52 protein-coding genes and 1 rRNA gene are annotated in these 57,671 nt (G+C 52.2%); 22 read left to right on the top strand and 31 right to left on the bottom strand.

The genetic code is table 11. From position 1 onward, the window contains the following. Positions 1–62 precede the first annotated feature (62 nt). A complete protein-coding gene (locus OGY06_RS15620; protein ID WP_164084788.1) occupies positions 63–395 on the top strand; it encodes a YceK/YidQ family lipoprotein in 333 nt (110 codons plus the stop codon). Between the two features lies 1 nt (position 396). Here the strand turns inward: OGY06_RS15620 and OGY06_RS15615 are convergent, their stop codons facing one another. After that, a complete protein-coding gene (locus OGY06_RS15615; protein WP_191222006.1) occupies positions 397–1,623 on the bottom strand; it encodes a YidR family protein in 1,227 nt (408 codons plus the stop codon). Positions 1,624–1,722: 99 nt separating this feature from the next. Here OGY06_RS15615 and cbrA point away from each other — a divergent pair, with 99 nt between their 5' ends. Next, the gene (gene cbrA / locus OGY06_RS15610) at positions 1,723–2,841 is read left to right on the top strand and encodes a colicin M resistance lipid reductase CbrA (protein ID WP_191222005.1); all 1,119 of its coding nucleotides are present in this window, start codon (positions 1,723–1,725) and stop codon (positions 2,839–2,841) included. A 4-nt stretch (positions 2,842–2,845) separates the two neighbouring features. Here the strand turns inward: cbrA and yidA are convergent, their stop codons facing one another. The 5 genes from yidA to dnaA all read right to left on the bottom strand — a co-directional run bounded on the left by yidA (position 2,846) and on the right by dnaA (position 10,031). Next, positions 2,846–3,658 (bottom strand): sugar-phosphatase, encoded by an 813-nt coding sequence (yidA, locus tag OGY06_RS15605; RefSeq protein WP_286605652.1) that lies wholly within the window; start codon positions 3,656–3,658, stop codon positions 2,846–2,848. A 209-nt stretch (positions 3,659–3,867) separates the two neighbouring features. Next, on the bottom strand, positions 3,868–6,282 hold the full coding sequence (gene gyrB / locus OGY06_RS15600; protein WP_008786542.1) for a DNA topoisomerase (ATP-hydrolyzing) subunit B: 2,415 nt from the start codon (positions 6,280–6,282) through the stop codon (positions 3,868–3,870). A 28-nt stretch (positions 6,283–6,310) separates the two neighbouring features. Next, on the bottom strand, positions 6,311–7,384 hold the full coding sequence (recF, locus tag OGY06_RS15595; RefSeq protein WP_063941195.1) for a DNA replication/repair protein RecF: 1,074 nt from the start codon (positions 7,382–7,384) through the stop codon (positions 6,311–6,313). Positions 7,385–7,522: 138 nt separating this feature from the next. Beyond that, complete coding sequence (dnaN, locus tag OGY06_RS15590; RefSeq protein WP_003023863.1) at positions 7,523–8,623, bottom strand: DNA polymerase III subunit beta; 1,101 nt, start codon at positions 8,621–8,623, stop codon at positions 7,523–7,525. A 4-nt stretch (positions 8,624–8,627) separates the two neighbouring features. Continuing rightward, on the bottom strand, positions 8,628–10,031 hold the full coding sequence (dnaA, locus tag OGY06_RS15585) for a chromosomal replication initiator protein DnaA (protein WP_003827078.1): 1,404 nt from the start codon (positions 10,029–10,031) through the stop codon (positions 8,628–8,630). 222 nt (positions 10,032–10,253) lie between these two features. On the opposite strand from dnaA, the gene OGY06_RS23330 reads away from it, so the two are divergent. From OGY06_RS23330 to OGY06_RS15540, 10 genes are all read left to right on the top strand, one after another. Continuing rightward, complete coding sequence (locus tag OGY06_RS23330) at positions 10,254–10,409, top strand: hypothetical protein (RefSeq protein WP_418219453.1); 156 nt, start codon at positions 10,254–10,256, stop codon at positions 10,407–10,409. A gap of 228 nt (positions 10,410–10,637) precedes the next feature. Next, positions 10,638–10,778, top strand: a complete 141-nt coding sequence (gene rpmH, locus OGY06_RS15580; protein WP_003023858.1) for a 50S ribosomal protein L34 — start codon at positions 10,638–10,640, stop codon at positions 10,776–10,778. A gap of 17 nt (positions 10,779–10,795) precedes the next feature. Next, positions 10,796–11,155: a ribonuclease P protein component gene (gene rnpA, locus OGY06_RS15575; protein WP_003844432.1), complete on the top strand. Its 360-nt coding sequence runs from the start codon at positions 10,796–10,798 to the stop codon at positions 11,153–11,155. Then, entirely contained in the window at positions 11,119–11,376 is a 258-nt protein-coding gene (gene yidD, locus OGY06_RS15570; protein WP_003023846.1) for a membrane protein insertion efficiency factor YidD, read from the top strand. Before rnpA ends, yidD begins: the two co-directional genes overlap by 37 nt. 2 nt (positions 11,377–11,378) lie before the next feature. Then, positions 11,379–13,025 carry a membrane protein insertase YidC gene (gene yidC, locus OGY06_RS15565; RefSeq protein ID WP_003827058.1) on the top strand — a complete coding sequence of 549 codons (1,647 nt, stop codon included), beginning with the start codon at positions 11,379–11,381 and terminating at the stop codon, positions 13,023–13,025. Positions 13,026–13,130: 105 nt separating this feature from the next. Next, positions 13,131–14,495 (top strand): tRNA uridine-5-carboxymethylaminomethyl(34) synthesis GTPase MnmE, encoded by a 1,365-nt coding sequence (mnmE, locus tag OGY06_RS15560; RefSeq protein ID WP_003827056.1) that lies wholly within the window; start codon positions 13,131–13,133, stop codon positions 14,493–14,495. 183 nt (positions 14,496–14,678) lie between these two features. Further along, entirely contained in the window at positions 14,679–15,860 is a 1,182-nt protein-coding gene (locus tag OGY06_RS15555) for an MFS transporter (RefSeq protein WP_003827053.1), read from the top strand. Beyond that, a complete protein-coding gene (gene yidZ, locus OGY06_RS15550) occupies positions 15,829–16,788 on the top strand; it encodes an HTH-type transcriptional regulator YidZ (RefSeq protein WP_126956572.1) in 960 nt (319 codons plus the stop codon). Before OGY06_RS15555 ends, yidZ begins: the two co-directional genes overlap by 32 nt. Positions 16,789–16,954: 166 nt before the next feature. Next, positions 16,955–17,701: a 4'-phosphopantetheinyl transferase family protein gene (locus OGY06_RS15545; RefSeq protein WP_003827048.1), complete on the top strand. Its 747-nt coding sequence runs from the start codon at positions 16,955–16,957 to the stop codon at positions 17,699–17,701. A 30-nt stretch (positions 17,702–17,731) separates the two neighbouring features. Then, entirely contained in the window at positions 17,732–18,298 is a 567-nt protein-coding gene (locus tag OGY06_RS15540; protein WP_003827046.1) for an NADPH-dependent FMN reductase, read from the top strand. Between the two features lie 56 nt (positions 18,299–18,354). On the opposite strand, the gene adeP is transcribed toward OGY06_RS15540, so the two are convergent. Further along, positions 18,355–19,692 (bottom strand): adenine permease AdeP, encoded by a 1,338-nt coding sequence (adeP, locus tag OGY06_RS15535; RefSeq protein WP_003827042.1) that lies wholly within the window; start codon positions 19,690–19,692, stop codon positions 18,355–18,357. 167 nt (positions 19,693–19,859) lie between these two features. On the opposite strand from adeP, the gene yieH reads away from it, so the two are divergent. Further along, positions 19,860–20,525, top strand: a complete 666-nt coding sequence (gene yieH / locus OGY06_RS15530; protein ID WP_003827040.1) for a 6-phosphogluconate phosphatase — start codon at positions 19,860–19,862, stop codon at positions 20,523–20,525. 121 nt (positions 20,526–20,646) lie between these two features. Here yieH and phoU read toward each other — a convergent pair whose 3' ends face one another. The 20 genes from phoU to asnC all read right to left on the bottom strand — a co-directional run bounded on the left by phoU (position 20,647) and on the right by asnC (position 41,172). Beyond that, the gene (gene phoU, locus OGY06_RS15525; RefSeq protein ID WP_003023824.1) at positions 20,647–21,372 is read right to left on the bottom strand and encodes a phosphate signaling complex protein PhoU; all 726 of its coding nucleotides are present in this window, start codon (positions 21,370–21,372) and stop codon (positions 20,647–20,649) included. A 14-nt stretch (positions 21,373–21,386) separates the two neighbouring features. Further along, positions 21,387–22,160, bottom strand: coding sequence for a phosphate ABC transporter ATP-binding protein PstB (gene pstB / locus OGY06_RS15520; protein WP_003023821.1), 774 nt, complete (start codon positions 22,158–22,160; stop codon positions 21,387–21,389). Positions 22,161–22,206: 46 nt separating this feature from the next. Next, a complete protein-coding gene (gene pstA / locus OGY06_RS15515) occupies positions 22,207–23,097 on the bottom strand; it encodes a phosphate ABC transporter permease PstA (RefSeq protein ID WP_003827037.1) in 891 nt (296 codons plus the stop codon). Next, entirely contained in the window at positions 23,097–24,056 is a 960-nt protein-coding gene (pstC, locus tag OGY06_RS15510) for a phosphate ABC transporter permease PstC (protein WP_003827035.1), read from the bottom strand. The genes pstA and pstC overlap by 1 nt, the downstream gene beginning before the upstream one ends. A 143-nt stretch (positions 24,057–24,199) precedes the next feature. Further along, entirely contained in the window at positions 24,200–25,240 is a 1,041-nt protein-coding gene (gene pstS, locus OGY06_RS15505) for a phosphate ABC transporter substrate-binding protein PstS (protein ID WP_003827033.1), read from the bottom strand. A 334-nt stretch (positions 25,241–25,574) separates the two neighbouring features. Beyond that, positions 25,575–27,404: a glutamine--fructose-6-phosphate transaminase (isomerizing) gene (gene glmS, locus OGY06_RS15500; protein ID WP_003827031.1), complete on the bottom strand. Its 1,830-nt coding sequence runs from the start codon at positions 27,402–27,404 to the stop codon at positions 25,575–25,577. A 240-nt stretch (positions 27,405–27,644) separates the two neighbouring features. Next, positions 27,645–29,015, bottom strand: coding sequence for a bifunctional UDP-N-acetylglucosamine diphosphorylase/glucosamine-1-phosphate N-acetyltransferase GlmU (gene glmU / locus OGY06_RS15495; RefSeq protein ID WP_003827028.1), 1,371 nt, complete (start codon positions 29,013–29,015; stop codon positions 27,645–27,647). Between the two features lie 673 nt (positions 29,016–29,688). After that, complete coding sequence (locus OGY06_RS15490; RefSeq protein WP_003023809.1) at positions 29,689–30,108, bottom strand: F0F1 ATP synthase subunit epsilon; 420 nt, start codon at positions 30,106–30,108, stop codon at positions 29,689–29,691. A gap of 20 nt (positions 30,109–30,128) precedes the next feature. Then, positions 30,129–31,511, bottom strand: a complete 1,383-nt coding sequence (gene atpD, locus OGY06_RS15485) for a F0F1 ATP synthase subunit beta (protein WP_003023806.1) — start codon at positions 31,509–31,511, stop codon at positions 30,129–30,131. 26 nt (positions 31,512–31,537) lie between these two features. Further along, on the bottom strand, positions 31,538–32,401 hold the full coding sequence (gene atpG / locus OGY06_RS15480) for a F0F1 ATP synthase subunit gamma (protein WP_003023804.1): 864 nt from the start codon (positions 32,399–32,401) through the stop codon (positions 31,538–31,540). Between the two features lie 50 nt (positions 32,402–32,451). Further along, complete coding sequence (gene atpA, locus OGY06_RS15475) at positions 32,452–33,993, bottom strand: F0F1 ATP synthase subunit alpha (RefSeq protein WP_003827026.1); 1,542 nt, start codon at positions 33,991–33,993, stop codon at positions 32,452–32,454. A 12-nt stretch (positions 33,994–34,005) separates the two neighbouring features. Next, on the bottom strand, positions 34,006–34,539 hold the full coding sequence (gene atpH / locus OGY06_RS15470; RefSeq protein WP_003827024.1) for a F0F1 ATP synthase subunit delta: 534 nt from the start codon (positions 34,537–34,539) through the stop codon (positions 34,006–34,008). Positions 34,540–34,553: 14 nt separating this feature from the next. Further along, a complete protein-coding gene (atpF, locus tag OGY06_RS15465) occupies positions 34,554–35,024 on the bottom strand; it encodes a F0F1 ATP synthase subunit B (protein WP_003827022.1) in 471 nt (156 codons plus the stop codon). 59 nt (positions 35,025–35,083) lie between these two features. Beyond that, entirely contained in the window at positions 35,084–35,323 is a 240-nt protein-coding gene (gene atpE / locus OGY06_RS15460) for a F0F1 ATP synthase subunit C (protein ID WP_003023794.1), read from the bottom strand. 46 nt (positions 35,324–35,369) lie between these two features. After that, positions 35,370–36,185, bottom strand: coding sequence for a F0F1 ATP synthase subunit A (atpB, locus tag OGY06_RS15455; RefSeq protein ID WP_003023792.1), 816 nt, complete (start codon positions 36,183–36,185; stop codon positions 35,370–35,372). Between the two features lie 7 nt (positions 36,186–36,192). Next, the gene (gene atpI, locus OGY06_RS15450) at positions 36,193–36,573 is read right to left on the bottom strand and encodes a F0F1 ATP synthase subunit I (protein ID WP_003827019.1); all 381 of its coding nucleotides are present in this window, start codon (positions 36,571–36,573) and stop codon (positions 36,193–36,195) included. A 614-nt stretch (positions 36,574–37,187) separates the two neighbouring features. Next, complete coding sequence (gene rsmG / locus OGY06_RS15445; RefSeq protein ID WP_003827017.1) at positions 37,188–37,811, bottom strand: 16S rRNA (guanine(527)-N(7))-methyltransferase RsmG; 624 nt, start codon at positions 37,809–37,811, stop codon at positions 37,188–37,190. Positions 37,812–37,913: 102 nt separating this feature from the next. Beyond that, a complete protein-coding gene (mnmG, locus tag OGY06_RS15440; RefSeq protein WP_286605650.1) occupies positions 37,914–39,803 on the bottom strand; it encodes a tRNA uridine-5-carboxymethylaminomethyl(34) synthesis enzyme MnmG in 1,890 nt (629 codons plus the stop codon). A gap of 372 nt (positions 39,804–40,175) precedes the next feature. Beyond that, a complete protein-coding gene (mioC, locus tag OGY06_RS15435; RefSeq protein ID WP_197385410.1) occupies positions 40,176–40,625 on the bottom strand; it encodes an FMN-binding protein MioC in 450 nt (149 codons plus the stop codon). Positions 40,626–40,713: 88 nt separating this feature from the next. Next, positions 40,714–41,172 (bottom strand): transcriptional regulator AsnC, encoded by a 459-nt coding sequence (gene asnC, locus OGY06_RS15430; RefSeq protein ID WP_003023780.1) that lies wholly within the window; start codon positions 41,170–41,172, stop codon positions 40,714–40,716. 151 nt (positions 41,173–41,323) lie between these two features. Here asnC and asnA point away from each other — a divergent pair, with 151 nt between their 5' ends. Next, entirely contained in the window at positions 41,324–42,316 is a 993-nt protein-coding gene (gene asnA / locus OGY06_RS15425) for an aspartate--ammonia ligase (RefSeq protein ID WP_286605648.1), read from the top strand. 3 nt (positions 42,317–42,319) lie between these two features. Here the strand turns inward: asnA and viaA are convergent, their stop codons facing one another. Both viaA and ravA read right to left on the bottom strand, forming a co-directional pair. After that, positions 42,320–43,771 (bottom strand): ATPase RavA stimulator ViaA, encoded by a 1,452-nt coding sequence (gene viaA / locus OGY06_RS15420; protein ID WP_003827006.1) that lies wholly within the window; start codon positions 43,769–43,771, stop codon positions 42,320–42,322. After that, positions 43,765–45,261 (bottom strand): ATPase RavA, encoded by a 1,497-nt coding sequence (gene ravA, locus OGY06_RS15415; protein ID WP_020996042.1) that lies wholly within the window; start codon positions 45,259–45,261, stop codon positions 43,765–43,767. The genes viaA and ravA overlap by 7 nt, the downstream gene beginning before the upstream one ends. A 329-nt stretch (positions 45,262–45,590) precedes the next feature. On the opposite strand from ravA, the gene kup reads away from it, so the two are divergent. From kup to rbsR, 7 genes are all read left to right on the top strand, one after another. Then, positions 45,591–47,459, top strand: coding sequence for a low affinity potassium transporter Kup (kup, locus tag OGY06_RS15410; protein ID WP_003827003.1), 1,869 nt, complete (start codon positions 45,591–45,593; stop codon positions 47,457–47,459). 192 nt (positions 47,460–47,651) lie between these two features. Then, complete coding sequence (gene rbsD, locus OGY06_RS15405) at positions 47,652–48,071, top strand: D-ribose pyranase (protein WP_003827001.1); 420 nt, start codon at positions 47,652–47,654, stop codon at positions 48,069–48,071. Positions 48,072–48,078: 7 nt separating this feature from the next. Next, positions 48,079–49,584, top strand: coding sequence for a ribose ABC transporter ATP-binding protein RbsA (gene rbsA / locus OGY06_RS15400; RefSeq protein ID WP_003023764.1), 1,506 nt, complete (start codon positions 48,079–48,081; stop codon positions 49,582–49,584). A gap of 5 nt (positions 49,585–49,589) precedes the next feature. Next, entirely contained in the window at positions 49,590–50,555 is a 966-nt protein-coding gene (gene rbsC, locus OGY06_RS15395) for a ribose ABC transporter permease (protein ID WP_003826999.1), read from the top strand. A 24-nt stretch (positions 50,556–50,579) separates the two neighbouring features. Further along, positions 50,580–51,470: a ribose ABC transporter substrate-binding protein RbsB gene (gene rbsB / locus OGY06_RS15390; RefSeq protein WP_003023760.1), complete on the top strand. Its 891-nt coding sequence runs from the start codon at positions 50,580–50,582 to the stop codon at positions 51,468–51,470. Between the two features lie 141 nt (positions 51,471–51,611). Beyond that, positions 51,612–52,541, top strand: a complete 930-nt coding sequence (gene rbsK / locus OGY06_RS15385; RefSeq protein WP_003826997.1) for a ribokinase — start codon at positions 51,612–51,614, stop codon at positions 52,539–52,541. Positions 52,542–52,544: 3 nt separating this feature from the next. Continuing rightward, positions 52,545–53,537: a ribose operon transcriptional repressor RbsR gene (rbsR, locus tag OGY06_RS15380; protein WP_003023757.1), complete on the top strand. Its 993-nt coding sequence runs from the start codon at positions 52,545–52,547 to the stop codon at positions 53,535–53,537. Here the strand turns inward: rbsR and mdtD are convergent. Both mdtD and OGY06_RS15370 read right to left on the bottom strand, forming a co-directional pair. Continuing rightward, positions 53,503–54,930, bottom strand: coding sequence for a multidrug transporter subunit MdtD (gene mdtD, locus OGY06_RS15375; RefSeq protein ID WP_003826995.1), 1,428 nt, complete (start codon positions 54,928–54,930; stop codon positions 53,503–53,505). The genes rbsR and mdtD overlap by 35 nt on opposite strands. 1 nt (position 54,931) lies before the next feature. Then, positions 54,932–55,636, bottom strand: a complete 705-nt coding sequence (locus OGY06_RS15370; protein WP_003023753.1) for a FadR/GntR family transcriptional regulator — start codon at positions 55,634–55,636, stop codon at positions 54,932–54,934. A gap of 481 nt (positions 55,637–56,117) precedes the next feature. Here OGY06_RS15370 and OGY06_RS15365 point away from each other — a divergent pair. After that, positions 56,118–57,659 (top strand): 16S ribosomal RNA (locus OGY06_RS15365). Positions 57,660–57,671 lie beyond the last annotated feature (12 nt).

The raw sequence follows: 57,671 nt of genomic DNA, 5'->3' as shown, positions 1-57,671 counted from the left end.
TATTTTCGCAACGGATCGCTTTAACTCACCATGCAAACACGATAAATACAGATGAATAAATGATGATTAAAAAAATGTTGGTAACACTGACGATGTGTAGTGGGATGGTGTTTGTAAGCGGCTGTTCCAGCATCATGTCACATACAGGTGGCAAAGAAGGGACGTATCCTGGCACGCGAGCCAGTGCCACAATGATTAGCGAAAGTGATACGAACTGGGGAACCAAGTCGCTGGCGATTCTGGATATGCCTTTTACCGCGGTGCTCGATACGGTATTGCTACCTTGGGATCTCTTTCGCAAAGATAACTCGGTGAGATCCCGCGTAGAAAAGAGCGAGGAGAGAACCCAGGCCACGAACGCCGTTATTCCCCCGGCAGAAATGTCTGCTCCATAAATTAACGCCCGGTTTCAGTCACCCACAGCTGGCGGAAACCCTCGACGTCTTCCATCCACGCAACCTGTCGACCATCAGGGGAGAAGACGATTGCATCGGCCGACGGCGGGTTATCATGACGTTCCGTTAAAAAATCAATTTCGCCCGTTTGAACATCACAACAGGCAATTCTGTTCTCCAGTACAAATCCCAGCCATTTCCCCGATGGGTGCCAGTTAAAGGCTGACTGAATATTCGTAGCGCACTGGGTAAGCTGACGCAGCGATCCGCCCTGTGGGGAAATCAGCCATAGCTGCACAATACCGTTGTCATCACGCATTAAAAACGCAATCTCAGATGCCTTTGGATTACTGCGTACCCAGTGGCGAGGCTGATTCACCAGCCCCGGAAAGGCGCGCTCATGGGTAAACGTCAGACGGCGTTGGCGAATACCGGATGGCGGCGCAGGCATAGTCATGTCAGTCCCCTCCAGAGGCGCGTCCCCCGGCTGTTTCCAGCCGCTTTCATCCTGTGGCAAATCAACAATAAACAGCTCCGGTACTTTCTCGCCAGTGGCTGATAGCGTATCACCGATAAACGCCAGCCTGTTTTCTCCAACCCAGCCCTCTTCATAGGCGCGGTTAATCTCATCGCTACCCGGTTTTGGCGTTGGTGTCGTCTGGCTCACCAGCACACACCAGTAGCTACCGCTGTATTCACGGGGATGCTGCGCGGAGACATTCACCGGACCATACGGTGCAGCCACACCGACGTTGCGTAAATCGAGCGCCGGAGAGCGCTCATGCAGAACATGGTCGTTATAGGTGAAACTGACAAACTCACCGTTTGGGCTAAAGACATGCACATGACTCCCGCCGCGCAGCGCACCTGGCGTATAGGGCGCAGTAATATCCATTGCATCCAGATTCTCCACCCCAACCTGCGTAACAATCACCCCACGGCGATGATGGAAGTCGTAATACCATGTTTCATCAGGATTTTCAGGCCCGTGAATGAATACATATTTTTCCGACTTTGGATGAACGGTCACCACGCCAACGTGCGATCCCTGAGTAGCCCGGTAAATCACCTCCAGCTCGCCAGTATGGATATTGACGCGCTCAATTGTTTCACCGGTAAAGGAAGCGCCGGAAGGGCGCACATCAAAGACCAGCCACTGGCTGTCCGGTGTCCAGGTGTTGATATTGGTAAGCTGATGATTACGCGGCGTAAAGGTGATTTGCTTCATGGGATGCCCTGATACAAGACGATTAAAACAATCATACTTCACAAGCACTTCACTTTCAGGCTTTAGCGTATCGCCATCTTCATTTTTGCGGACAGAAAGATGGAACATTTTGACGTAGCGATTATCGGTTTAGGTCCGGCAGGCGCAGCGCTGGCGCGACAGTTAAGCGGAAAAATGCGCGTGATTGCGTTGGATAAAAAACGCCAGTGCGGTAACGAAGGTTTCACTAAACCCTGCGGCGGTCTGCTGGCCCCGGACGCCCAGCGTTCGTTTATCCGCGACGGGATAACCTTACCCGTTGATGTTATCGCCAACCCGCAGATTTTTAGCGTTAAAACGGTTGATGTTGCCGCTTCTTTGACGCGTAACTACCAGCGCAGCTACATTAATATCAACCGCCATGCTTTTGATTTATGGCTTAAATCTCTCATCCCTGATGATGTGCAGGTGTATCACGACAGCCTGTGCCGGAAAATCTGGCGCGAGGGCGATAAATGGCATGTTATCTTCCGCGCCGACGGTTGGGAGCAGCAGATCACTGCACGTTATCTGGTGGGGGCAGACGGTGCGAACTCACTGGTGCGCCGTCATCTCTATCCACAGCACCAAATCCGTAAATATGTCGCGATTCAACAATGGTTTGCGGAAAAGCATCCCGTACCGTTCTATTCCTGTATTTTTGATAACGATGCAACTGACTGTTATTCCTGGAGTATCAGCAAAGATGGCTATTTTATCTTTGGTGGCGCCTACCCCATGAAGGACGGACAGGCACGCTTTGACGCGCTGAAAGAGAAGCTGGAAGCGTTCCATTTCCAGTTCGGCAAACCGGTGAAAAGTGAAAAATGTACGGTGCTATTCCCCTCACGCTGGAAAGACTTCGTCTGCGGCGAGGACAACGCATTTTTGATTGGTGAAGCGGCCGGTTTTATCAGCGCCAGCTCGCTGGAAGGGATTAGCTATGCGCTGGACAGCGCGGAGATCCTCAAATCGGTACTGCTGCGGGATACGCCAGATATGAATCACGCTTACCGTAAAGCCACCCGCAAGTTACGACTCAAACTGTATGGCAAAATCCTGAAAAGCCAGGCCCTTACGTCGGCATTTTCCCGTAAATGGATTATGCGCAGCGGCGTTGCGCATATTCCCCAGGGAGACCATTCAGCACCACAAATCATGGCTGAAACGGGGCAAATACGACGAAGCATTTGCCCATAACATCTTAATTCAGTGCAAACTTCTCTATGGCGTACGCGACGCCATCTTCAAGATTGGATTTGGTCACGAAGTTGGCGATTTCTTTGACTGATGGAATAGCGTTGTCCATGGCAACGCCCACACCTGCGTATTCAATCATCGCGATGTCGTTTTCCTGATCGCCAATCGCCATCACCTCTTCGGCTTTAATGCCTAACGCATCGGCCAGCGATTTTACGCCCGTCCCTTTATTGACGCGTTTATCGAGGATTTCGAGGAAATACGGCGCACTTTTCAGCACGGTGTACTTCTCTTTTACTTCCGCAGGTAGACGAGAGATAGCTTTATCGAGGATCTCCGGCTCGTCAATCATCATCACTTTCAGGAACTGGGTTGCGGGATCCATTTTCTCGGCTTCACAGAACACTAGCGGGATGGTCGCGACAAACGATTCGTGCACCGTGTAGTAGCTGATATCACGGTTCGCGGTATACAGCGTATTGCGATCGAGGGCGTGGAAATGCGAGCCGACTTCCCGGGAGAGCTGCTCCAGGTAAAGATAATCATCATAGCTCAGCGCGGTTTGCGCCACGGTACTGCCATCCCCTGCTTTCTGCACCAGCGCACCGTTGTAGGTAATGCAGTAGTCACCGGGTTGTTCCATATGTAGTTCTTTCAGATAGCTGTGAACGCCGGCATACGGGCGTCCCGTGGTCAGTACCACATTCACGCCACGCGCGCGCGCCGCGGCAATCGCCGTTTTGACCGCAGGTGAAATGGTGTGATCGGGCAGCAGAAGTGTGCCATCCATGTCGATAGCAATAAGTTTGATAGCCATGAGTTCCCCGGATTAAATGAGTCCGTCCTCATGCTAACGCGATTCCGCTCAAAAAACAGCTACGAAAAGGGGGATAGAAAGGGGAATCGAGATTCCCCTTTTGTAGATTGGTTGTCGTTTGTAGGCCTGATAAGCAACGCGCCATCAGGCACAATACAACGTCTTGCCGGATAGCGGCGTAAACCGCCTTATCCGGCCTACAGATTGGCTTAAATATCGATGTTCGCCGCTTTCAGGGCGTTTTCTTCGATAAATGCGCGACGCGGTTCAACGGCATCGCCCATCAGCGTGGTGAACAGCTGGTCGGCAGCAATCGCATCCTTCACGGTAACGCGCAGCATACGACGGCTTTCCGGATCCATGGTGGTTTCCCACAGCTGTTCCGGGTTCATCTCGCCCAGACCTTTATATCGCTGGATAGCGAGGCCACGACGAGACTCTTTCTGCAGCCATTCCAGCGCCTGCTCAAAGCTGGCAACCGGCTGGCGACGCTCGCCACGTTCGATAAACGCATCGTCTTCGATCAGCCCACGCAGCTTCTCGCCAAGCGTACAAATACGATGGTACTCGCCACCGGTCACAAATTCATGCTCCAATGGATAGTCAGTATCGACACCGTGGGTACGCACCCGGATCACCGGTTCGAACAGGTTCAGTTCAGCGTCTTTACGCACGAAGCTATTCCAGGTGCTGCCGTGCATTTCGTTTTCATTAAGCACGTTAACCAACTGGGAAACCCAGGCCGTAACTTTCGCTTCATCAGCCAGATCGGCTTCTGGCAGCGTCGGTTGATAAACCAGCTCTTTCAGCAGCGCTTTCGGGAAACGACGTTCCATACGGCCAATCATTTTCTGCGTCGCGTTGTATTCAGAAACCAGTTTCTCTAACGACTCACCGGAAAGGGCTGGTGCGCTAGCGTTGGTGTGCAGCGTTGCGCCATCCAGAGCGATAGAGATCTGATACTGATCCATCGCTTCGTCATCTTTAATGTACTGTTCCTGCTTGCCTTTTTTCACTTTGTACAGCGGTGGCTGTGCAATGTAAACGTGGCCGCGTTCAACGATTTCCGGCATCTGACGATAGAAGAAGGTCAACAGTAGCGTACGAATGTGCGAGCCGTCGACGTCGGCATCGGTCATGATGATGATGCTGTGATAACGCAGTTTGTCCGGGTTGTACTCGTCACGACCGATGCCACAGCCGAGCGCGGTGATCAGCGTCGCGACTTCCTGAGAGGAGAGCATCTTGTCAAAGCGCGCTTTCTCGACGTTGAGGATTTTACCCTTCAGCGGCAGAATCGCCTGGTTTTTACGGTTACGGCCCTGCTTCGCAGAACCGCCCGCGGAGTCCCCTTCCACAAGGTACAGTTCGGACAGCGCCGGGTCACGTTCCTGACAGTCCGCCAGCTTGCCCGGCAGACCGGCTAAGTCCAGCGCGCCTTTACGACGGGTCATTTCACGCGCACGACGTGCAGCTTCACGAGCACGCGCAGCATCAATAATTTTGCCGACAACGATTTTCGCGTCAGACGGGTTTTCCAGCAGATATTCGCTCAGCAGTTCGTTCATCTGCTGTTCTACCGCCGATTTCACCTCAGAGGAGACCAGCTTGTCTTTGGTCTGTGAGGAGAACTTCGGATCCGGTACTTTCACGGAAACAACGGCAATCAGGCCTTCACGGGCATCGTCACCGGTAGCGCTGACTTTCGCTTTTTTACTGTAGCCTTCTTTGTCCATGTAGGCGTTCAGGGTACGGGTCATCGCCGCACGGAAGCCTGCAAGGTGAGTACCGCCGTCACGCTGTGGAATGTTGTTGGTGAAGCAGTAGATGTTTTCCTGGAAACCATCGTTCCACTGCAGCGCAACTTCAACGCCGATACCGTCTTTTTCGGTGGAGAAATAGAAGATATTCGGGTGGATCGGCGTTTTGTTTTTGTTGAGGTATTCAACAAACGCCTTGATGCCACCTTCGTAGTGGAAATGGTCTTCTTTGCCGTCACGCTTGTCGCGCAGACGAATAGAGACGCCGGAGTTCAGGAATGACAGCTCACGCAGACGTTTCGCCAGAATGTCGTATTCAAATTCAACAACATTGGTAAAGGTTTCGTGGCTTGGCCAGAAACGGACCTGAGTTCCCGTCAGTTCTGTTTCGCCAGTTACTGCCAGCGGCGCCTGCGGCACACCGTGCACGTAAGTTTGCTGATGCACTTTGCCTTCACGACGAATCACCAGTTCCAGCTTCTGTGACAGGGCGTTAACGACGGAAACCCCCACGCCGTGCAGACCGCCGGAAACTTTATAGGAGTTATCATCGAATTTACCGCCTGCGTGCAAAACGGTCATGATAACTTCCGCTGCCGAAACGCCCTCTTCCGGGTGAATACCGGTTGGGATACCACGGCCATCATCGGTAACGGACACGGAGTTGTCAGCGTGAATCGTTACCACGATATCTTTACAGTGACCCGCGAGCGCTTCGTCGATAGCGTTATCTACCACCTCGAATACCATGTGGTGCAGACCGGTGCCGTCATCCGTGTCGCCGATATACATACCCGGGCGCTTACGCACCGCATCCAGTCCTTTCAGGACTTTGATACTGGAGGAGTCATAAGAATTCGACATCAACGTTTCTCGCTCATTTTATCTTGGGTTAATCCGTTATTTTACCCTTTTCCACGGTAAACATCTTCGAATTTTCATCGGACATGTCTATAACGTGTTCAGCGCTTATTGCGCTGACAAAGACCTGAGATTGCGTGGCTTTTAAGCGGCTGGCCAGCAGTCCGCGACGCGCGTCATCCAGTTCAGAGGCAAAATCATCTATCAGGTACAGGCAGCGCCGCCCGCTTTCACGGGTCAGGAACTCCCCTTGCGCCAGACGTAAGGCGCACATCAGCAGCTTTAGCTGCCCACGCGACAACGTATCTTCCACCGGCGCACCGTCGGCGCGAATGCGGAAATCCGCCTTATGCGGGCCGTGCGCAGTGTAGGTCAACATGCGATCGCGTTCAAAACTGCGTTCCAGCACTTCGGCATAATCAGTCTCTTTCTCCCAGCCGCGCTGGAATGAGAAGGAGAGCGAAAACTCGGGAAGAAACTGCTGGCAGGTATCCGCCATATCCTGCGCGATACCGGCGCTGTACTCCGCGCGCCAGGTGCTGATTTGTTCCGCCAGTGGGATCAGTTCTTTATCCCACGGGCGCAGTTGCTCATAACGACTCACCTGGCGCAGCGCTGCATTGCGCTGCTTGAGCAGTCGCTTCAGGTTGCTCCAGGCGGTGAAAAATCCGACTTCATTGTGAAAACATCCCCAGTCAAGGAATGCTCTTCTGTATTTGGGGCCGCCATTGAGTAAAGTAAACCCCTCAGGCGTGATCAGCTGCATCGGCATCAGGTGCGCCAGTTCTGCGACCTTGTGCCCGTCAGTGCCGTCAATGCGCACTTTGCTGTCGCCCAGTTTGTCTTTCGTCAGGCCAATCGACGTCTCACGTTCTTCACCCTGCAAGCGCCCGTGTAAAACAAACGACTCCTGCTCGTGGCGAATCACGCGGCCAATCTGCAAACTGCGAAACGCCCGACCGTGGCCGAGCGTATAGATAGCTTCCAGTACGCTGGTTTTGCCGCTGCCATTCGCGCCAACCAGGAAGTTAAAGCCGGGGGATAAAGCGAGATCCGCGCTTTCAATATTGCGGAAATCTTTGATTAGCAGTCGGGATAGCGACATATCAACTCATAACCTGGGCGTTATCGTCGCAGTTAGTCTGGTTACGGCCAGCGCACAGCAACCGGAGCGTACTGAAGTACGTGAGGATTGCGAGCACTGCCCGGAGCCAGAATAACAAGTAAGATAGCCCGATATTCTTTACAAGCGCATAGGCATGACGACATAGGCTGCGGATTGGCTGGCCGCATCTTCAATCTGTACGCTCGATACGGAATCGGTCAGCAGAATACGTACGTTCTCGCACTTCAGCGCGTTCAGAACGTCCAGTACGTAGCTCACGTTAAAGCCGATTTCCAGTTCTGTACCAGGATAGGAGACATCCAGAATTTCTTCTGCTTCTTCCTGTTCCGGGTTGTTGGCGGTGATTTTGAGCTGGTTTTCGCTGACATACAGACGCACGCCGCGGAATTTCTCGTTCGAGAGGATCGCCGCACGCGCAAACGCCTGTTTGAGGATATCGCAACCGGCTTCCAGATGTTTGTCCGGGTTCTTCGGCAATACGCGGCGATAATCCGGGAAACGGCCATCAACCAGCTTGGAGGTGAAGATGAAATCACCAACGTGCGCACGAATGTTGTTGCTGCCAATCTGCACGCGCAGCGGGTTATCGCCGCCGTCGAGCATACGCATCAGTTCAATCACGCCTTTACGCGGTACGATCACCGAATGGCTTGGCAACGGTTGACCAACAGGCATTGAACAGACCGCCAGGCGGTGGCCGTCGGTCGCCACGGTGCGCAGCTCTTCCCCTTCGGTTTCAAACAGCATGCCGTTTAAGTAGTAACGTACGTCCTGATGCGCCATCGAAAACTGCGTGGCTTCAATCAGGCGCTTCATCGTCGCCTGCGGCAGGGTGAATTCGACTTCGCTCTGCCAGTCGTCCAGATTCGGGAAGTCGGCGGCAGGCAGCGTAGACAGCGAGAAACGGCTGCGGCCAGAACGCACCAGCATACGGTCGCCTTCCAGTTGAACGGCAATTTCCGCGCCTTCCGGCAATCCACGGCAAATATCGAAGAATTTACGCGCCGGAACGGTGGTAGCACCAGGTTCATGAGGCTGGATCAGCGCCACGCGCGCCACCATCTCCATTTCGAGATCGGTACCGGTCAGCGAAAGCGTGCCGTCAGCAACCTGCAGCAGCAGGTTTCCGAGAATAGGCAGTGTAGGACGTCCACCCAGCGGGCCGCTGACCTGCTGAAGCGGTTTTAATAAATGTTCACGTTCAACGGTAAATTTCATAGCGTCACGAAGATAATGTTCTGATTAAATTGGAGAAATCTTCTTTAATATCATGGCTTTCTTCACGCAACTGCTCAATCTTCCGGCAGGCATGAAGCACGGTAGTATGGTCACGCCCACCAAACGCGTCGCCGATTTCCGGCAAACTGTGGTTAGTGAGCTCTTTTGCCAGCGCCATCGCCATCTGGCGCGGGCGAGCTACCGAGCGAGATCGACGCTTAGAAAGCAGATCCGCAATTTTGATTTTGTAATACTCCGCCACCGTCTTCTGAATATTGTCGATGGTGACCAGCTTTTCCTGCAAAGCCAGCAGATCGCGCAGCGCTTCGCGCACGAAATCGATAGTAATCGCCCGGCCGGTAAAATTGGCGTTGGCGATCACGCGGTTCAGTGCGCCTTCCAGCTCACGTACGTTAGAGCGTAGACGCTTGGCAATAAAGAACGCTACTTCACCTGGCAGACGAATGTCGTTTTCGTCGGCTTTTTTCATCAGGATCGCAACACGCGTTTCCAGTTCAGGCGGTTCGATCGCGACAGTCAGTCCCCAGCCAAAGCGGGATTTCAGACGATCTTCAACGCCGTTGATCTCCTTCGGATAGCGATCCGAGGTCAGGATGATCTGCTGATTGCCTTCCAGCAGGGCGTTAAAGGTGTGGAAAAACTCTTCCTGCGATCGCTCTTTATTCGCGAAGAATTGGATATCGTCAATCAGCAGCGCGTCAACGGAACGGTAGTAGCGTTTAAACTCTTCGATCGCGTTGTTTTGCAGGGCTTTGACCATATCCTGCACAAATCGCTCGGAGTGCATATACACCACTTTGGCGTTTGGCTTACGCGCCATAATGCCGTTACCGACAGCGTGCAGCAGGTGGGTTTTACCCAGACCCGTACCGCCATAAAGGAATAACGGATTGTAGGCGCCGCCAGGATTGTCCGCCACCTGACGTGCCGCCGCGCGCGCCAGTTGGTTAGATTTACCTTCAACGAAGTTATCAAACGTGTGTTTGACGTTGACGTTAGAACGATAGGTAGGTTCTGCCGGAGCCGGGACGTTATCCCAGCCTGGACGCGCCGCCGGAGCAGCACGTTGCGGTTGCACTTGCTGAGCCACGTGGGCGGGCGCAACAACGTTGTTGACCGGCGTTTTCAGCGTTTGCGTGACGGGTTTAGTGCCGACTTCAAAGCGCAGCTGTGGGGCATCCGCGCCACAGAAATTATTGAGTAATCCATTAATATTATTAAGGTATTTATCCCTTACCCAATCGAGCACGAAACGGTTTGGCGCATACAAAGCCAGCGTGTTATCGCTCAGTTCCGCCTGCAACGGGCGTATCCACATACTGAACTCTGTGGCTGGTAACTCATCCTGCAATCGGGCAAGACACTGCTGCCAAAGCGAAAGTGACACGGCGGACTCCACTCGAACAAAAGTCGATAAATGACAAAGGCTGAAACATTCATGATTGTTGACGCACATCGACAAGACCCTATGCAAAGGGTGACGTGCGAATTGCTATCTGCAATTTTTACCCGATCAGGATCCATTGAAACGATCAGGACCGCGGATCATAGCGTAAACTGAGAAAGAGATCTTCTGTTTCTCACAGATTCTTCCCGATTTATCCACAGGATGATCCAGAATCGGCTAAGTGTAAACGATCCTGGAGAAGTGCTGCAGGTTTTAGCGCGCATATTGAAAAAATTAATGAGTAAAGATGCTTTACTGCTTAAACGATCTAATAAAGATCCCGAGCGATCCTTGCGCTTTATCCACCAGCCCGTATAATTCTTACCCCCAGCGAGTAACGGTCGCCTTACGGCGTCAACGCTGCCTGTTTTTTACGCGAAACCATGCGGAAAAAAGCGGGAAATAAGGAAAGAGAATTGACTCCGGAGTGTACAATTATTACAATCCGGCCTCTTTAATCACCCACACTGTGGCGTAAGTCGTTCGAAATTCGTTCGGGTATACGCAAAAGTCAGTGAATTTATTCAAGTTTAGGTAGAAATCGCCATGAAACGCACTTTTCAACCGTCTGTACTGAAGCGCAACCGTTCTCACGGCTTCCGTGCTCGTATGGCTAATAAAAATGGTCGTCAGGTTCTGGCACGTCGTCGTGCTAAAGGCCGTTCTCGTCTGACCGTTTCTAAGTAATAAAAGCTAGCCCCTGAGTGGTTAAGCTCGCATTTCCCAGGGAGTTACGTTTGTTAACTCCCACTCATTTCACATTCGTCTTCCAGCAGCCACAACGGGCTGGCACGCCGCAAATCACCATCCTCGGCCGCCTGAATTCGCTGGGGCATCCCCGTATCGGTCTTACAGTCGCCAAGAAAAATGTTAAGCGTGCGCATGAACGCAATCGGATTAAACGTCTGACGCGTGAAAGCTTCCGTTTACGTCAGCACGAGCTTCCAGCAATGGATTTCGTGGTGGTGGCGAAAAAAGGGGTTGCTGACCTCGATAACCGTGCTCTCTCGGAAGCGTTGGAAAAATTATGGCGTCGCCATTGTCGCCTGGCTCGCGGGTCCTGATAGCCCTCATTCGGGTCTATCAACGCCTGATCAGTCCGCTGCTTGGGCCGCATTGCCGTTTCACTCCAACCTGTTCGAGCTACGGAATTGAGGCATTGCGCAGGTTTGGAGTGATAAAAGGCAGTTGGTTGACGGTGAAACGCGTATTAAAATGCCACCCTTTACACCCTGGTGGTGACGATCCCGTCCCGCCCGGACCATTTGATACCAGAGAACACTAACGATGGATTCGCAACGCAATCTTTTAGTCATCGCTTTGCTGTTCGTGTCTTTCATGATCTGGCAAGCCTGGGAGCAGGATAAAAACCCGCAACCTCAGGCCCAACAGACCACGCAGACAACGACCACCGCAGCGGGTAGCGCCGCAGACCAGGGCGTACCGGCCAGTGGCCAGGGGAAACTGATTACGGTTAAAACTGACGTGCTTGATCTGACCATCAACACCCGTGGTGGTGATGTGGAACAGGCTTCACTGCCAGCTTACCCGAAAGAACTCGGTTCTACCGAACCGTTCCAGTTACTGGAAACTACGCCACAGTTCATCTACCAGGCACAAAGTGGCCTGACAGGTCGTGACGGCCCGGATAACCCGGCTAACGGCCCGCGTCCGCTGTACAACGTCGATAAAGACGCGTTTGTACTGGCTGACGGTCAGAACGAACTGCAGATCCCGATGACCTATACTGACGCAGCGGGTAACACATTCACTAAAACGTTTGTTCTTAAGCGTGGTGAATATGCTGTCAACGTTAACTACAGCGTGCAGAACGCCGGCGAAAAACCGCTGGAAATCTCCACCTTTGGTCAGCTGAAGCAATCCATCAATCTGCCATCTCATCGTGACACCGGTAGCAGCAACTTTGCGCTGCACACCTTCCGTGGCGCGGCGTACTCCACGCCGGATGAGAAGTATGAGAAATACAAATTCGACACCATTGCTGAAAACGAAAACCTGAACGTCAATGCTAAAGACGGCTGGGTCGCAATGCTGCAACAGTATTTCGCAACGGCATGGGTTCCGCGTAACGACGGCACCAACAACTTCTATACCGCTAACCTGGGTAACGGCATTGCCGCTATCGGCTATAAATCACAGCCGGTACTGGTACAGCCTGGCCAGACTGGCGCGATGACCAGCACCCTGTGGGTCGGCCCGGAAATTCAGGATAAAATGGCGGCCGTTGCACCGCACCTGGATCTGACCGTGGATTACGGCTGGTTGTGGTTCATTTCTCAGCCGCTGTTTAAACTGCTGAAGTGGATCCATAGCTTCCTGGGTAACTGGGGCTTCTCCATCATCGTTATCACCTTTATCGTTCGTGGCATCATGTACCCGCTGACCAAAGCGCAGTACACATCCATGGCGAAGATGCGTATGCTGCAGCCGAAGATTCAGGCTATGCGTGAACGTCTGGGCGATGACAAACAGCGTCAGAGCCAGGAAATGATGGCCCTGTACAAAGCTGAGAAGGTAAACCCGCTGGGCGGCTGCTTCCCGCTGATCATCCAGATGCCAATCTTCCTGGCGTTGTACTACATGCTGATGGGCTCCATTGAACTGCGTCATGCGCCGTTCGCCCTGTGGATCCATGACCTGTCTGCACAGGACCCATACTACATCCTGCCGATTCTGATGGGCGTGACGATGTTCTTCATTCAGAAGATGTCTCCGACCACCGTAACCGACCCGATGCAGCAGAAGATCATGACCTTCATGCCGGTCATCTTCACCGTGTTCTTCCTGTGGTTCCCGTCAGGTCTGGTGCTGTACTATATCGTCAGCAACCTGGTAACCATTATTCAGCAGCAGCTGATTTACCGTGGTCTGGAGAAACGTGGCCTGCATAGCCGCGAGAAGAAAAACTCCTGATTCGGTGTAGGCCGGATTAGGCGAAGCCGCCATCCGGCAAACGGAACATAAAGTAAAGGGCGGTCATTAGACCGCCTTTTTTATTGCATTAAGAAGAGACAAACCATGAGCCATAACGACACCATCGTCGCTCAGGCCACCCCACCGGGACGTGGTGGCGTGGGTATCCTGCGTATCTCCGGCCTGAAAGCGCGTGAGGTCGCAGAAACCGTACTTGGGAAACTGCCCAAACCGCGTTATGCCGATTATCTGCCGTTCAAAGACGCGGATGGCAGCGCGCTGGATCAGGGGATTGCCTTGTGGTTCCCCGGCCCAAACTCCTTTACCGGTGAAGACGTTTTAGAGCTTCAGGGCCACGGCGGTCCGGTGATTCTTGACCTGCTGCTCAAACGTATTCTGACCATTCCCGGGCTGCGCATTGCCAGACCGGGTGAATTCTCCGAGCGAGCGTTTCTCAATGATAAGCTCGATTTAGCCCAGGCAGAGGCGATTGCCGACCTGATCGATGCCAGCTCAGAGCAAGCCGCTCGCTCGGCGCTGAACTCGTTGCAGGGCGCATTTTCCGCACGGGTAAATCATCTTGTGGAAGCGCTCACTCACCTGCGCATCTATGTTGAAGCAGCGATCGACTTCCCGGATGAAGAAATCGACTTCCTGTCTGACGGCAAGATTGAAGCGCAACTCAACAGCGTTATCAGCGATCTTGATGCCGTGCGTGCGGAAGCGCGTCAGGGCAGCCTGCTGCGCGAAGGGATGAAGGTGGTGATTGCCGGTCGGCCAAATGCCGGGAAATCAAGCCTGCTGAACGCGCTGGCTGGCCGTGAGGCGGCCATTGTCACCGATATCGCCGGGACTACCCGCGACGTGCTGCGTGAGCATATTCATATCGACGGCATGCCGCTACACATCATCGACACCGCCGGTTTGCGCGATGCCAGCGACGAAGTTGAACGCATCGGTATCGAACGTGCCTGGCAGGAAATTGAACAGGCCGACCGCGTGCTGTTTATGGTGGATGGCACCACCACCGACGCCGTGGACCCGGCAGATATCTGGCCAGACTTTATTGCCCGTCTGCCAGCCAAGCTGCCGATCACCGTGGTGCGTAACAAAGCGGATATTACCGGTGAGACGCTGGGCCTTAGCGAAGTAAATGGCCACTCACTGGTTCGCCTCTCTGCGCGTACCGGTGAAGGCGTTGACGTACTGCGTAATCATCTCAAACAGAGCATGGGCTTTGAAACCAATATGGAAGGCGGCTTCCTGGCCCGTCGTCGTCACCTGCAGGCGCTGGCAGAAGCGGCGGAGCATCTCGAACAAGGAAAATCCCAACTGCTCGGAGCATGGGCCGGAGAATTGCTGGCTGAGGAGCTACGCCTGGCGCAGCAGAACCTCAGTGAGATCACCGGAGAATTTACCTCCGACGATCTGCTGGGACGGATTTTCTCCAGCTTCTGTATTGGTAAGTAACGTTGTGTTGCCCGGTGACGCGATGCTAACCGGGCCTACAGGCCCCGTAGGCCGGGAGAAGGCGTTTACGCCGCCACCCGGCAACAACAATTTCCCATGTGGAAATCACTGTTGTCCAAATGGCAACTCGTGCAGTTGACTCTCTGACCGTATGCTTAGCGCCACATTTCTTATGAGGTCGCTATGACACGCTTTCTAATCTGCAGTTTCGCCCTGGTTCTTCTTTATCCTGCCGGTATTGATATGTATCTGGTGGGGCTGCCCCGTATTGCTGCCGATTTACAGGCCAGCGAGGCACAACTGCATATCGCGTTTTCGGTTTATCTGGCGGGAATGGCGACGGCGATGCTGTTCGCCGGTAAAATTGCCGACCAGTCAGGTCGCAAACCGGTCGCCATAGTCGGCGCACTCATCTTTATTTTCGCCTCTGCACTATGTTCTTTCGCCGAAAGCGGTACGCCATTCCTCATAGGTCGTTTTATTCAGGGCGTAGGTGCGGGCTGTTGCTACGTGGTGGCTTTCGCTATCCTGCGCGACACACTCGACGATCGCCGTCGGGCGAAGGTACTGTCGTTGTTGAACGGTATTACCTGTATCGTGCCGGTGCTGGCTCCGGTGATGGGGCATCTGATTATGCTCAAATTCCCGTGGCAGAGCCTGTTCTACACGATGATGGGTATGGGTGTTGCCGTTTGCCTGCTGTCGGTATTTGTCCTGCGAGAATCGCGCCCAGCAACGCTTATGGCGACGACGGAAAAGAACCACACAACCGAATCACTGGTAAACCGTTTTTTCTTAAGCCGTCTGGCCATTACCACCCTCAGCGTGTCGGTGATCCTGACCTTCGTGAACACATCTCCGGTGCTGCTGATGGAAGTGATGGGCTTCGACCGTGGTGAGTACGCTACCACGATGGCCATGACCGCAGGCATCAGTATGGCGGTCTCTTTCTCTACGCCATTTGCTCTGAGCGTATTTAAGCCTCGCGTTCTGATGCTGACCTCACAGGTGCTGTTTCTGTGTGCCGGCGTGGTGTTAACCCTTGCCACTTCACACGCAGTAACGCTTTTCGGGCTGACGTTAATCTGCGCTGGATTCTCGGTCGGCTTCGGTGTTGCGATGAGCCAGGCGCTTGGGCCGTTCTCGCTGCGCGCGGGCGTCGCCAGCTCGGCATTAGGTATTGCGCAGGTTTGCGGTTCCTCGCTGTGGATTTGGCTGGCGGCGGTTCTTGGCCTTGATGCGCTGAATATGCTGATCGGGATTCTGATTGGCTGTAGCATAGTGAGTATCATGCTGATTATCACTGTTGCACCTAACCGGTCCGCGCCAACTCATGAAGAAATCCCTCAGCAGTCTCGATCTTAATTTATTGCTCTGCCTGCAGCTGTTGATGCAGGAACGCAGCGTCACTAAAACCGCCAAACGGATGAACGTCACGCCGTCGGCGGTCAGTAAGTCGCTGTCGAAGCTGCGGACCTGGTTTGATGATCCCTTGTTTGTGAACACCCCGCTGGGGCTATCGCCGACGCCGCTGATGGTCAGCATGGAGCAGAGCCTTGCTGAATGGATGCAGATGGGCAATCAGTTGCTCGATAAGCCGCACCATGAGTCTCCACGCGGGCTGAAGTTTGATCTGGCGGCCGAGACGCCGTTGGTGATGATCATGTTCAATGCGCTCTCCCAGCAGATTTATCTGCGCTATCCCCAGGCGACAATCAAAATACGCAACTGGGACTATGACTCGCTGGATGCCATTATTCGCGGTGAAGTGGATATTGGCTTTACCGGGCGCGAAAGCCATCCGCGTTCGCGCGAACTGCTGAGTTTGTTGCCATTGTCGATCGACCATGAAGTGCTGTTTTCCGATCTGCCTTGCGTCTGGCTACGTGAAGATCATCCCGCACTGCAGGAAGAGTGGAATCTGGACACCTTTCTGCGCTATCCGCACATCAGCATTAGCTGGGAGCAAAGCGATACATGGGCGCTGGATGAAGTCCTGCAAGAAATGGGACGCGCACGCAATATCGCGTTATGTCTGCCCGGTTTTGAGCAATCGCTGTTTATGGCCGCGCAGCCGGATCACGCGCTGATAGCCACCGCACCGGTCTATTGCCAGCGTTATAACCAACTCCACCAGCTTCCACTCGTTGCACGGCCAATGCCATTTGATACGGCGCAACTGGAAAAAATGCGCGTACCGTTCACTCTTCTTTGGCATAAACGCAACAGCCACAATCCTAAGATCGTCTGGCTAAAAGACACGATCAAGGCGCTTTATCGCGATATCTCCTGACGATCCTTCATTTTGGTGTTGCTAAATCGACCATTCTGGCAACAGAAATGTAAATATCGCGTAATGTCTCCCATTTTCGCTTAGTTTTTGGGCAGCAAAGCCTGCCCGGAGGCCGTGTAAATGTTACTCTGGTAATAATCACGGACCATTAATCACGGAGCGACAAATGGCGACACATTTTGCCAGAGGGATTCTTACGGAGGGACACCTGGTTTCAGCTCGCCTCCCTTCTCCATGTCATATCGAAGCAAGAGATCTACCCGCTCATCGCCGGACACGTTTCCTGGCTTCCCGAAGTCTTCTCGCTGAACTGATGTTTATGCTTTACGGCACCAGCACGCTGCCCGAAATTGTTACTCAGGCCAAAGGTAAGCCCGTTTTTCGCGATAAGAACCTGCCGGGTTTTTCGATTTCCTATGCCGGGAATATCGTCGGCGTTGTGCTAACAACTGAAGGAACGTGCGGCCTGGATATGGAACTTCAGCGGGCCACCCGCGGGTTTCACAATCCAAATTCAGCGGAAACGTGGCGCTTCTCCAGTAACGAAAACCTGTGGATCAATAACCAAAACGATCCCAACGAAGCACGCGCGCAGCTCATTACATTGCGCCAGAGCGTACTCAAACTCACTGGCGATGTGTGCAATGACGATCCGCGTGAGCTCCAGCTTTTACCCGGCGCAGGGCGTCTGAAATGTGCCCATGTGGCGCAGGTTGAAGCCATTTGCGATGCGGAAGATGTACTGGTGTGGTCAGTTGCGGTTACGCCAACCATTGAAAAACTCAAGGTTTGGGAGTTTGATGGTAAACAGGACTGGAAAAGTTTGCCTGATATCCAGACTCGCGCCAATGAGCCAACGGGTCGTCTGATCCGGTTCTCTCAATTATGTGCAGCGAAGAGCCATACGCTTTGATTTAACCTTCATGATGAAACAGGAGCCACCATGTCTGAAACATTGAATGTTGTTACGTTACTGGGAAGTCTGCGCAAAGGTTCGTTTAATGGAATGGTTGCCCGTACGCTGCCCAAGATTGCTCCAGCAGGAATGGAAGTGAACGCGCTGCCGTCGATTGGTGATATCCCTCTGTACGATGCCGACCTCCAACAGGAAGAAGGTTTTCCGGCCAGCGTAGAAGCACTGGCTGAGCAAATCAGAAAGGCTGACGGTGTCGTTATCGTCACACCTGAATATAACTATTCTGTTCCGGGCGGACTGAAGAACGCCATCGACTGGCTGTCCCGCCTGCCCGATCAGCCATTATCGGGTAAGCCGGTGCTGATCCAGACCAGTTCTATGGGCGCTATTGGCGGCGCGCGCTGCCAGTATCATCTGCGTCAGATCCTGGTATTCCTCGACGCCATGGTAATGAACAAGCCGGAATTTATGGGCGGCGTCATTCAGAATAAAGTAGACCCGCAGACAGGTGAAGTGATCGACCAAAGCACGCTGGACCATCTGACCGGTCAACTGACCGCATTTGGCGACTACATTCAGCGCGTGAAAGCGTAAAAGAAAAAGCCCGGCGATATGCCGGGCTTGTTGATATATGGGCAAATAAACAGCGATTAGTGCGCGTCGATAAACACAATCTTCAGCACAAACAGCAGCGCGACAATGATGACGCACGGGCTGAGATCGCGGAAACGTCCGGTACCAATCTTCATCACGCAATAAGAAATAAAGCCCAGTGCAATACCTTCGGTAATTGAGAAGCTAAAGGGCATCATCACGGCAGTAATAAACGCCGGAACCGCTTCTGTCAGGTCATCCCACTTCACGCGCGACAGGCTTGATGTCATCAGGACGCCAACGTAAATCAGCGCACCAGCGGCTGCATAACCCGGTACCATCCCCGCCAGCGGCGACAGGAAGATAACCAGCAGGAACAGCAGGCCAACGACCACGGCGGTCAGACCGGTACGTCCACCGACCGAAACCCCGGAAGAAGATTCGATATACGCAGTAACGGAAGAAGTCCCGATAAACGCCCCGGTAACCGACGACACGCTATCCACATACAGCGCTTGCTTCATGCGCGGGAACTTACCCTTCGCATCCGCCAGACCGGCTTTATCCGTAACGCCAATCAGCGTACCGGAGGAGTCGAACAGGTTAACCAGCATGAACGAGAAAATCACACCCGCCAGGCCAATGTTAAACGAACCGGCCAGGTCGACATGTCCGATAACAGACATCACGCTCGGTGGCGCAGAAACGATACCGTTGTAATGGACATCGCCCAGCATCCAGCCCAGTAGCGTGGTTACAATGATAGAAATCAGCACCGCCGCGTGAATGTTACGTGACGCCAGAATCGCGATGATAAAGAAGCCCAGGATACCGAGCAGTACACTGTGGGACGTCAGGTTACCGATAGACACCAGCGTGTCTTTGTTGGCGACGATAACACCGGCGTTTTTCAGCCCCATCATGCCGATGAACAGACCAATACCGCTGGTGATCCCCACACGCAGGCTAACCGGGATATTGGCAATCATCCAGTAACGAACGCGGAAAATCGTCAGCAGCAGCAGACCAACAGCGCCCCAGAAGATAGCGCCCATACCAATCTGCCATGACAGCCCCATCGCGCCAACGACCACGAAAGCGAAGAATGCGTTCAGGCCCATAGCAGGCGCAAGTGCGACCGGCAGGTTGGCAAACAGGCCCATCAGGATGCTACCAAATGCAGCAATAAGGCAGGTGGTAACAAAGACAGCGCTGGTATCCATGCCAGCCACGCCAAGAATTTGCGGGTTAACAAAAACGATATACACCATCGTCAGGAAGGTCGTTAAACCGGCGATCACTTCGGTCCGTGCCGTCGTGCCATGTTCGCGCAGTTTGAACACGCGTTCCAGCATCCCCTGGCCAGAAGCCTGGGTTGTGTGTTGTTGACTCATTATCAATTTCCGAACAAGGAGGGAAAATTCGTCGCTATCCTATACCAAAATGCGACAATAGGGTTGGGTTATGAGCAACTTTTTTCATTGATTTTGCTTATACGGCAACGATTGCGTCGCCCAATAATGCATTACGAAAACGTTAAACTTGTTAAAACGGAAATGACATGTCCCAGATAGAAGCCGTATTTTTTGACTGTGACGGTACCCTTGTCGACAGTGAAGTGATTTGTTCTCGCGCGTATGTCAGCATGTTCCAGGCGTTTGGCATTACGCTCGATCTTGAAGAAATTTTCAAACGCTTCAAGGGGGTAAAGCTGTACGAGATCATCGACATTATCAACGAAGAGCACGGTGTCGAACTGGCAAAAGCCGATTTAGAACCGGTTTACCGCGCTGAGGTCGCACGTCTGTTCGATACGGAACTGGAGGTGATTGCCGGTGCCAATGCGCTACTGGACAGCATGGCCGTACCAATGTGTGTGGTCTCTAACGGTCCAGTCAGCAAAATGCAGCATTCGCTGGGTAAGCTGGGCATGTTGCACCATTTCCCTGATTTACTGTTCAGCGGCTACGATATTCAGCGTTGGAAGCCCGATCCGGCCCTGATGTTCCATGCGGCGAAAGCGATGGACGTTAACGTTGAGAACTGCATTCTGGTTGATGATTCCAGCGCAGGTGCGCAGGCGGGGATTGCCGCCGGGATGGAAGTGTTCTACTTCTGCGCCGATCCACATAACAAACCGATCGATCATCCAAAAGTGACGACGTTTACCGATCTGGCACAGTTGCCGGAATTGTGGAAGGCGCGGGGTTGGAATATCGTCGAATAAACAGTAGGCCCGATAAGTAAAGCGCCATCAGGCGAATGGCGCAGAATGCCGGATGCGGCGTAACACCTTATCCGGCCTACAATAGCGACGCCGGGGGAACCCGGCGAATGCAACAAACTGCTTATTCTTTCGGATCTTTGCCCGCCAGCAGCTTATCCAGCTCATCGCCGCCCACGTGACGGAAGTCTTGTCCTTTCACGAAGTAGAAGATGTATTCGCAGATATTCTGGCAGCGGTCACCGATACGTTCGATGGAACGTGCGCAGAACAGCGCGGTCAGCACGCTTGGAATGGTACGTGGGTCTTCCATCATATAAGTCATCAGCTGACGCACGATGCCTTCATATTCCTGGTCAACTTTCTTATCTTCGCGATAAATACGCACTGCTTCGTCCAGATCCATACGTGCAAACGCATCCAGAACGTCATGCAGCATTTGTACGGTATGGCGGCCCAGTGATTCCAGGCTTACCAGCAGCGGCTGGTGCTGTTGCGAGAACTTCTCCAGCGCGGTACGGCAAATTTTGTCCGCCACGTCGCCAATACGTTCCAGCTCAGCGATGGTTTTGATAATCGCCATCACCAGACGCAGATCGCTCGCTGTCGGTTGACGCTTGGCGATGATACGCACGCAGGCTTCGTCGATCGCCACTTCCATCATGTTGACGTTCTTATCGCCTTCAATGACGCGCTTCGCCAGCTCGCTGTCCTGGTTGTGCATCGCCGTGATTGCATCAGAAAGCTGCTGCTCGACCATGCCGCCCATGGTCATCACCTGGGTACGGATGCTTTCCAGCTCTGCATTGAACTGGCCGGAAATATGTTTATTAAGGTTAAGGTTATCCACAACAAGCTCCTGAATCAGCCGTAACGACCGGTGATGTAATCTTCAGTTTGTTTCTTCGCGGGCTTGGTGAACAGATCGTCCGTGTTGCTGAACTCAATCAACTCGCCCAGGTACATAAATGCCGTGTGATCGGAACAACGCGCAGCCTGCTGCATGTTGTGGGTAACGATAACAACGGTGTAATCCTCTTTCAGCTCAGTGATCAGCTCTTCGATACGCCCGGTAGAAATAGGGTCGAGCGCTGAACATGGCTCATCGAGCAGAAGCACTTCCGGGCGAATGGCGATACCACGCGCAATACACAGACGCTGCTGCTGACCACCCGAGAGAGAGTACCCGCTCTGGTGTAATTTATCTTTGGTTTCGTTCCACAATGCGGCCTTGGTCAATGCCCACTGCACACGCTCGTCCATATCCGCACGCGAGAGTTTCTCAAACAGACGCACGCCAAAAGCGATGTTGTCGTAGATGGACATCGGGAACGGCGTTGGCTTCTGGAATACCATGCCCACTTTGGCACGCAGCAGAGCGATATCCTGGGTATTGGTGAGAATATTGTCGCCATCCAGCAGGATTTCACCTTCCGCACGCTGCTCCGGGTACAGTTCAAACATTTTGTTGAACGTACGCAGCAGCGTCGATTTACCACAGCCTGACGGCCCGATAAACGCCGTTACCTGGTTTTTAGCAATATCCAGGTTGATGTTCTTCAGGGCATGGAATTTGCCATAGTAGAAGTTCAAATCACGAACCTGAATCTTACCCGGGGCAGTATCAACCATACTCATTTCAATCTCTTCCTCATTCGGCGCCGCATCAGCCACGCCGTAAAAATTAACCGTGTTTCTTCTTCGCGAAAATGACGCGCGCCAGAATGTTCAGCAGCAGTACGCACAGGGTAATAATCAGTACCCCGGCCCAGGCCAGTTGCTGCCACTCAGCAAACGGGCTCATCGCAAACTTAAAGATAGTGACCGGCAGGTTGGCGATAGGCTGCATCATGTCGGTGCTCCAGAACTGGTTGGAGAGCGACGTAAACAGCAACGGAGCCGTTTCACCTGCGATACGAGCAATCGCTAACAGAACGCCTGTAATGATCCCCGAGACAGACGCCTTCAGGGTGATCGCAGAAATCATTTTCCACTTCGGCGTACCCAGTGCATAGGCGGCTTCACGCAGGCTATCCGGCACCAGCTTGAGCATGTTCTCCGTGGTACGGATAACAATGGGCACCTGCAGCAGCGCCAGCGCGATAACGCCTGCCCAGCCAGAGAAGTGTTCCATTTTTGCTACCACGATGGTGTAAACGAACAGACCGACCACGATTGATGGTGCAGACAGCAGAATGTCGTTGATAAAGCGGATAACCTCAGCCAGCCAGGACTTACGTCCGTACTCTGCCAGGTAGATACCCGCCATAATGCCAAGCGGTGTACCAAACACGGTCGCCCACAGAATTAACAGTCCGCTACCGGCCAGGGCGTTCGCCAGACCACCACCCGCTGTATTCGGCGGAGGCGTCATTTCGGTGAACAGCGCCAGCGACATACCGTCAATACCACGGGTGATCGTGGACATCAGGATCCAAATGAGCCAGAACAGACCGAACGCCATGGTCGCCATAGAGAGCGTCAGCGCGATGCGGTTCTTCAGACGGCGACGTGCCTGCATTTTACGGCGGGACTCCGCCAGCGCAGTGGTGTTTTGCATTTCAAGCGTAGCCATTAGCGTGCCCCCTCGTTCTTCGCAAGGCGCATGATCATGAACTTAGACGCCGCCAGTACGATGAAGGTGATCACAAACAGAATCAGACCCAGTTCCATCAACGCAGCAACGTGCAGGCCAGATTCCGCTTCGGCAAATTCATTCGCCAGCGCAGAGGTAATACTGTTGCCCGGCATGTACAGCGAGGCGCTATCGAGCTGGTAGGTGTTACCAATGATAAAGGTCACCGCCATGGTTTCACCCAGCGCGCGGCCCAGACCCAGCATCACACCGCCGATCACACCATTTTTGGTGAACGGCAGGACGATACGCCAGATAACTTCCCAGGTGGTACAGCCGATGCCGTAGGCTGACTCTTTCATAAGCACCGGCGTTTGTTCGAACACATCACGCATAACCGCAGCAATGTACGGAATGATCATGATAGCGAGGATCACACCAGCCGCCAGAATACCGATACCAAACGCCGGGCCGGCAAACAATGCGCCAACAAACGGAATGTTGGAAAGGATGTTCCCGACCGGCTCCTGGAAGTAAGTCGCAAACAGCGGGGCAAAGATAAACAGGCCCCACATGCCGTATACGATACTCGGAATTGCTGCCAGCAGTTCAATAGCGATACCCAACGGGCGACGCAGCCAGCCAGGTGCAAGTTCAGTCAGGAACAGCGCAATGCCGAAACTCACCGGAACGGCAATCAGCAATGCAATAAACGAGGTGACCAGCGTACCGTAAATAGGTACCAGCGCGCCGTAGATATCGTTCGGCGCATCCCAGTCTTTGGTCCACAAAAAGGAGAAACCAAATTTCTGAATGCTTGGCCAGGAGGAGATAACCAGAGAGACAATAATGCCACCCAACATCAATAGCACAATCAGCGCAGCCAGTTTTACCAGCACGCTGAATATCATGTCACCCTTTTTACCCGGTGGGTTAAAAGCAGGCTTGGTTGCAGCCATAAATCACTCTTTAAGTTAAACGCGTTTACGAAATTGCCCTGCCGGATGGCGCTACGCTTATCCGGCCTACAAATTGGGCCTACAGTCGGAACTGTAGGGCGGATAAGCGTAGCGCCATCCGCCAACTCGTTAAAGATATTCTATTAGTACAGCGCTTTACCGCTGCTGTCTTTCACGTTGGTCTTCCATGCAGCACGAATCTGCTCAACCACGCTGTCCGGCAGGCTGGCGTAATCCAGGTCATTAGCCTGTTTGCCACCATTTTTGTATGCCCAGTCGAAGAATTTCAGCACTTCAACGCCCTGCTCAGGCTTCTTCTGCTCTTTATGGACCAGGATGAAGGTGGTGGAAGTGATTGGCCACGCATCGTCACCTTTCTGGTTAGTCAGATCCTGAGCGAAGGTTTTGCTCCAGTCAGCGCCTTTAGCGGCGTTGGCAAAGTTTTCTTCGGTCGGGCTTACCGGTTTGCCATCAGCAGAGACCAGCTTGGTGTACGCCAGGTTGTTCTGCTTAGCGTAAGCGTACTCAACGTAACCGATAGAACCCGGCAGACGCTGTACGAACGCGGCGATACCGTCGTTACCTTTACCGCCCAGACCGGTCGGCCAGTTAACGGTAGAGCCGGAACCAATTTTAGATTTCCACTCTTCGTTCACTTTCGCCAGGTAGCTAGTGAAGACAAAGGAAGTACCAGAACCATCAGCGCGACGCACAACGGCGATATTTTGCGAAGGCAGCTTCAGACCTGGGTTCAGTTTGGTGATGGCTTCGTCATCCCACTTCTTAATTTTACCGAGGTAGATGTCGCCCAGCGTTTTACCGTCAAGCACCAGCTCGCCGGATTTCAGTCCTGGGATATTCACCGCCAGCACCACACCGCCGATAACGGTCGGGAACTGGAACAGGCCTTCTTGTGCCAGTTTCTCGTCAGACAGCGGTGCATCAGAAGCGCCGAAATCAACGGTATTGGCCGTAATTTGTTTTACACCACCGGAGGAGCCGATACCCTGGTAGTTTACTTTGCTACCGGTCTCTTTCTGATAGGTATCTGCCCATTTGGCATACACTGGCGCAGGGAAGGTTGCACCTGCACCTGTCAGGCTCGCTGCTGCAAACGCAGAGAACGCGCTCATGGATAAGGTCGCGGCGACAACAGTTGCGACAGTGGTACGCATAACTTTCATAATGTCTCCTGCACGGTTTTCGTAAATTGTTGTTTGAGTTGCTACTGTGAGCAAAATAGGACAAACAGGTGACAGTTAAATGTACGAAATATGACAGTTTTATGACAATGAAAAATACGGAAAGCTATTTATCTAAAAATACATTTAAAACAAAACGTTAATCATTACCATGACAGTAACATTTCGCTAAAATTTTCTTTTTATGACACTGCAAACAGTAGCTGAAGATGACGGTTTGTCACATAAAACAGGCGGGATAATTGATTAAAAACAGAACAAGTTTAAAAAAATGCCCCGCTTATAGCAGGGCATTTTCAGTTCAGTTAGGTACGGATTACTCTACGGTAACCGACTTAGCCAGGTTACGCGGCTGATCCACGTCGGTGCCTTTAATCAGCGCCACATGATACGCCAGCAGCTGCAGCGGAACGGTGTAGAAGATCGGTGCAATCACCTCTTCCACATGCGGCATCTCAATGATGTGCATGTTTTCGCTGCTGGTAAAGCCAGCATCCTGGTCAGCAAAGACGTACAGCTGACCGCCACGGGCGCGAACTTCTTCAATGTTGGACTTCAGTTTTTCCAGCAGTTCGTTGTTCGGCGCGACTACGATAACCGGCATATCGGCATCAATCAGCGCCAGCGGACCGTGTTTCAGTTCGCCTGCGGCATAAGCTTCAGCGTGAATATAAGAGATCTCTTTCAGCTTCAGCGCGCCTTCCAGCGCAATCGGGTACTGATCGCCACGGCCCAGGAACAGCGCATGGTGTTTATCAGAGAAACCTTCAGCCAGAGCGGCAATGCGTTTGTCCTGAGACAGCATCTGCTCAATACGGCTCGGCAGCGCCTGCAGACCGTGAACGATTTCCTGCTCAATAGCCACATCCAGGCCTTTCAGACGAGACAGTTTCGCCACCAGCATCAGCAGAACGGTCAGCTGAGTGGTAAATGCTTTCGTGGAGGCCACGCCGATTTCGGTACCAGCATTGGTCATCATCGCCAGGTCGGATTCGCGCACCAGAGAAGAGCCCGGTACGTTACAAATAGCCAACGAGCCCAGATAGCCCAACTCTTTGGATAAGCGCAGACCCGCCAGGGTATCTGCCGTTTCACCTGACTGGGAAAGGGTGATCATCAGGCTGTTACGACGCACGGCGGATTTGCGATAGCGGAATTCGGAAGCAATTTCGACATCACAAGGAATGCCAGCCAGCGATTCAAACCAGTAGCGGGACACCATACCGGAGTTGTACGACGTACCACAGGCGATAATCTGGATATGCTCAACCTGAGACAGCAGCTCGTTGGCATGCGAACCCAGCTCGCTTAAATCCACTTCACCGTGGCTGATACGGCCGGTCAGCGTGTTTTTAATTGCGTTCGGCTGTTCGTAGATCTCTTTCTGCATGTAGTGGCGATAAATACCTTTTTCGCCCGCATCGTATTGCAGATTAGATTCGATATCCTGACGTTTCACTTCCGCGCCAGACTTGTCGAAAATAGAGACCGAACGACGGGTCACTTCCGCGATATCGCCCTCTTCCAGGAAGATGAAGCGACGGGTTACCGGCAGCAGTGCCAGCTGATCGGAAGCGATAAAGTTCTCACCCATACCCAGACCAATCACCAGCGGGCTGCCAGAACGGGCCGCCAGCAGGGTTTCCGGGTTACGGGTATCCATGATCACCGTGCCGTAGGCACCGCGCAGCTGCGGAATAGTACGCAGCACGGCTTCACGCAGCGTACCACCCTGTTCCAGCTCCCAGTGCACCAGGTGAGCAATCACTTCGGTGTCGGTTTCAGAAACAAAGGTGTAGCCACGCGTTTTCAACAGCTCACGCAGTGGTTCATGGTTTTCAATGATGCCGTTATGCACCACAACAATGTGTTCAGAAACATGGGGATGCGCGTTCGCTTCTGAAGGTTCACCGTGTGTCGCCCAGCGGGTGTGAGCAATACCAGTACCACCATGCAGCGGATGTTCTTCCGCAGCAGCAGTCAGCATCTGCACTTTACCCAGACGACGCAAACGGGTCATGTTGCCTTCAGCATCGACAACGGCCAGACCAGCAGAGTCATAACCACGATATTCCAGACGACGTAAACCTTCGAGAAGGATTTCAGCTACATCACGCTGCGCGATAGCGCCAACAATTCCACACATATTTTTTGATTCCGAATTTAGGCATTGTGCCTGTCGTTGTCGGTCAACCTGATACCCGTATTCCGGGCGCCCCGAGCCTTGTAGAGAGTGGGGTTATTTTTATAGGTACTGCTTGTTGAGCGGAGGATTATATTATCCCCTCATCTCTTGTCTGCCTGATGGCGCTCACGGTTATCAGGCCTACAAAACGTCACCGCACGTAGGCCGGATAAGGCAAAGCCGCCATCCGGCAAAAATAAATTACTTCTTCTTCACCGGACGCTGCCAGCCCTGTTTATGAACCTGAGGTACACGGCTTAATACCAGTTCATTATCGGCGACATTACGCGTTACGGTGGTTCCGGCGGCAATCGTCGCACCTTTACCCACGGTGACAGGCGCCACCAGCTGAGTATCAGAACCCACAAACACATCATCACCAATAATGGTTTTAAACTTATTGGCACCATCGTAGTTGCAGGTGATCGTACCCGCGCCGATATTCACGTTATCGCCAATTTCCGCATCGCCCAGATAGGTCAAATGACCAGCTTTAGAGCCTTTACCCAGACGCGCTTTTTTCATTTCGACGAAGTTACCCACGTGTGCACCTTCCTGCAGCTCAGCACCAGGGCGCAGACGCGCGAATGGACCGATGGTGCAAGCGGCTTCCAGATGGGCATCTTCCACCACACTGTACGGGCTAAGCTCACAACCCTCACCAATCACGCTGTTTTTGATGATGCAGCCAGCGCCAATCTTGACGCGATCCCCAACGGTTACGTTACCTTCAATGATAACGTTAGTATCAATTTCAACATCGCGCCCGTGAATCAGCGTACCGCGAAGATCAAAACGTGCAGGATCGCGCAGCATCACGCCCGCCAGCAGCAGTTTTTCTGCCTGCTCGGACTGATACACACGTTCCAGACGGGATAACTGAAGGCGGTTATTTACCCCTTCCGTTTCACTGATTCGTGCCGGATGTACCGCAGCAATTTCACGTCCTTCCTGATACGCCATCGCGATGATATCAGTGATGTAGTATTCACCCTGCACGTTGTTGTTGGTCAGTTTAGACAGCCAACGCTTCATGTCAGCGCCGTTGGCAATCAGAATGCCTGTGTTGATTTCCTGGATTTGACGCTGCTCGTCAGTTGCATCTTTGTGCTCGACGATCCCTGTGACGTTACCGTTTTCGCGCGTAATACGCCCATAGCCGGAAGGGTCGTCCAGTTTTACCGTTAACAAACCGATACCACCCTGCGGTTTGGCTTCACGCAGGCGACGTAAGGTATCGGTAGAGATCAGCGGCACATCGCCATAGAGCATTAAAATGTCTTCGTCATCACTAAAGAATGGCGCCGCCTGCTGCATTGCATGGCCGGTACCCAACTGCTCAGCCTGCAGAACCCAATTCAGATTGCCATCTTTCAGCGTTTGCTTAAGCAGATCGCCACCGTGTCCGTAGACAAGGTGTACATGAGTCGCACCTAATTCATTAGCTGCATCAATGACATGCTGAACCATCGGCTTTCCTGCGAGGGTGTGCAGCACTTTAGGAAGATCGGAATACATACGCGTGCCTTTGCCTGCGGCAAGGATCACAACGCTCATAGCATTATTCAACATACACGTCCTGACTGTAATTTGAGAACGAATTTATACCGTTTCACATTGAAAATACTACATTTTTTTCAGCGTGAAATGGACCGAGGATAAAACGTTCAACAGGGGGGATTCCCCATCTGATAACTCACTATTTTCGTCTATATCTGCGTCTTTTGTCTCCCAAAAACCAGGAGTCTGCTCTTATTAAAGCCTTAGGTTAATGTTTTTGCTATTTTTTTACCGCATGAATAAAGCATTACATCAGCATAGAACGATTTTATTTATGTGATTCAGTGAGAAGCAGAAAAATGGATTGGGAAAGTTGAGGGGAGGAATGATAGAGAACGAATGATACAGCGAAGGAGGGGGGATTTAATAACGATGGCGCTAGCTGATAACCGTATTAAGCATCGCGCCACAGAACAGGTAGGGAACGACTAAACGTCCATGCTGCTGAAAAGGGCGATGATTTTGTTAAACAATTTCATGTTGGTATCCTGTTTTTATCTGAATTAATTTTGTGACGCACATCACATAAAAAGAGTCTACGCCTCATTTTTTAACCGATCAACATTTTTTGTGATGTAAATCACAAAATAATAAAACAGCTTTTTAGTTCCACTTTTACTGAAACAAATCCATAAAAAAAGCCAGCCTGGAAACCAGACTGGCCTTTGTGCTTTTCAAGCCGGTGTTACATCGCTTTTTTGGTCAACTCGATAACGCGCAGTTTCGCGATCGCTTTGGCCAGTTCCGCAGATGCCTGAGCGTAATCCACGTCACCATGAGAGCTCTTAATGTGCTCTTCAGCCTTACGCTTCGCTTCCAGGGCTCTCGCTTCATCGAGATCCTGTCCGCGAATCGCGGTATCAGCCAGTACGGTCACACTGCCAGGCTGCACTTCGAGAATGCCGCCGGACAGATAGATAAACTCTTCATGACCGAACTGTTTAACGATGCGGATCATACCAGGCTTAATGGCGGTGAGCAGCGGTGCGTGACCCGGGAAAATACCCAGTTCACCTTCACTACCCGTTACCTGGATTTTCTCGACCAGACCAGAGAACATTTGTTGCTCTGCGCTGACGACGTCCAGGTGGTAAGTCATTGCCATATCACCCTCCGATTAAGGCGTTAAAGTTTTTTGGCTTTTTCCACGGCTTCGTCGATAGAACCAACCATGTAGAACGCCTGCTCTGGCAGGTGGTCGTATTCGCCTTCCATGATGCCTTTAAAGCCACGGATGGTGTCTTTCAGGGAAACGTATTTACCCGGAGAACCGGTGAATACTTCCGCAACGAAGAACGGCTGGGACAGGAAGCGCTGGATCTTACGCGCACGTGCTACCACCAGTTTATCTTCTTCAGACAGTTCATCCATACCCAGGATGGCGATGATGTCTTTCAGTTCCTGATAACGCTGCAGCAGGGACTGTACGCCACGCGCGGTGTCGTAGTGTTCCTGACCAACAACCAGCGGATCCAGCTGACGGCTGGTGGAGTCCAGCGGGTCAACTGCCGGGTAAATACCCAGAGATGCGATCTGACGGCTCAGTACCACGGTTGCATCCAGGTGAGCAAAGGTGGTTGCTGGGGATGGGTCAGTCAAGTCATCCGCAGGTACGTATACCGCCTGAACGGAGGTGATAGAACCGGTTTTGGTAGAGGTGATACGTTCCTGAAGAACACCCATCTCTTCCGCCAGGGTCGGCTGGTAGCCTACCGCTGATGGCATACGACCCAGCAGTGCAGATACTTCTGTACCGGCCAGGGTGTAACGGTAGATGTTATCAACGAACAGCAGAACGTCACGACCTTCGTCACGGAACTTCTCAGCCATGGTCAGACCGGTCAGTGCAACGCGCAGACGGTTTCCCGGCGGCTCGTTCATCTGGCCATATACCAGGGATACTTTGTCCAGAACGTTGGAGTCGGTCATTTCGTGGTAGAAGTCGTTACCCTCACGAGTACGTTCACCTACGCCCGCAAACACGGAGTAACCGGAGTGTTCGATCGCGATGTTACGGATCAGCTCCATCATGTTTACGGTTTTACCTACACCCGCACCACCGAACAGACCGACTTTACCGCCCTTAGCGAACGGACACATCAGGTCGATAACTTTGATGCCGGTTTCCAGCAGTTCCTGAGAGCTGGACAGCTCTTCGTAGGAAGGTGCTGCGCGGTGGATAGCCCAACGCTCTTCTTCACCGATATCGCCTTTCATGTCGATCGGGTGACCCAGGACGTTCATGATACGACCCAGGGTTGCTTTACCTACCGGGACTTCGATCGGGTGTTCGAGGTCTTTAACTTCCAGACCACGACGCAGACCGTCGGAAGAACCCATGGCGATGGTACGTACGATACCGCCGCCGAGCTGCTGCTGAACTTCCAGCACCAGGCTCTCTTTACCATTCATAACCTCAAGAGCATCGTACACGCGCGGTACGGCATCCTGAGGGAATTCGACGTCAACCACGGCGCCGATTACCTGGACAATTTTTCCAGTAGCCATCTTGAATCCTCTACGAATTAACCTGGTTATACCGCGGATGCACCACCGACGATTTCGGTGAGTTCCTGAGTAATGCTGGCCTGACGAGCTTTGTTGTATACCAACTGCAGCTCTTTAATCAGGCTGCCGCCATTGTCGGTCGCGGCTTTCATCGCCACCATACGTGCGGCCTGCTCGCTGGCCAGGTTTTCTACCACGCCCTGATAAACCTGAGACTCGACATAACGACGCAGCAGTGTATCCAGCAGCGCTTTCGGGTCTGGCTCATACAGGTAATCCCAGGATTTACGCTTCAATTCATCATCATCTGATGCCGGCAGAGGCAGCAGTTGGGTGATGGTTGGCGTCTGAGACATGGTGTTAATAAATTTGTTGCTGACAACGTACAGTCTGTCCAGACGACCTTCATCGTAGGCCTGCAGCATCACTTTAACCGGACCAATCAGTTCGGACAGGGAAGGGTTATCCCCCATACCGGTTACCTGAGCGATCACGTTACCGCCAACGGAGTTAAAGAAAGACACGCCCTTAGAGCCGATCATTGCGATATCGCACTGAACGCCTTTATCGGACCATGTTTTCATATCCGCCAGCAGCTTTTTGAACAGGTTAATGTTCAAGCCACCGCACAGACCACGGTCGGTCGACACCACCAGGTAGCCCACGCGTTTAACGTCGCGTTCTTCCAGGTAAGGGTGCTTATATTCCAGATTACCATTCGCAAGGTGACCAATCACTTTGCGCATGGTCTCTGCATAAGGACGGCTGGCCGCCATGCGATCCTGCGATTTACGCATTTTGGAAGCGGCGACCATCTCCATCGCTTTAGTGATCTTCTGCGTGTTCTGGACGCTTGCGATCTTACTACGTATCTCTTTTGCGCCGGCCATGAGCTTCTCCTCAATGCCTTGCGGTCCGCCCTAAAGCAGACCGCCAGACGTTACCAGGACTGGGTTGCCTTGAAGGAATCGAGGATAGCTTTCAGCTTGCCTTCGATTTCATCGTTATAGCCACCGGACTGGTTGATCTCTTGCATCAGCGGAGCGTGGTCACGGTCAACGTAAGCCAGCAGAGCGGCTTCGAAGCTACCGATTTTCGCCAGTTCCACATCTTCGAGGTAACCGCGTTCAGCCGCAAACAGCACCACACCCTGCTGTGCAACAGACATTGGCGCATACTGTTTCTGCTTCAGCAGTTCAGTTACTTTCTGACCATGGCTCAGCTGCTTACGAGTAGCTTCATCCAGGTCGGAAGCGAACTGAGAAAACGCAGCCAGTTCACGATACTGTGCCAGAGCGGTACGAATACCCCCGGACAGTTTCTTGATGATCTTGGTCTGCGCTGCACCACCAACACGAGATACGGAGATACCCGGGTTAACTGCCGGACGAATACCGGAGTTAAACAGGTTGGTTTCCAGGAAGATCTGACCATCGGTAATGGAAATTACGTTGGTCGGAACGAACGCAGAAACGTCACCCGCCTGGGTTTCGATAATCGGCAGAGCGGTCAGGGAGCCGGTTTTACCTTTAACTTCACCATTGGTGAACTTCTCAACGTATTCCGCGTTTACGCGGGATGCGCGTTCCAGCAGACGGGAGTGGAGGTAAAATACGTCGCCCGGGAATGCTTCACGTCCTGGCGGACGACGCAGCAGCAGGGAAACCTGACGGTACGCAACGGCCTGTTTAGACAGGTCATCGTAAACGATCAGTGCATCTTCACCGCGGTCACGGAAGTATTCGCCCATTGCGCAACCGGCATATGGTGCCAGGTATTGCAGTGCAGCAGATTCAGACGCGGTCGCCACAACAACGATGGTGTTGGACAGTGCGCCGTGTTCTTCCAGTTTACGAACCACGTTGGAAATGGTGGACGCTTTCTGGCCGATAGCCACGTACACACATTTGATGCCGGAATCACGCTGGTTGATGATGGCATCGATTGCCATCGCAGTTTTACCTGTCTGACGGTCACCGATGATCAGCTCACGCTGGCCACGACCGATTGGGATCATGGCATCAACAGATTTATAACCGGTCTGGACTGGCTGGTCGACGGACTGACGTTCGATTACGCCTGGTGCGATAACTTCGATTGGCGAGAAGCCATCGTTATCAACCGGACCTTTACCGTCAATCGGGGAACCCAGAGTGTTCACCACACGACCCAGCAGGCCACGGCCAACCGGAACTTCCAGAATACGACCCGTACACTTAACCTTCATGCCTTCGGCGAGGTCAGCGTATGGACCCATCACTACTGCACCTACGGAGTCGCGCTCCAGGTTCAGTGCGATAGCGTAACGGTTACCCGGCAGGGAAATCATCTCACCCTGCATACAATCGGCCAGGCCGTGAATGCGGATAACACCGTCACTTACAGAAACAATAGTACCTTCGTTATGAGCTTCGCTCACAACACTGAACTGAGCAATGCGCTGCTTGATCAGTTCGCTGATTTCGGTGGAATTCAGTTGCATGCTCCAGTCCCCTTAAGACTGCAAGACGTCTGCAAGGCGCTCAAGACGGCCGCGTACGCTGCCATCAATGACCATATCACCCGCTCGGATGATTACGCCTGCCATTACAGACTTATCGATTTTGCAATTCAGCTTAACTTTGCGTGACAGACGTTTTTCCATCGCAGCACTAATCTTCGTAAGCTGTTCATCACTCAGTGCATTGGCAGAAGTGACTTCTACCTCAGAGATAGCCTCACTGGCTGCACGCAGGTGAATAAACTGCTCAAGAACATCCGGGAGCGCATTCAGACGGTTATTTTCAGCCATAACCCTAATCAGGTTTTGGCCGCTTTCGTCCAGCTGCTCACCGCACACGGCGATAAACGACTCAGCGAGCGTTTCCGGCGCCAGCGCGCCAGAGAGAAGCTCTGCCATTTGTTCGTTTTTTGTCACCTCAGCGGCGAACGTCAACATATCCTGCCAACGGTCAATGCTTTGGTGCTCAACGGCAAAGTCAAAAGCTGCTTTGGCGTAGGGGCGAGCTACCGTAATAAATTCAGACATCAGCCCCTCCCTCCTTACAGTTCAGCGACAAGTTTGTCCACGATGTCGCTATTAGCAGCTTCATCCACGGAACGTTCGATGATCTTCTCGGCGCCAGCAACAGCCAGGATAGCAACTTGCTTACGCAGCTCTTCGCGAGCACGTTTACGCTCGGCGTCAATTTCCGCCTGCGCCTGTGCCACGATTTTAGTACGTTCCTGCTCTGCTTCAGTTTTAGCTTCGTCCAGGATCTGAGCACGGCGTTTGTTCGCCTGCTCGATGATTACCTGAGCTTCCGCCTTCGCTTTTTTCAGCTGGTCGGTCGCGCTGGCCTTTGCAAGGTCAAGATCCTTATGTGCTCGTTCTGCAGAAGCAAGGCCGTCAGCAATTTCTTTTTGACGTTTTTCGATGGCAGCCATTAAAGGCGGCCATACGTACTTCATGCAGAACAGAACGAACAGGACAAACGCGATGGCCTGGCCGAGGATTGTTGCGTTAAGATTCACAGCACAATGCCTCTATCTAGTTAACGTTCTGATATTGCTCTTAATTCAAGCAACGCTTACTACGCGACAGCAAACATCACGTACAGACCCAGACCTACAGCGATCATTGGGATTGCATCCACCAGACCCATAACGATAAAGAACTGAGTACGCAGCAGAGGAATCAGATCCGGTTGACGCGCTGCGCCTTCCAGGAATTTACCCCCGAGGATGCCGATACCGATCGCAGCACCGATTGCCGCCAGACCCATCATCACAGCGGCAGCAATGTACAGCAGATCCATATTCAGGTTTTCCATGACAGTCTCCAGTTTGTTTCAGTTAAAACGTAGTAGTGTTGGTAAATTAATGCTCTTCAGATGCCATCGACAGATAGACAATCGTCAGAACCATAAATATGAAGGCTTGCAGCGTGATAATCAGTATGTGGAAAATGGCCCAAGGCACATTCAGGATCCACTGTGACCACCACGGCAACAGACCAGCAATCAGAATGAAAATCAGCTCACCGGCATACATGTTGCCGAACAGTCGCAGACCAAGAGAGATTGGTTTGGACAGCAGGCTTACCCCTTCAAGGATTAAGTTGACAGGGATGAACGCCCAGTGATTGAACGGCTGCAGCGTCAACTCTTTCGCGAAGCCACCGATGCCTTTCATTTTGATGCTGTAGAACAGAATGAGGATAAATACGCCCAGCGCCATCGACAGGGTGATGTTCACGTCAGCAGACGGAACCACACGCAGAGCCGGTAGGCCAAAGATATGCTCACCGATGTACGGCAGCAGGTCGATAGGCAGCAAATCCATCAAGTTCATCAGGAATACCCAGACGAAAATCGTCAAGGCCAGCGGAGCAATCAGCTTGCTTTTGCCATGGTACATGTCTTTCACGCTACCATGCACAAAGCCGATTACCAGCTCAATCGCGGTCTGAAATTTACCTGGTACGCCGCTGGTCGCCTTTTTGGCTACGCTACGGAACATAAGCAGGAACAACAGACCCAGAACCACCGAGAAGAAAATGGAGTCAATATTGAGCGTCCAGAAGGTGGCTGGGGGGTTGTGCGGATCCACCAGCGAGAATGTACGTAGGTCCAACTGAAGGTTATTCAGATGGTGTCCTATGTAATCCTGCGGCGTCATATTTTCTGAAGCCATGATGCCTTTACCCTTTGTTGTTAATTACAGCCGGCGCCAGTATCTGAACCACCAGCACCAAAACCCACGTAACGATCAGCGGCATGAATACCGCTTTCAAAACAGCCAACGCCACCACCAACAACACCAGCATCGCTAATACCTTGAAGGCTTCGCCGAAAGCGAACGACCAGGCTACTCGGCCCTTCGCTGGTGTATGTACCTGGTGACGCCAGGCAAATATCATAAACAACACATTAGGCAGTAACACTGCCAATCCTCCACACAACGCGGAGATGCCCCAGAAAGGGTCTTTGAGGCTAAACAGCAATCCACTTGCTATTACAACCAGAAGCTGTGTGAGCAAAAGCTTACGAGCAACGTTTCGACTCAAGAGCGACATAGACATCACGTTTTTACTCCTGCTCCCTTCGAGGTATGCCGCGTGTCGTATAAAACGTTCTTTATGGCTTAGAGTCAAGCATCAAAAAGCGGACAAATTATACGGTGCGCCTTCGTGATTTCAAACAATAAGTAGCTAAAAAGTGAATAAATGTTTAAATATTTTTCGCTGCCCCACATTTATTACTTTTAGGCAAACTGTGAACGATCATGCAAAACTGCAAATACCGCGAAAACACTGGCGTCAAAGCGTGCACCAGATCACACATTGAACATATTCACCTTCGCATAATTTATTTACGTGGCAATTGATGCCTTTTCATCTTTTTGATATTTAAGCGTAAAAATAGCCACTATTTCAAAAACAACGCCTAACAACAAAAAAACCGCTCATTGACATTTATAATAAAAAATTAACACGAACGGTGATTCTTACGTTCTATTTTTAGCAGACTGATATTTTCACAGCTGACTTGTTTCGCTTTTAACAAAAAACGGTACGTTATAGTTATGATGCAAAACCGTAAGGCACTAGTGAAATGTAACGACATTTAACCACACTATTACCTATGACTTTTAACACCTGAAAAGCCGTTTTTTCTCTATTTTTTTTGATAAAAATTAAATTTTGTTTGGCTTAATAACCACCAAATGACGTTCACCATCCAACTGCGGAACGCGTAATTTTTCGACGGACTCAACGCTGAATTCTGCTGGCAGCGAATCAATTTCATCTGCAGGCAACTGCCCTTTTAGCGCATAAAAACGCCCATTCTGGCCCGGCAAATGGTGACACCAGCTAACCATATCATTGAGTGAAGCGAAAGCACGGCTAATCACCCCATCAAACGGCGGTTCTGAAGGAAATTCTTCAACACGGCTTTGCACTGGAGTGATGTTAGTAAGCGCAAGCTCATGCTGCACCTGACGCAAGAAACGAACACGTTTTCCCAGGCTATCGAGCAGTGTGAAATGCGCTTCTGGACGCACGATAGAGAGCGGAATTCCCGGCAGGCCCGGTCCCGTACCTACATCGATAAAACGCTCACCCTTCAGATACGGTGCAACGACAATGCTGTCCAGAATATGGCGTACCAGCATTTCGTTGGGATCCCGCACCGACGTCAGGTTGTACGCTTTGTTCCATTTGTGCAGCATATCGACATACGCAATCAGCTGATTTTTCTGGTGATCGGTAAGAGAAATACCGGCATCAGCCAGCAGACGAGAGAGTTTGTTGAGCACGGTCGTTACCTGTTAATAATCAAATGCCCGATGCGCTTTCGCTTATCGGGCCTACAAATTCGTACGGCGGGCAAGCGAAGCGCCCCCGCCAAAATAGTGTTATCAAGCGCTGCGGCGCAGCATACCTTGTTTTTTCAGCCATACCAGCAGAATGGAGATGGCGGCAGGCGTTATGCCGGAAATACGCGATGCCTGACCGATCGAGACGGGTTTGTGATCGTTCAGCTTAGCGATAACTTCATTCGACAAGCCAGAAACCTGGCGATAATCCAGCGTTGCAGGCAACAGGGTGTTTTCATTGCGCTGTTGTCTTTCAATTTCTTCCAGCTGACGGGCAATATACCCTTCGTATTTCACCTGAATCTCAACCTGTTCTGCGGCCTGAGCATCATCAAGCGCGGGTGCGAACGCAGATAAAGAGGTCAACTGAGCATAGGTCATATCCGGGCGACGCAGCAGATCTTCACCGCTCGCTTCACGTGACAGAGGTGTAGCCAGGTGAGCATTCACTTCTGCTGCGGACTCCGCTAACGGATTCACCCAGGTTGATTTAAGACGTTGGCGTTCCTGTTCGATACGCTCCAGTTTCTCGTTGAAGCGAGCCCAGCGCTCATCGTCCACCAGACCCAGTTCACGACCAATTTCGGTCAGACGCAGGTCGGCGTTATCTTCACGCAGCATCAAACGGTATTCAGCGCGAGATGTGAACATACGGTACGGTTCTTTGGTACCCAGCGTACACAGGTCGTCCACCAGCACGCCAAGATAAGCCTGATCGCGACGCGGTGCCCACCCCTCTTTTTCAGCAGACAAACGCGCGGCGTTCAGACCAGCCAGCATGCCTTGTGCGGCGGCTTCTTCATAACCAGTTGTACCGTTAATCTGGCCCGCAAAGAACAGACCCTGGATGAATTTGCTTTCCAGAGTAGGTTTTAGATCACGCGGATCGAAGAAATCATACTCAATCGCGTAGCCAGGGCGGACGATTTTGGCATTTTCCATCCCCTGCATGGAGCGGACAATTTGCATCTGCACATCGAACGGCAGGCTGGTGGAGATGCCATTCGGGTAAATTTCGTTAGAGGTCAGCCCTTCCGGTTCGAGGAAGATCTGATGCTGGTTACGATCGGCAAAGCGCATCACTTTATCTTCGATCGACGGGCAGTAGCGTGGGCCGATACCTTCGATCACGCCAGCGTACATTGGGCTACGATCGAGGTTATTGCGGATCACGTCATGGGTTTTCTCATTGGTATGCGTGATGTAACACGGCATCTGGCGCGGATGTTGAGAAGCATCGCCCAAGAATGAGAAGACCGGCATCGGGTTATCGCTGTTTTGCTGGCCGAGCACGCTGAAATCAATCGTGCGCGCATCGATACGCGGCGGTGTACCGGTTTTCAGGCGGCTGACGCGCAGCGGCAGTTCACGCAGACGGCGTGACAGCGGGATGGACGGCGGATCGCCAGCGCGGCCACCGCTGTAGTTATCCAGACCAATATGAATTTTGCCGTCGAGGAAAGTCCCCACGGTTAATACGACCGCTTTGGCACGGAACTTCAGTCCCATTTGGGTTACTGCACCCACAACGCGATCGTTTTCGACAATCAGATCTTCAACCGCCTGCTGGAAGATCATCAGATTGGGTTGATTCTCCAGCGCAGTGCGTACCGCCTGGCGATAGAGCACACGATCGGCCTGAGCTCGGGTAGCGCGAACGGCTGGCCCTTTGCTTGCGTTTAGTATCCTAAACTGGATACCCGCATGGTCGATTGCTTTTGCCATCAACCCACCAAGCGCATCCACTTCTTTTACCAGGTGTCCCTTCCCAATACCGCCGATCGCCGGGTTGCAGCTCATCTGCCCCAGAGTGTCGATATTGTGTGTCAAAAGCAGAGTCTGTTGACCCATTCGCGCCGCGGCCATTGCGGCCTCGGTGCCTGCATGACCCCCGCCAATGATGATGACGTCAAAAGGATCCTGATAAAACATGGTAATTGCCTCGCATAACGCGGTGTGAAAATGGATTGAAGCCCGGGCCGTGGATTCTACTCAACTTTAGTCGATGGAGAAAGACCTGGGATCCTGGGTATTAAAAAGAAGATCTTTTTATTTAGAGATCTGTTTTATTGTGATCTCTTATTAGGATCGCACCTTTCTGTGGATAAGGACGATCCTTTAAGTAAGATCAACAGGTTGCTGAGGATCATTAGCTGTGAATGATCGGTGATCCTGGTCCGTATAAGCTGGGATCAGAATGAAGGGTTATACACAACTCAAAAACTGAACAACGGTTGTTCTTGGGATAACTACCGGTTGATCCAAGCTTTTAACCAGAGTTATCCACATAAAAAAGTACGATCTTTACAAAACTCTGAGCAACGGATGCCACGATCCCAGCCAAATTTCAGCCGGATCTTCCGGAATTTCATGTTCCAGTACGTTGATCCTGAGTGTTTCGCCGATCTGTTTCGCCCCACAGGCCTTCAATTCGGCTTCCAGCTTGTCGATTGCGCCGCAAAAGGTGTCATATTCACGACTGCCGATCCCGATTGCACCAAAGCGCACTTGTGACAGGTCCGGCTTTTGCTCGCGTAACGCATCATATAAAGGTTGCAGATTGTCAGGAATGTCTCCCGCACCGTGCGTGGAGCTGATAATCAGCCAGATCCCGTCAGTCGGAACCTCTTCAAGCATTGGCCCATGCAGTATTTCGCTGGAAAAACCGGCGTCGTCCAGCTTTTCAGCCAGATGCTCTGCTACATATTCCGCACTGCCAAGCGTACTACCGCTGATAAGAGTGATGTCTGCCATGATCGCCCACCTTTATAAAGAGGGCGTATTGTACGCTGTGAGCGAGCTGGGATCTACCTGTGGAAAAATAGGGGATTAAAAAAACCGATCATGGCTTGATGGTACGCATGATCGGGTTTTGCAGGACGATCAGGGTTTCAGTGGACTGAATTTCGTCAATTGTTTGGATCTTGTTGATAAGTACCTGCTGCAATGCGTCGATCGACTTGCACATCACCTTAATAAAGATGCTGTAGTGTCCGGTGGTGTAATACGCTTCGGTCACTTCATCGAGGCTTTCCAGTCTGGCCAGCGCTGACGGATAGTCTTTCGCACTTTTCAGGATGATGCCGATAAAGCAGCCGACGTCATAACCCAATTGTTTGGGACTGACATCAATCCGCGCGCCGGTAATAATCCCCGCCTGCTTCATCTTTTCTACGCGAACGTGAATTGTTCCTGGGCTGACGCCGAACTGTTTGGCTAATTCTGCGTAGGCGGTACGAGCATTTTCCATTAAGGCGTCAAGAATGCCGCGGTCCAGATTGTCGATCTGATAATTTTCCATAGGTTTTTCTTATGTAGATTAATGATTCCCTCTATTTTAGACGTAATTTTTAACGAATCAAAATCGAAGTCGGCTTTTTGTTTGTTGATTATTGAATATTACCTCCATTCTGTTGCTTAATCATAGGCAACAGGACACAGGAGTACACATAATGAAAACCGCTTACATTGCCAAACAACGTCAAATTAGCTTCGTAAAATCTCATTTTTCTCGCCAGCTGGAAGAGCGTTTAGGCCTGATCGAAGTTCAGGCGCCGATCCTCAGCCGCGTTGGAGATGGCACGCAGGATAACTTGTCGGGCTGTGAAAAAGCGGTGCAGGTGAAGGTTAAAGCATTGCCAGACGCTCAATTCGAAGTGGTTCATTCACTGGCGAAGTGGAAGCGTCAAACGTTAGGACAACACGACTTTAGCGCAGGCGAGGGGCTGTACACGCACATGAAAGCCCTGCGTCCCGATGAAAATCGCCTCTCCCCGCTGCACTCAGTGTACGTTGACCAGTGGGACTGGGAGCGCGTGATGGGCGACGGTGAGCGTCAATTCTCCACTCTGAAAAGCACGGTAGAGGCTATCTGGGCGGGAATTAAGGCCACCGAAGCTGCGGTTAGCAAAGAGTTTGGTCTGGCACCGTTCCTGCCAGAGCAGATCCACTTTGTTCATAGCCAGGAGCTGTTATCTCGTTATCCGGATCTTGATGCAAAAGGTCGTGAACGTGCGATCGCTAAAGAGCTGGGTGCGGTATTCCTGGTGGGGATCGGCGGCAAGCTCAGCGACGGTCACCGTCATGACGTACGTGCGCCGGATTATGATGACTGGAGTTCAGCGTCCGAGCTGGGTCATGCCGGTCTGAACGGTGATATTCTGGTCTGGAACCCGGTTCTGGAAGATGCGTTTGAGCTGTCTTCTATGGGGATCCGTGTGGATGCTGACGCCCTGAAACACCAGCTGTCTCTGACCGGTGATGAAGATCGCCTGAGTCTGGAGTGGCACCAGGCGCTGCTGCGCGGTGAAATGCCGCAGACAATTGGTGGCGGCATTGGGCAGTCGCGTCTGACCATGCTGTTGCTGCAATTACCGCACATTGGTCAGGTTCAGTGTGGCGTATGGCCGGCCCAGGTTCGTGAAAGCGTCGCTTCTCTGCTGTAACAATTAACGCCGCCAGCGTCTGAGCAGGCGGCTTCGCATCCCGGTATCAAAGCGCCAGATATGATCGAAAATGCGCATGATGCCGGGTTTGCCATGTGCTGACATCGCTACCGCATGAAAACGGTGCTGGTGCACCCGCTGTAATTCTCCCACTTTGCTGACTACTTCATCGGGCAATCGCTGAGCGATAAAATCTGAGATAACCACCGCATCGGCATCAAACCATTCCCGACCCTGCATGCGCTCAATTATGGCGCGAAAACAGCTGGCAATATCAGTGCCGCCACGAAAGCGCTGACTTAAAAAGCGGATCGCCTGTTCGATGCCCTCCGGACCGGAAAGCTCATAGCGCACCACTTCTGTTGAAAACAGCATAATGAAACAGCGCCGGTTATCGGCAAGGGCAACGCGCATTAGCGCCAGGCAAAAGGCTTTCGCACACTGCTCATTAAATCCGCCCATCGATCCCGAGGTATCAACGCAGACGATAAAAGGCCCGCGCGGCTGCTCGTCAAAATCCTGATGCACCACCGGACGTTCCGTTACTTTCTCACGCCATGCTTCGCCGTGCAGGCGGTAGGTGAGCAGTTGCTTTTCCACCAGCCGTCGGTAGAACTCGTATTCCAGTTCGGTAATGCCCAGCGTGGCCAGCTCTGGCGGTAGCAGGCGCAGGATATCGTCACTTTGCTGGATGCCATCCACCTGCTCCGGGACGGTTGCAGGTTCGCGCACCAGCGTACGGAAGGTTTCCATTGGCGCATCTTTACGCGGCACGGATTTCGCCTCTCTGGAACGACCTAACTGTTCGGCCAGGCGCTGGAGTTCGGGTTGTTGCGTCAGAAATTCGCCGTATTTCACCATCAACTGATAATCACCGCGCTTGATTTGGCCCGCGCTCATATCCCACAACCGGCCTGCTGCGTTGTCATTTTCTGCCAGTACAGGTTCCAGTTGCCCGCTGAGGGTCATCCGTTCTTGTACTTCACTGAGCAAATGCTCGCGCTCTTCTTCCAGCAGTTGCTGATTCAGCGTTGTTGTTTGCACCACCAGGCTCAGGCGCCAGCGCTGGAGAAAAAGCGTATGTAGGGCGGGCGTAAAGGTGCTGTTGTCATTGACCAGTTGCTGCGCTTGCCCGGCCCACGGCGAATGGAGGCGGTGCAATAGCGATAATATTTGCGGTAGCTGAACGATAAACTGCGCATGAGAGAGGAGCTGGCTTTGTTGATAGCACATAACCTCCTCCATCAGCTCCGGCGGTACATGGGTATCTTTGAGGCGGCTACGCAATGATTCACGCCAGCGGGGAATGTCGTCAGTGATCGCTTTTTTAAGGCGAGGAAATTTTTTAAAAAATACCACCATCTTTGGGGAAGCCAGCAGGGCGACGATCATCTCTTCGATCATCGCCTCTTCGCTGACTGCCAGCATGATGTTGAGCGTATCAAGGGTCAGCATTGTTGTGCCTGGCGGATTTGCGCCCCGACATCCTGCAGGCTGGCCTCAATGCGGCCTAACCAGTCGCTATGAATAAACAGGCATTTTTGCTGTTCGCTGAATGCGCTGTGCTGCTGATGCCACTCGTTATCGAGCGCCTCAAGCTCCTGTTTTATCTCTGCGGGCATACTCTCTTGCGAAGCACCCGGCAGCGCCAGGCGAGAACCTTGTAAACTGACATCGCGCACAACCAGATGCTGTGCGCTATCGACTTCCATATTCAGCGTTTGGGCAAAGCCGATCCCGTTTAGTTTTCCGCGGATCTCACCGCCTTTTGTTAGCCATAGTTCCAGCGCGCCACGTTCGAAAGCTATATGGATAACCTCCATATCATGCAGTTTTAAAGGCTTTTGCAGCAGTAATGTCACGACAGAAGACGAGGCTTCTGGCGGTAAATCATAATGAGGACGACGGCTGAACATTCCGCCCTGGCGGATCACCGTGAACGCCGTTTTGTCGCTTTGCTGCTGCTGGAGCTGAATGCGGCGCTGCACAATGCTGCCCAGGCGCGTCAGCATGGCTTGCTGTTGCCAGGCGTGTCCGGTCATCAATATTTCAAGCTGTTGTTGCATCAGATTCAGGCTTTGTGCGTCGTACCACAGGCAATCTTTCAGCAGGATCAGGTCGATAGGTACTACCGCATCGCGTCCGCTAAAGAAAGCACTGGCCTGGAGTAAGCGGATCGCTTTTTTCCAGCGACGATCGGACACATAAGGTGCATTCGGTAACACGTCCAACTGCTGGCGCAGCGTGAAAATGAGCTCAAACACGCGATCGGGAAGCTTGATCGCACCAATGTCTTTTTGCCACTGATGATACTCTTCATCCGTCACCTGCAATGATGCCGGGACCGGATTGTCGCTTTCATCCTGCTGACTTAACAGCATGGAGCGGAAATTGGCCTTGTCCTGAACTTTATCCAGCCACAGACGAATCAGCATACGGTCGTACAGCGCTTCCAGGCTGCTGTCGGCTTCAGGCAGTTCGTTGGAAGCAGCCACCAGCAGACGCATCGGAATTTTTTCTTCATACGCGCCGTTACGGAAATGACGTTCGTTAATGGCGGTCAACAGGGTGTTAAGAATTGCCGGGCCTGCTTTCCAGATTTCATCGAGAAAAACGATTTCAGCTTCAGGAAGATAGCCCGCCGTTAAGCGTTCATAGCGACCTTCGTCTTTTAACGCCTGAATGGACAGCGGACCAAACACCTCTTCGGGCGTAGAGAAGCGCGTCATCAGGTATTCAAAAGCGCGTGCGTTTTGGAAGGCAAACTTCAGTCGGCGGGCAATTAAGCTTTTTGCGATCCCCGGGGGGCCTAATAAGAAAACGCTCTCGCCGCTGAGTGCTGCCAGCAGACACAGACGAATGGCGTGGCTACGTTCATAAAGTCCCTTTTCCAGCGCATTGCTCAGACGGGAAATTCTTTCCGCTAATAAATGTGGGTGAGCCATAATGAAGTGGCGTCCTTTCGCCAAATGTACTGCATAAACTGCGAGTATAGATGCTTCACACCATTGCAGTAATAGACTGAAGGTGCGCTTATTTTTCTTTGAGCCAGATTAATCTGGTCTCATTTAGGGGTACGATTTTGTGATTAATCGTGCATACTGTGCGCCTTTTTGTGGGCCAAGGGACGACGCACACATTTCTTATATATACACCAAATCAATCAAGCTACACCAAGGCGGCAATGGAGTTTTCTTCTGGGATGGGGGGAATAACGAATGCAGCCCACACGGAGTGGCTTGAAAGATGATGTGTATAAACGAAAGACGAGTCTATGAGCACTGATAATAAACAATCATTGTCTGCGATTACCCTTGCGGCCATTGGGGTTGTCTACGGTGATATTGGTACCAGCCCACTTTATACGCTTCGTGAATGTTTGTCCGGCCAGTTTGGTTTTGGCGTTGAACGTGATGCCGTATTTGGTTTTCTCTCGCTGATTTTCTGGCTGCTGATCTTTGTTGTCTCCATTAAATACCTGACGTTTGTCATGCGCGCAGATAACGCCGGAGAAGGCGGGATCCTGACGCTGATGTCATTGGCCGGGCGCAATACCTCGGCGCGAACAACCTCCATGCTGGTCATTATGGGATTGATAGGCGGCAGCTTCTTTTATGGTGAAGTGGTGATTACGCCAGCCATTTCGGTGATGTCTGCGATTGAAGGTCTGGAGATAGTTGCCCCGCAACTGGATACCTGGATTGTTCCGCTCTCAATAATTGTGCTGACCCTGCTGTTTTTGATTCAAAAACACGGTACCGGTATGGTCGGTAAGCTGTTTGCGCCGATTATGCTGCTATGGTTCCTGACGCTCGCGGTATTAGGCGTGCGCAGTATTATTGGCAATCCGGAAGTACTGCAGGCGCTCAATCCGTATTGGGCGGTGCATTTCTTCCTCGAATTTAAAACGCTGTCCTTTATCGCGCTGGGTGCGGTGGTGCTGTCGATTACCGGTGTTGAAGCGCTGTATGCGGATATGGGCCACTTCGGTAAATTGCCGATTCGTCTGGCATGGTTTTCCGTGGTATTGCCTTCACTGGTGCTGAACTATTTTGGGCAGGGCGCGTTGCTGTTAAAGCATCCTGAAGCGATCAAAAACCCGTTTTTCCTGCTGGCGCCGGACTGGGCATTAATTCCATTGTTGATCCTCGCCGCGCTGGCAACGGTCATCGCCTCTCAGGCGGTTATCTCCGGTGTCTTCTCGCTGACGCGTCAGGCCGTACGTCTGGGGTATTTATCGCCGATGCGTATCATCCATACCTCGGAAATGGAATCGGGCCAGATTTACATTCCTTTCGTTAACTGGATGCTCTATTTTGCGGTAGTTATCGTGATAGTGAGCTTTGAACACTCCAGTAACCTTGCTGCGGCGTATGGGATTGCGGTAACGGGGACGATGGTACTGACTTCAATTCTGTCGACTACCGTGGCGCGCAAAAACTGGCACTGGAATAAATACTTCGTCTTCCTGATCCTGGTGGCGTTCTTGTGCGTCGATGTTCCGCTGTTCTCCGCGAACCTCGATAAGCTTATTTCCGGCGGTTGGCTGCCTCTGACGCTGGGTCTGGTGATGTTCACCATCATGACCACCTGGAAAAGCGAACGCTTCCGTCTGCTGCGTCGCATGCATGAGCACGGTAACTCTCTGGAGGCGATGATTGCTTCTCTGGAGAAATCGCCACCGGTACGCGTGCCGGGAACGGCGGTGTATATGTCCCGCGCACTGAACGTCATCCCGTTTGCACTTCTGCATAACCTCAAGCATAACAAGGTGCTGCATGAGCGCGTTATTCTGCTGACGCTGCGCACGGAAGATGCGCCCTATGTTCACAACGTGCGTAGAGTGCAGATTGAGCAGTTATCGCCCACCTTCTGGCGCGTGGTGGCCAGCTACGGTTGGCGCGAAACGCCGAACGTGGAGGAAGTGTTCCATCGCTGCGGTCTGGAAGGCTTAAGCTGTCGGATGATGGAAACGTCCTTCTTCATGTCGCATGAGTCGTTGATTGTTGGCAAGCGGCCATGGTACCTGCGTCTGCGCGGCAAGCTGTATCTGCTGCTACAGCGCAACGCGCTGCGCGCGCCGGACCAGTTTGAAATCCCACCGAACCGGGTTATTGAGCTTGGTACTCAGGTAGAGATTTAATCTCATCGACGCCCTCTTTCATCGCGAAAGGGGGCGTTTTGTTTTGCCCCTCTCAGTTTTCATTTCATCGAATGATAATCCTTGCGAAACGTTTCGATGGCGATCACATTTTCGTAACGTCGCGGTGGTTTTCTGTCCACTCTTCGCACTACACTTATCTTCAGCGAAACGTTTCGCTAGTGGGGAAAGAAAATGAAGAAAGGCACGGTACTCAACTCTGAAATTTCAACGGTGATCTCCCGTCTGGGGCATACCGATACGCTGGTGGTGTGTGATGCAGGTTTACCCATCCCGAACAGCACAACGCGTATTGATATGGCATTAACCCAGGGCGTACCTTCTTTTATGCAGGTACTGGATGTGGTCACACGTGAAATGCAGGTCGAGGCGGCCATTCTCGCGTCGGAAATTAAACAACATAATCCGCAACTCCACGAAACGTTGCTCAGCCACATTGAGCAACTGCAACAACACCAGGGAAACACCATAGAAATTCGTTACACCACGCATGAACAATTCAAAAAACAAACCGCAGACAGTCAGGCGGTAATTCGCAGCGGAGAATGTTCTCCGTATGCGAATATTATTCTCTGTGCTGGCGTCACGTTCTGAGGCCATCATGAACGCATTACTGCAACTTAAAGGGATCGATAAAGCGTTCCCGGGCGTAAAAGCGCTATCCGGCGCCGCGTTGAATGTCTACCCTGGCCGCGTAATGGCGCTGGTGGGCGAAAACGGCGCGGGCAAATCCACCATGATGAAAGTGTTGACCGGGATCTATACCCGTGATGCTGGCTCTTTATTATGGCTGGGGAAAGAGACCACCTTTAACGGCCCTAAATCCTCTCAGGAAGCTGGTATCGGTATCATCCACCAGGAGCTGAACCTGATCCCGCAACTCACTATCGCCGAGAACATTTTTCTTGGCCGTGAGTTTGTGAATCGCTTTGGCAAAATTGACTGGAAGAAGATGTACGCCGAAGCCGATCTGCTGCTCGCCAAACTGAATCTGCGCTTTAAAAGCGACAGACTGGTTGGTGAGCTGTCGATTGGCGATCAGCAGATGGTCGAAATTGCCAAAGTGCTGAGCTTTGAATCGAAAGTCATCATTATGGATGAACCGACGGATGCCCTCACCGATACCGAAACCGAATCCCTGTTCCGCGTCATCCGCGAACTGAAATCCCAGGGACGCGGCATTGTCTATATTTCTCACCGTATGAAAGAGATCTTCGAGATTTGCGACGACGTAACCGTCTTCCGCGACGGGCAGTTTATTGCCGAGCGTGAAGTCGCCTCGCTGACTGAAGACTCGCTGATTGAAATGATGGTGGGACGTAAGCTGGAAGATCAGTACCCGCGCCTGGAAAAAGCGCCGGGTGATATTCGCCTGAAGGTCGATAACCTGTGCGGTCCTGGCGTAAACGATGTTTCGTTCACGCTGCGTAAAGGCGAGATCCTTGGCGTATCCGGGCTGATGGGGGCCGGACGAACCGAACTGATGAAAGTGTTGTACGGCGCATTGCCGCGCACCAGCGGTTACGTCACGCTTGATGGCCATGAAGTGGTTACCCGTTCGCCGCAGGATGGGTTGGCTAACGGCATCGTCTATATTTCTGAAGACCGTAAACGCGATGGTTTAGTGCTGGGCATGTCGGTGAAAGAGAACATGTCACTGACCGCGCTGCGTTATTTCAGCCGCGCCGGTGGAAGCCTTAAACATAAAGATGAGCAGCAGGCGGTGGGTGATTTTATTCGTCTGTTCAATGTTAAAACACCATCAATGGAACAGGCTATCGGTCTGCTGTCCGGTGGTAACCAGCAGAAAGTGGCGATTGCGCGCGGTCTGATGACGCGGCCAAAAGTGCTGATCCTTGATGAACCAACGCGCGGCGTTGACGTTGGAGCCAAGAAAGAAATCTATCAGCTTATCAACCAGTTTAAGGCTGACGGGCTGAGCATCATTCTGGTCTCCTCTGAGATGCCAGAAGTATTGGGCATGAGCGATCGAATTATCGTTATGCATGAAGGGCATCTCGGCGGTGAGTTCACTCGCGAGCAGGCCACTCAGGAAGTATTAATGGCTGCCGCTGTGGGCAAGCTTAATCGCGTGAATCAGGAGTAAAAAAGATGACTACCCAGGCTGTTTCTGGTCGCCGTTATTTCACTAAAGCATGGCTTCTGGAGCAAAAGTCGCTCATCGCTCTGTTAGTGCTGATCGCGATTGTTTCCACCATGAGCCCTAACTTTTTTACCGTTAATAACCTTTTCAACATTCTCCAGCAAACGTCGGTGAACGCTATCATGGCCGTTGGCATGACGCTGGTTATCCTGACGTCAGGTATCGATCTGTCCGTCGGTTCCTTGCTGGCGCTTACCGGCGCGGTTGCGGCTTCAATTGTAGGGATTGAGGTCAATGCGCTGGTGGCTGTTGCTGCAGCCCTGGCGCTCGGCGCTGCCATTGGTGCAGTCACCGGGGTGATTGTTGCGAAAGGTCGGGTGCAGGCGTTTATTGCAACGCTGGTGATGATGCTGCTGCTGCGCGGCGTGACCATGGTGTACACCAACGGCAGTCCGGTTAATACCGGATTTACTGACAATGCCGATCTGTTTGGCTGGTTTGGTATTGGTCGTCCGTTAGGCATCCCTACGCCAGTGTGGATCATGGGGATTGTCTTCCTCGCGGCGTGGTACATGCTGCACCACACTCGTCTGGGCCGTTATATCTACGCGCTGGGCGGTAACGAAGCGGCAACGCGTTTGTCTGGTATCAGCGTCAGTAAAATCAAAATTATCGTTTACTCACTGTGCGGTCTGCTGGCATCGCTGGCGGGCATCATTGAAGTCGCGCGCCTCTCCTCTGCGCAACCAACAGCAGGTACTGGCTATGAGCTGGATGCGATCGCCGCGGTGGTGTTAGGCGGTACCAGCCTGGCGGGTGGTAAAGGACGTATTGTTGGGACGCTGATCGGCGCATTGATTCTTGGTTTCCTCAATAATGGTTTGAATTTGTTAGGTGTATCCTCCTATTACCAAATGATCGTCAAAGCGGTGGTGATTTTGCTGGCGGTACTGGTAGACAACAAAAAGCAGTAACAACGATTACAGGACATCTTAAATATGAACATGAAAAAACTGGCTACCCTGGTTTCTGCTGTTGCGCTGAGCGCCACCGTGAGCGCGAATGCGATGGCGAAAGATACCATTGCGCTGGTGGTCTCCACCCTCAACAACCCGTTCTTTGTTTCTCTGAAGGATGGGGCGCAAAAAGAGGCGGATAAGCTGGGTTACAACCTGGTGATTCTGGACTCGCAGAATAACCCGGCGAAAGAGCTGGCTAACGTTCAGGACTTAACGGTTCGTGGAACTAAAATTCTGCTGATCAACCCGACTGACTCTGATGCCGTTGGTAATGCTGTGAAGATGGCTAACCAGGCAAAAATTCCGGTTATTACCCTTGACCGTGTTGCCTCCAAAGGCGAAGTGGTAAGCCACATTGCGTCTGATAACGTGTTGGGTGGCAAAATTGCGGGTGATTACATCGCGAAGAAGGCCGGTGAAGGCGCGAAAGTTATCGAACTGCAGGGGATTGCCGGAACTTCAGCGGCGCGTGAGCGTGGTGAAGGTTTCCAGCAGGCCGTTGCGGCACACAAATTTAACGTACTGGCCAGCCAGCCGGCAGACTTCGACCGCACCAAAGGTCTGAACGTCATGCAGAACCTGCTGACCGCGCATCCTGATGTGCAGGCCGTATTTGCCCAGAACGATGAAATGGCGCTGGGTGCGCTGCGCGCACTGCAAACCGCGGGTAAATCTGATGTGATGGTGGTTGGATTTGACGGCACTCCAGATGGCGAAAAAGCAGTAAATGATGGCAAACTGGCTGCGACTATTGCTCAGTTGCCGGATCAGATCGGCGCGAAAGGCGTTGAGACTGCGGATAAAGTCCTGAAAGGCGAGAAGGTTCAGGCTAAATATCCGGTTGACCTGAAGCTGGTCATCAAGCAGTAATACCGATTCAGGTCGCTCGCGGCCTGATGGAGACATAAATACGCCATCCCCGTATCTGATTTTGGGGATGAAAGCGTAAAAAGAAAAGCAGGGCACGCGCCACCCTAACCCGGTGGCGCACTTTGACTTGGAACACCAAATATGAAAACCGCAGGCAACCTCGTTGTTCTTGGCAGTATCAATGCCGATCACATCCTTAACCTTAACTCTTTCCCGACACCTGGTGAAACCGTAACTGGTAGCCATTATCAGGTCGCATTTGGCGGTAAAGGCGCGAATCAGGCTGTTGCTGCGGGTCGTAGTGGCGCGAATATCGCATTCATTGCCTGTACGGGCGATGATGATATTGGCGAAAGTGTGCGTAAACAGTTAGCCAAAGATAACATCGATATCGCGCCGATTAGCGTAATTTCGGGGGAATCGACCGGTGTGGCGTTGATTTTTGTGAATGGTGAAGGTGAGAACGTTATCGGCATTCATGCCGGAGCGAACGCAGCTCTTTCGCCAGCGCTGGTGGAAGCGCAGCATGAGCGTATTGCTCAGGCGTCCGCCTTACTTATGCAGTTAGAATCGCCGATCGAAAGCGTACTGACTGCAGCAAAGATTGCACATCAAAATAAGACCATGGTCGCCCTGAACCCGGCACCGGCACGTGAACTTTCTGATGAACTGCTGGCGCTGGTGGATATTATTACCCCGAATGAAACCGAGGCTGAAAAGCTGACGGGGATCCGGGTCGAAAATGATGAAGACGCGGCCAAAGCGGCGCAGGCATTGCACGCTAAAGGTATCCATACTGTACTGATTACTTTAGGTAGTCGCGGTGTGTGGGCCAGCGTTAATGGCGAAGGTCAGCGTGTGCCCGGTTTTAAAGTGGAAGCCGTTGATACTATTGCCGCTGGAGACACCTTTAATGGCGCGTTAATTACAGCGTTGCTGGAAGAGACTCCGCTGCCTGAAGCGATCCGTTTTGCGCATGCCGCTGCGGCGATAGCGGTTACCCGTAAAGGCGCACAGCCTTCCGTTCCGTGGCGCGAAGAAATAGAAGCGTTTTTAAGTCAACAGAGGTAACGCTTGGCTACAATGAAGGACGTCGCCCGCCTGGCGGGTGTTTCCACGTCGACGGTTTCTCACGTCATTAATAAAGATCGCTTTGTCAGTGAGTCCGTCACTGACAAAGTAGAAGCTGCAATTAAAGCGCTGAACTACGCGCCCTCAGCGCTGGCGCGTAGCCTCAAGTTAAACCAGACCCGCACGATTGGCATGTTAATCACTGCCAGTACCAATCCCTTCTATTCTGAACTAGTGCGCGGCGTTGAACGTAGCTGTTTTGAGCGCGGCTACAGTCTGGTGCTGTGCAATACCGAAGGCGATGAACAGCGCATGAACCGTAATCTGGAAACTCTGATGCAAAAACGTGTGGACGGCTTGTTGCTGCTCTGCACCGAAACACATCAGCCTTCCAGAGAGATAATGCAGCGTTATCCTTCTATACCGACCGTGATGATGGACTGGTCGCCTTTTGATGGTGAAAGCGATCTGATTCAGGATAATTCCTTGCTGGGCGGGGATTTAGCCACGCAACATCTTATCGAAAAAGGTTTTACGCGCATTGCCTGCATCACCGGGCCGCTGGATAAAACCCCGGCGCGTTTGCGTCTGGAAGGATATCGGGCAGCAATGAAGCGGGCGGGGTTGCCTGTTCCGGAAGGCTACGAGATTACCGGTGACTTTGAGTTCGGCGGCGGCTTTGAAGCTATGCAAACGTTGCTGTCGCATAAACAGCGACCGCAGGCCGTTTTTACCGGCAATGATGCAATGGCAGTTGGCGCGTATCAGGCTCTGTACCAGTCAGGATTGCGCATTCCGCAGGATATGGCTGTGGTGGGTTACGATGATATCGAGCTGGCGCGCTATATGACGCCGCCCCTGACGACCATCCACCAACCAAAAGATGAATTGGGCGAACTGGCCATCGATGTATTAATTCACCGGATGGCGCAGCCCGCATTACAGCAACAGCGTTTGCAGCTTACTCCTGTTCTGATGGAGCGGGGGTCGGTTTAGGTTTGTGCCGATCTTTGATCAGGTTACGTCCATCTTTGGCTTTTAGCAGCATGAACATCAGCGCGGATATTACCGTGATAGCGCCCATCGTCATAAAGGTGTAGTGGAACTGCTCGACCGTATTGGTTCCTTCCATACCTTCATAGATACGCAGAACGGCGGCGCTGATGGCAACCCCTAAACTGATTGATAACTGCTGAGTAACGGCCAATACGCTGTTGCCGCTGCTGGCGTTTTCATCGGTCAGATCCGCCAGAGTGATGGTATTCATTGAAGTAAACTGGGTGGACATCGCCATACCTAAAATGAACAACGGCAGGATTAGCATCCAGACCGGCATGGCAGGAGATTGCAAAGCGAACTGCGCAATCATCAGTCCGATAAATACTGTAACACCCACCAATGTGGTCCTGTAGCCGAGTTTGCGCAGAACCTGCGTCACCATGGATTTTGCCAGAATTGAACCTAACGCTGTTGGCGCCATCATGCAGCCGGCTATCAGAGCCGGATATCCAAATCCTACCTGCAACATCAGCGGCATTAAGAAGGGCACGCAGCCTGTGCCCAGGCGAGTGGCGAGGTTTCCGGCGATCCCAACAGAAAAGGTCCGAGTCTTAAATATCGGAAGCGATATCAGCGGCGTTGGGTGGCGACGCGCATGGCGAATATAGGCGAGTAGTAACAACACACTGGCAAGAATAATACCGAGTGCGACCCAGGTCTCGACAAGCTTCTCACCGAACAATTCAACGCCGCTGGAAAACAACACCAGGCTCAAACCAAACAGAAAGAAACCGGTCATATCAAAACCGCGGCGTGGCGTGGTGAAGTTCGGCATATATTTGCGGGCATAGAAGATACCGGCAATGCCAATTGGAATATTAATCAGGAAGATCCAGTGCCAACTGGCCCATGTAACCAGTACACCGCCCAATACCGGACCTAAAATCGGCCCCACAAGTCCTGGCATGGTGACGAAGTTAAGCACGGGAAGCAGTTCGCTGCGGGGGTAAGCACGCAATAACGCCAGACGGGCAACGGGCATCATCATGGCGCCACCGATTCCCTGAATGACACGGAAAATCACCAGTTCGCTTAGGGAGCTGGACAGCGCACAGGCCAGCGATCCCAATGTAAACAGGCTAACGGCAATCATAAAGACGCGTCGGGTACCAAATCGGTCTGCCAGCCAACCACTTACCGGGATCAGCATCGCGACAGTCAGGGTATAGCTGATAATGGCCGACTGCATGGCGAGTGGAGAGCGGTTAAGACTATGTGCTATTGCGGGTAGGGCGGTATTGAGGATCGTGGCGTCTAGTGCCTGCATAAAAAAGGCCATGGCTGCTATCCACGGTAGCCCGGCCATACTGCGTGATTTCTTTTCTGACATATTATTTATCCGGTAGCACGTTCGGTGCTATCAGCAATGCCTGACAGGCAGCAAAGGCACGATCGCCATCGTTATCATCTATTGCGTCGACAATGGCCTGGTGCAAATCCAGTTTCACCACATCGTTATAGGTAATAGAGGTAAAGTAGGTCTGGTAAACCGAATGGAACAGAGATGCAAAGGAAATAAGGAACGGATTCGCACTCATTTCATAGATGTGCTCATGCCAGGCGATATCAACCTCAATCCAGCGTTCGCGTCTGAAGTTTCTTTTCAGCTCGACCATCTCTTCCATCAGCGTGTTGAGGTGCGCTTTCTGTTCAGCCGTACCTATGGTCGCTGCCAGTAAGCACGCTTGAGGCTCCAGGCTGATACGCATCACCAGAAAATGTTTAATGACCTGCGGGAAATTATCTTCTGTCATCCACCAGGTGAGCAGCTCCTGGTCAAGGAAGTTCCAGTTTGCTTGCGGCATGACGCGTGTACCAATACGTGGGCGCGGTAATACCATACCTTTTGCCGTTAATGTTTTTACTGCTTCTCTTACCGCGGTGCGACTCACGCCAAACTGATCGCCCAGCTCTATTTCGCCAGGCAATATCGCACCCGGCGCGTATTCACCTTTTAATATTCGCTGAGCCAGCTTTTCGGCCAGAACGTAGGACAAGTTTTTCTGTGCGGCTAGCTGTTGGGCATTTAACGGCATGAATGTTCTTCCTTACTCTTTTTCTTATTCATTAGTATGCCACCTGGAAATGTGATTGCGGCTGCAAAAACGGCAATTTGCTTATTTTATGGCATGTTAATGGTTGTTTTGGTGAAAAAATACGCACTCGGAAAGTTATTTTAAATTTCCCCTTGTCAGCCTGAAATAACTCCCTATAATGCGCCTCCACTGACACGGAACAACGGATTACAAGCCGCCGGGTCAGCGGGGTTCCACTGAGAACTCCGGCGAAGAAAGCGAAATTAAATGCTTGACTTCGTAGCGGGATGGCGTAATATGCACACCCCGCGCCGCTGAGAAAAAGCGAAGCGGCACTGCTCTTTAACAATTTATCAGACAATCTGTGTGGGCACTCGAAGATACGGATTCTTAACGTCGCAAGACGAAAAATGAATACCAAGTCTCAACGAGTGAACACGTAATTCATTACGAAGTTTAATTCATTGAGCATCAAACTTTTAAATTGAAGAGTTTGATCATGGCTCAGATTGAACGCTGGCGGCAGGCCTAACACATGCAAGTCGAACGGTAGCACAGAGGAGCTTGCTCCTTGGGTGACGAGTGGCGGACGGGTGAGTAATGTCTGGGAAACTGCCCGATGGAGGGGGATAACTACTGGAAACGGTAGCTAATACCGCATAACGTCGCAAGACCAAAGAGGGGGACCTTCGGGCCTCTTGCCATCGGATGTGCCCAGATGGGATTAGCTAGTAGGTGGGGTAACGGCTCACCTAGGCGACGATCCCTAGCTGGTCTGAGAGGATGACCAGCCACACTGGAACTGAGACACGGTCCAGACTCCTACGGGAGGCAGCAGTGGGGAATATTGCACAATGGGCGCAAGCCTGATGCAGCCATGCCGCGTGTATGAAGAAGGCCTTCGGGTTGTAAAGTACTTTCAGCGAGGAGGAAGGTGTTGTGGTTAATAACCGCAGCAATTGACGTTACTCGCAGAAGAAGCACCGGCTAACTCCGTGCCAGCAGCCGCGGTAATACGGAGGGTGCAAGCGTTAATCGGAATTACTGGGCGTAAAGCGCACGCAGGCGGTCTGTCAAGTCGGATGTGAAATCCCCGGGCTCAACCTGGGAACTGCATCCGAAACTGGCAGGCTAGAGTCTTGTAGAGGGGGGTAGAATTCCAGGTGTAGCGGTGAAATGCGTAGAGATCTGGAGGAATACCGGTGGCGAAGGCGGCCCCCTGGACAAAGACTGACGCTCAGGTGCGAAAGCGTGGGGAGCAAACAGGATTAGATACCCTGGTAGTCCACGCCGTAAACGATGTCGACTTGGAGGTTGTGCCCTTGAGGCGTGGCTTCCGGAGCTAACGCGTTAAGTCGACCGCCTGGGGAGTACGGCCGCAAGGTTAAAACTCAAATGAATTGACGGGGGCCCGCACAAGCGGTGGAGCATGTGGTTTAATTCGATGCAACGCGAAGAACCTTACCTACTCTTGACATCCAGAGAACTTAGCAGAGATGCTTTGGTGCCTTCGGGAACTCTGAGACAGGTGCTGCATGGCTGTCGTCAGCTCGTGTTGTGAAATGTTGGGTTAAGTCCCGCAACGAGCGCAACCCTTATCCTTTGTTGCCAGCGGTTAGGCCGGGAACTCAAAGGAGACTGCCAGTGATAAACTGGAGGAAGGTGGGGATGACGTCAAGTCATCATGGCCCTTACGAGTAGGGCTACACACGTGCTACAATGGCATATACAAAGAGAAGCGACCTCGCGAGAGCAAGCGGACCTCATAAAGTATGTCGTAGTCCGGATTGGAGTCTGCAACTCGACTCCATGAAGTCGGAATCGCTAGTAATCGTGGATCAGAATGCCACGGTGAATACGTTCCCGGGCCTTGTACACACCGCCCGTCACACCATGGGAGTGGGTTGCAAAAGAAGTAGGTAGCTTAACCTTCGGGAGGGCGCTTACCACTTTGTGATTCATGACTGGGGTGAAGTCGTAACAAGGTAACCGTAGGGGAACCTGCGGTTGGATCACCTCCTTACCTTAAAGAACC

The sequence above is a fragment of the Citrobacter sp. Cpo147 genome (assembly GCF_030332405.1).
In the GTDB taxonomy this organism is placed as follows: domain Bacteria; phylum Pseudomonadota; class Gammaproteobacteria; order Enterobacterales; family Enterobacteriaceae; genus Citrobacter; species Citrobacter portucalensis.
Note: the sequence above shows the minus strand (reverse complement) of the source record. Positions and strands in the feature narration are given on the sequence as shown.

What these genes read in the sequence shown, in the direction of transcription:
- atpA (WP_003827026.1), bottom strand. Translation starts at nt 33,993, where the DNA reads ATGCAACTGAATTCCACCGAAATCAGCGAACTGATCAAGCAGCGCATT.
- rbsB (WP_003023760.1), top strand. Translation starts at nt 50,580, where the DNA reads ATGAACATGAAAAAACTGGCTACCCTGGTTTCTGCTGTTGCGCTGAGC.
- atpD (WP_003023806.1), bottom strand. Translation starts at nt 31,511, where the DNA reads ATGGCTACTGGAAAAATTGTCCAGGTAATCGGCGCCGTGGTTGACGTC.
- pstB (WP_003023821.1), bottom strand. Translation starts at nt 22,160, where the DNA reads ATGAGTATGGTTGATACTGCCCCGGGTAAGATTCAGGTTCGTGATTTG.
- mnmG (WP_286605650.1), bottom strand. Translation starts at nt 39,803, where the DNA reads ATGTTTTATCAGGATCCTTTTGACGTCATCATCATTGGCGGGGGTCAT.
- asnC (WP_003023780.1), bottom strand. Translation starts at nt 41,172, where the DNA reads ATGGAAAATTATCAGATCGACAATCTGGACCGCGGCATTCTTGACGCC.
- mioC (WP_197385410.1), bottom strand. Translation starts at nt 40,625, where the DNA reads ATGGCAGACATCACTCTTATCAGCGGTAGTACGCTTGGCAGTGCGGAA.
- yidC (WP_003827058.1), top strand. Translation starts at nt 11,379, where the DNA reads ATGGATTCGCAACGCAATCTTTTAGTCATCGCTTTGCTGTTCGTGTCT.
- glmU (WP_003827028.1), bottom strand. Translation starts at nt 29,015, where the DNA reads ATGTTGAATAATGCTATGAGCGTTGTGATCCTTGCCGCAGGCAAAGGC.
- yidZ (WP_126956572.1), top strand. Translation starts at nt 15,829, where the DNA reads ATGAAGAAATCCCTCAGCAGTCTCGATCTTAATTTATTGCTCTGCCTG.
- viaA (WP_003827006.1), bottom strand. Translation starts at nt 43,771, where the DNA reads ATGCTGACCCTTGATACGCTCAACATCATGCTGGCAGTCAGCGAAGAG.
- rbsA (WP_003023764.1), top strand. Translation starts at nt 48,079, where the DNA reads ATGAACGCATTACTGCAACTTAAAGGGATCGATAAAGCGTTCCCGGGC.
- pstA (WP_003827037.1), bottom strand. Translation starts at nt 23,097, where the DNA reads ATGGCTACGCTTGAAATGCAAAACACCACTGCGCTGGCGGAGTCCCGC.
- rbsK (WP_003826997.1), top strand. Translation starts at nt 51,612, where the DNA reads ATGAAAACCGCAGGCAACCTCGTTGTTCTTGGCAGTATCAATGCCGAT.
- mnmE (WP_003827056.1), top strand. Translation starts at nt 13,131, where the DNA reads ATGAGCCATAACGACACCATCGTCGCTCAGGCCACCCCACCGGGACGT.
- kup (WP_003827003.1), top strand. Translation starts at nt 45,591, where the DNA reads ATGAGCACTGATAATAAACAATCATTGTCTGCGATTACCCTTGCGGCC.
- OGY06_RS15545 (WP_003827048.1), top strand. Translation starts at nt 16,955, where the DNA reads ATGGCGACACATTTTGCCAGAGGGATTCTTACGGAGGGACACCTGGTT.
- OGY06_RS15490 (WP_003023809.1), bottom strand. Translation starts at nt 30,108, where the DNA reads ATGGCAATGACTTACCACCTGGACGTCGTCAGCGCAGAGCAACAAATG.
- recF (WP_063941195.1), bottom strand. Translation starts at nt 7,384, where the DNA reads ATGTCGCTATCCCGACTGCTAATCAAAGATTTCCGCAATATTGAAAGC.
- OGY06_RS15620 (WP_164084788.1), top strand. Translation starts at nt 63, where the DNA reads ATGATTAAAAAAATGTTGGTAACACTGACGATGTGTAGTGGGATGGTG.
- atpI (WP_003827019.1), bottom strand. Translation starts at nt 36,573, where the DNA reads ATGTCTATGTCGCTCTTGAGTCGAAACGTTGCTCGTAAGCTTTTGCTC.
- OGY06_RS15615 (WP_191222006.1), bottom strand. Translation starts at nt 1,623, where the DNA reads ATGAAGCAAATCACCTTTACGCCGCGTAATCATCAGCTTACCAATATC.
- yieH (WP_003827040.1), top strand. Translation starts at nt 19,860, where the DNA reads ATGTCCCAGATAGAAGCCGTATTTTTTGACTGTGACGGTACCCTTGTC.
- asnA (WP_286605648.1), top strand. Translation starts at nt 41,324, where the DNA reads ATGAAAACCGCTTACATTGCCAAACAACGTCAAATTAGCTTCGTAAAA.
- yidA (WP_286605652.1), bottom strand. Translation starts at nt 3,658, where the DNA reads ATGGCTATCAAACTTATTGCTATCGACATGGATGGCACACTTCTGCTG.
- yidD (WP_003023846.1), top strand. Translation starts at nt 11,119, where the DNA reads ATGGCGTCGCCATTGTCGCCTGGCTCGCGGGTCCTGATAGCCCTCATT.
- ravA (WP_020996042.1), bottom strand. Translation starts at nt 45,261, where the DNA reads ATGGCTCACCCACATTTATTAGCGGAAAGAATTTCCCGTCTGAGCAAT.
- mdtD (WP_003826995.1), bottom strand. Translation starts at nt 54,930, where the DNA reads ATGTCAGAAAAGAAATCACGCAGTATGGCCGGGCTACCGTGGATAGCA.
- OGY06_RS15370 (WP_003023753.1), bottom strand. Translation starts at nt 55,636, where the DNA reads ATGCCGTTAAATGCCCAACAGCTAGCCGCACAGAAAAACTTGTCCTAC.
- OGY06_RS15555 (WP_003827053.1), top strand. Translation starts at nt 14,679, where the DNA reads ATGACACGCTTTCTAATCTGCAGTTTCGCCCTGGTTCTTCTTTATCCT.
- rbsC (WP_003826999.1), top strand. Translation starts at nt 49,590, where the DNA reads ATGACTACCCAGGCTGTTTCTGGTCGCCGTTATTTCACTAAAGCATGG.
- dnaN (WP_003023863.1), bottom strand. Translation starts at nt 8,623, where the DNA reads ATGAAATTTACCGTTGAACGTGAACATTTATTAAAACCGCTTCAGCAG.
- pstS (WP_003827033.1), bottom strand. Translation starts at nt 25,240, where the DNA reads ATGAAAGTTATGCGTACCACTGTCGCAACTGTTGTCGCCGCGACCTTA.
- atpB (WP_003023792.1), bottom strand. Translation starts at nt 36,185, where the DNA reads ATGGCTTCAGAAAATATGACGCCGCAGGATTACATAGGACACCATCTG.
- adeP (WP_003827042.1), bottom strand. Translation starts at nt 19,692, where the DNA reads ATGAGTCAACAACACACAACCCAGGCTTCTGGCCAGGGGATGCTGGAA.
- atpH (WP_003827024.1), bottom strand. Translation starts at nt 34,539, where the DNA reads ATGTCTGAATTTATTACGGTAGCTCGCCCCTACGCCAAAGCAGCTTTT.
- glmS (WP_003827031.1), bottom strand. Translation starts at nt 27,404, where the DNA reads ATGTGTGGAATTGTTGGCGCTATCGCGCAGCGTGATGTAGCTGAAATC.
- pstC (WP_003827035.1), bottom strand. Translation starts at nt 24,056, where the DNA reads ATGGCTGCAACCAAGCCTGCTTTTAACCCACCGGGTAAAAAGGGTGAC.
- atpG (WP_003023804.1), bottom strand. Translation starts at nt 32,401, where the DNA reads ATGGCCGGCGCAAAAGAGATACGTAGTAAGATCGCAAGCGTCCAGAAC.
- gyrB (WP_008786542.1), bottom strand. Translation starts at nt 6,282, where the DNA reads ATGTCGAATTCTTATGACTCCTCCAGTATCAAAGTCCTGAAAGGACTG.
- OGY06_RS15540 (WP_003827046.1), top strand. Translation starts at nt 17,732, where the DNA reads ATGTCTGAAACATTGAATGTTGTTACGTTACTGGGAAGTCTGCGCAAA.
- OGY06_RS23330 (WP_418219453.1), top strand. Translation starts at nt 10,254, where the DNA reads ATGATCCAGAATCGGCTAAGTGTAAACGATCCTGGAGAAGTGCTGCAG.
- rpmH (WP_003023858.1), top strand. Translation starts at nt 10,638, where the DNA reads ATGAAACGCACTTTTCAACCGTCTGTACTGAAGCGCAACCGTTCTCAC.
- cbrA (WP_191222005.1), top strand. Translation starts at nt 1,723, where the DNA reads ATGGAACATTTTGACGTAGCGATTATCGGTTTAGGTCCGGCAGGCGCA.
- atpE (WP_003023794.1), bottom strand. Translation starts at nt 35,323, where the DNA reads ATGGAAAACCTGAATATGGATCTGCTGTACATTGCTGCCGCTGTGATG.
- rbsD (WP_003827001.1), top strand. Translation starts at nt 47,652, where the DNA reads ATGAAGAAAGGCACGGTACTCAACTCTGAAATTTCAACGGTGATCTCC.